This is a genomic window from Variovorax sp. Root434 (assembly GCF_001426595.1).
In the GTDB taxonomy this organism is placed as follows: domain Bacteria; phylum Pseudomonadota; class Gammaproteobacteria; order Burkholderiales; family Burkholderiaceae_C; genus Variovorax.
In genome coordinates, this window is record NZ_LMEK01000003.1 from 122130 (window position 1) to 176957 (window position 54828).

The 54828-nt window shown below is 68.5% G+C and carries 57 protein-coding genes (2 of these 57 running past the window's edge); 30 read left to right on the top strand and 27 right to left on the bottom strand.

The window, feature by feature from the left end:
• Positions 1-98, bottom strand: the 5' portion of a protein-coding gene (locus ASD05_RS05245; RefSeq protein WP_157609952.1) for a fasciclin domain-containing protein. The gene continues 478 nt to the left of window position 1, outside the view; the window shows 98 of its 576 coding nt (coding positions 1-98); it begins with the start codon at positions 96-98; the stop codon falls past the left edge of the window.
• Here ASD05_RS05245 and ASD05_RS29925 point away from each other — a divergent pair.
• The 3 genes from ASD05_RS29925 to ASD05_RS05255 all read left to right on the top strand — a co-directional run bounded on the left by ASD05_RS29925 (position 85) and on the right by ASD05_RS05255 (position 1242).
• On the top strand, positions 85-369 hold the full coding sequence (locus ASD05_RS29925; protein WP_157609954.1) for a hypothetical protein: 285 nt from the start codon (positions 85-87) through the stop codon (positions 367-369). The two genes, ASD05_RS05245 and ASD05_RS29925, sit on opposite strands and share 14 nt — an antisense overlap.
• A 134-nt stretch (positions 370-503) precedes the next feature.
• Positions 504-719 carry a hypothetical protein gene (locus tag ASD05_RS05250; RefSeq protein WP_056588651.1) on the top strand — a complete coding sequence of 72 codons (216 nt, stop codon included), beginning with the start codon at positions 504-506 and terminating at the stop codon, positions 717-719.
• 85 nt (positions 720-804) lie between these two features.
• On the top strand, positions 805-1242 hold the full coding sequence (locus ASD05_RS05255) for an EamA family transporter (protein WP_056588828.1): 438 nt from the start codon (positions 805-807) through the stop codon (positions 1240-1242).
• Here ASD05_RS05255 and ASD05_RS05260 read toward each other — a convergent pair.
• Positions 1232-2548: an MFS transporter gene (locus tag ASD05_RS05260; RefSeq protein ID WP_056588653.1), complete on the bottom strand. Its 1317-nt coding sequence runs from the start codon at positions 2546-2548 to the stop codon at positions 1232-1234. The genes ASD05_RS05255 and ASD05_RS05260 overlap by 11 nt on opposite strands.
• A 146-nt stretch (positions 2549-2694) precedes the next feature.
• On the opposite strand from ASD05_RS05260, the gene ASD05_RS05265 reads away from it, so the two are divergent.
• Entirely contained in the window at positions 2695-3900 is a 1206-nt protein-coding gene (locus ASD05_RS05265; RefSeq protein ID WP_235507854.1) for a PDDEXK nuclease domain-containing protein, read from the top strand.
• A 61-nt stretch (positions 3901-3961) separates the two neighbouring features.
• On the opposite strand, the gene ASD05_RS05270 is transcribed toward ASD05_RS05265, so the two are convergent.
• Both ASD05_RS05270 and ASD05_RS05275 read right to left on the bottom strand, forming a co-directional pair.
• Positions 3962-6136, bottom strand: coding sequence for a malate synthase G (locus ASD05_RS05270; protein WP_056588657.1), 2175 nt, complete (start codon positions 6134-6136; stop codon positions 3962-3964).
• A 129-nt stretch (positions 6137-6265) separates the two neighbouring features.
• Positions 6266-7006 carry an IclR family transcriptional regulator gene (locus ASD05_RS05275; RefSeq protein ID WP_056588660.1) on the bottom strand — a complete coding sequence of 247 codons (741 nt, stop codon included), beginning with the start codon at positions 7004-7006 and terminating at the stop codon, positions 6266-6268.
• A 97-nt stretch (positions 7007-7103) separates the two neighbouring features.
• Between ASD05_RS05275 and ASD05_RS05280 the strand changes: the two genes are divergently transcribed.
• From ASD05_RS05280 to ASD05_RS05300, 5 genes are all read left to right on the top strand, one after another.
• Positions 7104-8051: a hydroxymethylglutaryl-CoA lyase gene (locus ASD05_RS05280; protein ID WP_056588661.1), complete on the top strand. Its 948-nt coding sequence runs from the start codon at positions 7104-7106 to the stop codon at positions 8049-8051.
• Entirely contained in the window at positions 8044-9234 is a 1191-nt protein-coding gene (locus tag ASD05_RS05285) for a CaiB/BaiF CoA transferase family protein (protein WP_056588662.1), read from the top strand. The genes ASD05_RS05280 and ASD05_RS05285 overlap by 8 nt, the downstream gene beginning before the upstream one ends.
• 4 nt (positions 9235-9238) lie before the next feature.
• Positions 9239-10213 carry a Bug family tripartite tricarboxylate transporter substrate binding protein gene (locus ASD05_RS05290; RefSeq protein ID WP_056588663.1) on the top strand — a complete coding sequence of 325 codons (975 nt, stop codon included), beginning with the start codon at positions 9239-9241 and terminating at the stop codon, positions 10211-10213.
• A gap of 41 nt (positions 10214-10254) precedes the next feature.
• The gene (locus tag ASD05_RS05295; protein ID WP_056588664.1) at positions 10255-11181 is read left to right on the top strand and encodes a LysR family transcriptional regulator; all 927 of its coding nucleotides are present in this window, start codon (positions 10255-10257) and stop codon (positions 11179-11181) included.
• A gap of 198 nt (positions 11182-11379) precedes the next feature.
• Positions 11380-11832, top strand: coding sequence for a DUF2214 family protein (locus ASD05_RS05300; RefSeq protein ID WP_056588665.1), 453 nt, complete (start codon positions 11380-11382; stop codon positions 11830-11832).
• 114 nt (positions 11833-11946) lie between these two features.
• On the opposite strand, the gene ASD05_RS05305 is transcribed toward ASD05_RS05300, so the two are convergent.
• Positions 11947-12276: a hypothetical protein gene (locus ASD05_RS05305; protein ID WP_056588666.1), complete on the bottom strand. Its 330-nt coding sequence runs from the start codon at positions 12274-12276 to the stop codon at positions 11947-11949.
• 131 nt (positions 12277-12407) lie between these two features.
• Between ASD05_RS05305 and argS the strand changes: the two genes are divergently transcribed.
• From argS to ASD05_RS05340, 7 genes are all read left to right on the top strand, one after another.
• Positions 12408-14093: an arginine--tRNA ligase gene (argS, locus tag ASD05_RS05310; protein WP_056588667.1), complete on the top strand. Its 1686-nt coding sequence runs from the start codon at positions 12408-12410 to the stop codon at positions 14091-14093.
• Between the two features lie 11 nt (positions 14094-14104).
• Positions 14105-14872 (top strand): SPOR domain-containing protein, encoded by a 768-nt coding sequence (locus ASD05_RS05315; protein ID WP_056588829.1) that lies wholly within the window; start codon positions 14105-14107, stop codon positions 14870-14872.
• A 145-nt stretch (positions 14873-15017) separates the two neighbouring features.
• On the top strand, positions 15018-15665 hold the full coding sequence (locus ASD05_RS05320; RefSeq protein WP_056588668.1) for a thiol:disulfide interchange protein DsbA/DsbL: 648 nt from the start codon (positions 15018-15020) through the stop codon (positions 15663-15665).
• A 199-nt stretch (positions 15666-15864) separates the two neighbouring features.
• Entirely contained in the window at positions 15865-16581 is a 717-nt protein-coding gene (lptA, locus tag ASD05_RS05325; protein WP_056588670.1) for a lipopolysaccharide transport periplasmic protein LptA, read from the top strand.
• Positions 16578-17372, top strand: coding sequence for an LPS export ABC transporter ATP-binding protein (gene lptB, locus ASD05_RS05330; RefSeq protein ID WP_007829871.1), 795 nt, complete (start codon positions 16578-16580; stop codon positions 17370-17372). The genes lptA and lptB overlap by 4 nt, the downstream gene beginning before the upstream one ends.
• Before the next feature lie 154 nt (positions 17373-17526).
• Positions 17527-19104, top strand: a complete 1578-nt coding sequence (rpoN, locus tag ASD05_RS05335) for an RNA polymerase factor sigma-54 (RefSeq protein ID WP_056588672.1) — start codon at positions 17527-17529, stop codon at positions 19102-19104.
• Between the two features lie 10 nt (positions 19105-19114).
• Complete coding sequence (locus tag ASD05_RS05340) at positions 19115-20716, top strand: phospholipase D family protein (RefSeq protein ID WP_056588674.1); 1602 nt, start codon at positions 19115-19117, stop codon at positions 20714-20716.
• Between the two features lie 37 nt (positions 20717-20753).
• Here the strand turns inward: ASD05_RS05340 and ASD05_RS05345 are convergent, their stop codons facing one another.
• From ASD05_RS05345 to ASD05_RS05360, 4 genes are all read right to left on the bottom strand, one after another.
• Positions 20754-21398 (bottom strand): YceI family protein, encoded by a 645-nt coding sequence (locus ASD05_RS05345; RefSeq protein WP_056588676.1) that lies wholly within the window; start codon positions 21396-21398, stop codon positions 20754-20756.
• Positions 21399-21454: 56 nt separating this feature from the next.
• The gene (locus tag ASD05_RS05350) at positions 21455-22048 is read right to left on the bottom strand and encodes a YceI family protein (RefSeq protein ID WP_200955387.1); all 594 of its coding nucleotides are present in this window, start codon (positions 22046-22048) and stop codon (positions 21455-21457) included.
• Positions 22045-22629 carry a cytochrome b gene (locus ASD05_RS05355; protein ID WP_056588678.1) on the bottom strand — a complete coding sequence of 195 codons (585 nt, stop codon included), beginning with the start codon at positions 22627-22629 and terminating at the stop codon, positions 22045-22047. Before ASD05_RS05355 ends, ASD05_RS05350 begins: the two co-directional genes overlap by 4 nt.
• A gap of 93 nt (positions 22630-22722) precedes the next feature.
• Entirely contained in the window at positions 22723-24513 is a 1791-nt protein-coding gene (locus ASD05_RS05360) for an ATP-binding protein (RefSeq protein WP_056588680.1), read from the bottom strand.
• A gap of 82 nt (positions 24514-24595) precedes the next feature.
• On the opposite strand from ASD05_RS05360, the gene ASD05_RS05365 reads away from it, so the two are divergent.
• The gene (locus tag ASD05_RS05365; protein ID WP_056588682.1) at positions 24596-25834 is read left to right on the top strand and encodes a THUMP domain-containing class I SAM-dependent RNA methyltransferase; all 1239 of its coding nucleotides are present in this window, start codon (positions 24596-24598) and stop codon (positions 25832-25834) included.
• Here the strand turns inward: ASD05_RS05365 and ASD05_RS05370 are convergent.
• Complete coding sequence (locus ASD05_RS05370) at positions 25820-26284, bottom strand: surface-adhesin E family protein (RefSeq protein WP_056588684.1); 465 nt, start codon at positions 26282-26284, stop codon at positions 25820-25822. The genes ASD05_RS05365 and ASD05_RS05370 overlap by 15 nt on opposite strands.
• A gap of 113 nt (positions 26285-26397) precedes the next feature.
• On the opposite strand from ASD05_RS05370, the gene ASD05_RS05375 reads away from it, so the two are divergent.
• Positions 26398-26826 (top strand): putative toxin-antitoxin system toxin component, PIN family, encoded by a 429-nt coding sequence (locus ASD05_RS05375; protein ID WP_056588686.1) that lies wholly within the window; start codon positions 26398-26400, stop codon positions 26824-26826.
• 2 nt (positions 26827-26828) lie between these two features.
• Here ASD05_RS05375 and ASD05_RS05380 read toward each other — a convergent pair whose 3' ends face one another.
• Both ASD05_RS05380 and ASD05_RS05385 read right to left on the bottom strand, forming a co-directional pair.
• Entirely contained in the window at positions 26829-27746 is a 918-nt protein-coding gene (locus tag ASD05_RS05380) for a hypothetical protein (protein WP_056588688.1), read from the bottom strand.
• The gene (locus ASD05_RS05385) at positions 27743-29440 is read right to left on the bottom strand and encodes an FMN-binding glutamate synthase family protein (protein ID WP_007829896.1); all 1698 of its coding nucleotides are present in this window, start codon (positions 29438-29440) and stop codon (positions 27743-27745) included. The genes ASD05_RS05380 and ASD05_RS05385 overlap by 4 nt, the downstream gene beginning before the upstream one ends.
• A gap of 55 nt (positions 29441-29495) precedes the next feature.
• Between ASD05_RS05385 and ASD05_RS05390 the strand changes: the two genes are divergently transcribed.
• Positions 29496-30287 (top strand): UPF0149 family protein, encoded by a 792-nt coding sequence (locus ASD05_RS05390; protein WP_056588690.1) that lies wholly within the window; start codon positions 29496-29498, stop codon positions 30285-30287.
• Between the two features lie 305 nt (positions 30288-30592).
• Here ASD05_RS05390 and ASD05_RS05395 read toward each other — a convergent pair whose 3' ends face one another.
• Genes ASD05_RS05395 through ASD05_RS05410 form a run of 4 tightly spaced genes read right to left on the bottom strand, consistent with a single transcriptional unit; the run spans position 30593 to position 32491 of the window.
• On the bottom strand, positions 30593-30910 hold the full coding sequence (locus tag ASD05_RS05395) for a GNAT family N-acetyltransferase (protein ID WP_056588694.1): 318 nt from the start codon (positions 30908-30910) through the stop codon (positions 30593-30595).
• Positions 30907-31401: a nuclear transport factor 2 family protein gene (locus tag ASD05_RS05400; RefSeq protein WP_056588697.1), complete on the bottom strand. Its 495-nt coding sequence runs from the start codon at positions 31399-31401 to the stop codon at positions 30907-30909. Before ASD05_RS05400 ends, ASD05_RS05395 begins: the two co-directional genes overlap by 4 nt.
• Before the next feature lie 29 nt (positions 31402-31430).
• Positions 31431-31958: a CinA family protein gene (locus ASD05_RS05405; protein WP_414930037.1), complete on the bottom strand. Its 528-nt coding sequence runs from the start codon at positions 31956-31958 to the stop codon at positions 31431-31433.
• Positions 31959-31963: 5 nt separating this feature from the next.
• On the bottom strand, positions 31964-32491 hold the full coding sequence (locus ASD05_RS05410) for a phosphatidylglycerophosphatase A (protein ID WP_082571963.1): 528 nt from the start codon (positions 32489-32491) through the stop codon (positions 31964-31966).
• 173 nt (positions 32492-32664) lie between these two features.
• Here ASD05_RS05410 and ASD05_RS05415 point away from each other — a divergent pair, with 173 nt between their 5' ends.
• Both ASD05_RS05415 and ASD05_RS05420 read left to right on the top strand, forming a co-directional pair.
• A complete protein-coding gene (locus ASD05_RS05415) occupies positions 32665-34116 on the top strand; it encodes an MFS transporter (protein ID WP_056588707.1) in 1452 nt (483 codons plus the stop codon).
• 127 nt (positions 34117-34243) lie between these two features.
• A complete protein-coding gene (locus tag ASD05_RS05420; RefSeq protein ID WP_056588710.1) occupies positions 34244-34954 on the top strand; it encodes a DUF3053 domain-containing protein in 711 nt (236 codons plus the stop codon).
• A 22-nt stretch (positions 34955-34976) separates the two neighbouring features.
• On the opposite strand, the gene thiL is transcribed toward ASD05_RS05420, so the two are convergent.
• A complete protein-coding gene (thiL, locus tag ASD05_RS05425) occupies positions 34977-35933 on the bottom strand; it encodes a thiamine-phosphate kinase (RefSeq protein WP_056588835.1) in 957 nt (318 codons plus the stop codon).
• Between the two features lie 121 nt (positions 35934-36054).
• Here thiL and ASD05_RS05430 point away from each other — a divergent pair, with 121 nt between their 5' ends.
• The gene (locus ASD05_RS05430; RefSeq protein ID WP_056588713.1) at positions 36055-37002 is read left to right on the top strand and encodes a hypothetical protein; all 948 of its coding nucleotides are present in this window, start codon (positions 36055-36057) and stop codon (positions 37000-37002) included.
• Entirely contained in the window at positions 36999-37223 is a 225-nt protein-coding gene (locus ASD05_RS05435) for a hypothetical protein (RefSeq protein WP_056588717.1), read from the top strand. The genes ASD05_RS05430 and ASD05_RS05435 overlap by 4 nt, the downstream gene beginning before the upstream one ends.
• An 18-nt stretch (positions 37224-37241) precedes the next feature.
• On the opposite strand, the gene ASD05_RS05440 is transcribed toward ASD05_RS05435, so the two are convergent.
• From ASD05_RS05440 to apaG, 3 genes are all read right to left on the bottom strand, one after another.
• Entirely contained in the window at positions 37242-38456 is a 1215-nt protein-coding gene (locus tag ASD05_RS05440; protein WP_056588720.1) for a YbdK family carboxylate-amine ligase, read from the bottom strand.
• Entirely contained in the window at positions 38453-39724 is a 1272-nt protein-coding gene (locus tag ASD05_RS05445; RefSeq protein WP_056588723.1) for a cation:proton antiporter, read from the bottom strand. Before ASD05_RS05445 ends, ASD05_RS05440 begins: the two co-directional genes overlap by 4 nt.
• Before the next feature lie 148 nt (positions 39725-39872).
• On the bottom strand, positions 39873-40268 hold the full coding sequence (gene apaG / locus ASD05_RS05450; RefSeq protein WP_056588726.1) for a Co2+/Mg2+ efflux protein ApaG: 396 nt from the start codon (positions 40266-40268) through the stop codon (positions 39873-39875).
• A 59-nt stretch (positions 40269-40327) separates the two neighbouring features.
• On the opposite strand from apaG, the gene rpe reads away from it, so the two are divergent.
• Entirely contained in the window at positions 40328-41023 is a 696-nt protein-coding gene (gene rpe, locus ASD05_RS05455) for a ribulose-phosphate 3-epimerase (protein WP_056588730.1), read from the top strand.
• Here the strand turns inward: rpe and ASD05_RS05460 are convergent.
• The gene (locus tag ASD05_RS05460; RefSeq protein ID WP_056588734.1) at positions 41013-41285 is read right to left on the bottom strand and encodes a hypothetical protein; all 273 of its coding nucleotides are present in this window, start codon (positions 41283-41285) and stop codon (positions 41013-41015) included. The two genes, rpe and ASD05_RS05460, sit on opposite strands and share 11 nt — an antisense overlap.
• Before the next feature lie 149 nt (positions 41286-41434).
• Between ASD05_RS05460 and ASD05_RS05465 the strand changes: the two genes are divergently transcribed.
• The 3 genes from ASD05_RS05465 (at position 41435) to ligD (ending at position 46040) form a co-directional block, all read left to right on the top strand.
• Positions 41435-42436: a succinylglutamate desuccinylase/aspartoacylase family protein gene (locus ASD05_RS05465; protein WP_056588737.1), complete on the top strand. Its 1002-nt coding sequence runs from the start codon at positions 41435-41437 to the stop codon at positions 42434-42436.
• 73 nt (positions 42437-42509) lie between these two features.
• Positions 42510-43472, top strand: coding sequence for a Ku protein (locus ASD05_RS05470; protein WP_056588740.1), 963 nt, complete (start codon positions 42510-42512; stop codon positions 43470-43472).
• 15 nt (positions 43473-43487) lie between these two features.
• Complete coding sequence (gene ligD / locus ASD05_RS05475; RefSeq protein WP_056588743.1) at positions 43488-46040, top strand: DNA ligase D; 2553 nt, start codon at positions 43488-43490, stop codon at positions 46038-46040.
• Positions 46041-46049: 9 nt separating this feature from the next.
• Here ligD and hpaI read toward each other — a convergent pair whose 3' ends face one another.
• The 4 genes from hpaI to ASD05_RS05495 are packed head-to-tail and all read right to left on the bottom strand — an operon-like array spanning position 46050 to position 50960.
• Positions 46050-46859, bottom strand: coding sequence for a 4-hydroxy-2-oxoheptanedioate aldolase (gene hpaI, locus ASD05_RS05480; protein ID WP_056588745.1), 810 nt, complete (start codon positions 46857-46859; stop codon positions 46050-46052).
• Between the two features lie 37 nt (positions 46860-46896).
• Positions 46897-48369 carry an NAD-dependent succinate-semialdehyde dehydrogenase gene (locus ASD05_RS05485; protein ID WP_056588748.1) on the bottom strand — a complete coding sequence of 491 codons (1473 nt, stop codon included), beginning with the start codon at positions 48367-48369 and terminating at the stop codon, positions 46897-46899.
• A 31-nt stretch (positions 48370-48400) separates the two neighbouring features.
• Positions 48401-49924, bottom strand: a complete 1524-nt coding sequence (locus tag ASD05_RS05490) for a UxaA family hydrolase (protein ID WP_056588751.1) — start codon at positions 49922-49924, stop codon at positions 48401-48403.
• A gap of 37 nt (positions 49925-49961) precedes the next feature.
• Positions 49962-50960 carry a tripartite tricarboxylate transporter substrate binding protein gene (locus ASD05_RS05495; protein WP_056588754.1) on the bottom strand — a complete coding sequence of 333 codons (999 nt, stop codon included), beginning with the start codon at positions 50958-50960 and terminating at the stop codon, positions 49962-49964.
• A 134-nt stretch (positions 50961-51094) separates the two neighbouring features.
• Between ASD05_RS05495 and ASD05_RS05500 the strand changes: the two genes are divergently transcribed.
• Positions 51095-52027 (top strand): LysR substrate-binding domain-containing protein, encoded by a 933-nt coding sequence (locus ASD05_RS05500; protein WP_056588757.1) that lies wholly within the window; start codon positions 51095-51097, stop codon positions 52025-52027.
• A gap of 16 nt (positions 52028-52043) precedes the next feature.
• Here ASD05_RS05500 and ASD05_RS05505 read toward each other — a convergent pair whose 3' ends face one another.
• Positions 52044-53042 (bottom strand): intradiol ring-cleavage dioxygenase, encoded by a 999-nt coding sequence (locus ASD05_RS05505; protein ID WP_235507855.1) that lies wholly within the window; start codon positions 53040-53042, stop codon positions 52044-52046.
• A 110-nt stretch (positions 53043-53152) separates the two neighbouring features.
• Positions 53153-53971, bottom strand: a complete 819-nt coding sequence (locus ASD05_RS05510; RefSeq protein ID WP_056588759.1) for a transglutaminase-like domain-containing protein — start codon at positions 53969-53971, stop codon at positions 53153-53155.
• A gap of 219 nt (positions 53972-54190) precedes the next feature.
• Here ASD05_RS05510 and ASD05_RS30400 point away from each other — a divergent pair, with 219 nt between their 5' ends.
• Both ASD05_RS30400 and ASD05_RS05515 read left to right on the top strand, forming a co-directional pair.
• On the top strand, positions 54191-54337 hold the full coding sequence (locus ASD05_RS30400; protein WP_200955388.1) for a hypothetical protein: 147 nt from the start codon (positions 54191-54193) through the stop codon (positions 54335-54337).
• 35 nt (positions 54338-54372) lie between these two features.
• Positions 54373-54828, top strand: the 5' end (the start) of a protein-coding gene (locus ASD05_RS05515) for a catalase (RefSeq protein ID WP_056588762.1). It continues 1740 nt past the right edge of the window; the window shows 456 of its 2196 coding nt (coding positions 1-456); the start codon lies at positions 54373-54375; its stop codon lies beyond the right edge, outside the window.

Here is a 54828-nt window from a genome sequence, read left to right on the forward strand (position 1 = left end):
TTCGACGACATGCCGCCGCCACTGCCGCCCATGGCCGTGCCGCCCGCGCAAGCGCCGAGCAGGATCGAAACGCCGACTGCAATCATGAGTTTCTTCATTGAAGGCTCCTGGAAAAAAAGGTTCTTGGTGGAAGGTGACTGTGGAAACCGCCAGCAGCTCGGAGGCGCGATGCGCTTGAGTCGGATACGGCGCGGCCGCGCAACTGGATTCACGCGACGGCACCGCGTCGGCTTTGCGCCACAACAGCCCATGCAGCGCTTGCGCGTCGCATGCGGGCTCGCCAAAATCCGCCCTTCGTTTTTCAGCGACAGTTTCTTTTCACCGCGCCTGGCGACGACCAACCTCCCGGGCGACAAACCAATCCAATGAACCGTTTCCTGAACACCTGATCCGCACACCGACCGCCCCGGCCGGACGTGCATCCATGCACCCGCCGAGGCCCGTCGACAAAGGCCCCGCGCAGCCATTCGCCGGGGCCTTTCTGTTTTTCGGAGTGTGCGCACATGAGTGCTCAACGAAAGGCCCGCGACGACGACAAGCGTCTGGGCCGGTTTTACTTTTCGGTGCCCGGCGTGGCACCTCGCAATCCTGTAGTGGCCGCGATGGCGCGCGGCGAATCGAACCAGAAGGCAGGGCGCCACCTGCGCACGCACCGCGCCGAGCGGCGTGCGCAGAAGGTGGCACTGCAGAAGGCCGTGCGCAGCCTGTCGCAGGACTGACGGCATGCGTGAAGACATGGACAAGCCCGTCGTCGCGATCGCGCATGATGGGAAGCGCGCCATCGCCATCCACGAAAGAAGCACCATGGGCACCACCGCCTCCAACTGGTTTCTCTGGGCCGCCCTGTCGGCCGTCTTTGCCGCGCTGACGGCCATCCTCGCCAAGCTCGGCCTTGCCGGCGTCGACTCCGACATGGCCACGCTGGTGCGCACCGTGGTGATCCTCGTGGTGCTCGCGGCCTTCGTGCGCGCCACCGGCAAGTGGACGAACCCGCTGGAACTGTCGCCGCGCACCTGGCTGTTCCTCGTGCTCTCCGGGCTCGCGACCGGCGCGTCGTGGGTCTGCTACTTCCGCGCGCTCAAGATGGGCAATGCCTCGCAGGTCGCGCCGGTGGACAAGCTCAGCGTGGTGCTGGTGGTGCTCTTCGCCGTGATGTTCCTCGGCGAACGGCCGAGCGGCCGCGAGTGGGCGGGCGTGGCGATGATCGCGGGCGGCGTGCTGATGCTGGCGATCAAGCGCTGAGCCGCACCGGCGCCGCCGCGCGCGGCAGCACGAGGAACGCGAGCGTGCCCGCGGCCAGCATGGCCGCGACCGTGAGAAACACCGCGCGGAACGGCTCGACGCCATTCGCCACGGCCCACGACGCGGCCACGCCTGTTGTCCACTGCATCAGCGACACGCCGAGAAACATCGCCATGTTGAGCAGCGCCATCGCGCGTCCCGTCATCGCAGCGGGGTAGGCGTTCCTGGTGTAGGCGTACTGCAGCACGCTGTAGCCCGAAAGCAGGCCGTAGAAGACCGGCAGGCCGATGTCCACCGCGCGCGATTGCGTCAGCGCCATGGCGCCGAACATCAGCGCGCCGGCGAACGAACATCCCATCATCCAGTGTGCGCGGCGTGCGCCGCCCGGGTCCATCCGGCCGAACAGCGCCGGGCTGAGCATGCCGGCGACCGTCATGACCAATGCGACATTGCCGCTGGCCACCAGCGACAGGCCGTGCCGGTCGTGCAACACCGGCCCGAGCCACAGGCCGCGTAGCGTGATGAAGGCCGCGTACGACACGCAGGCGAAGCACAGCAGGCCCAGGGTGTGCGGCATCGCGAACAGCGGCAGCAGTTCGCGCACCGCCTTGCGCAGCGACTGGCGCTCGGCCGGCGCTGCCTGCGGGCTCGCCTGATCCACCGCACGCACCGGCTCGTGCACGCGCCAGAAGATGAGGATCCACGAGAGCACGGCGAACCCAGCCAACACCGCGTAGCCCGCGCGCCACGAGGAGGCCTCGATCAGCAAGGCCAGCGGCGTGCCGGTGAACAGGATGCCCAGCCCGGCCATGCTCATCACCAGTCCCGACATCGCGGTGAAGCGCGCAGCGTCGAAGTGCCGTGCGATGAACACCGTGCACACAAGGAAGGCCGGCGCGCAGCCGACGCCGATCAGCGCCTGCCCCAGCAGCAGGGCGCCGAAGCTCGACGCCATCGCGCACAACGCGGCCCCTGCAATGGCCAGCGGAAAGGCGACCAGCACCGTGCGGCGCACGCCGAACATGTCGATCGATACGCCCATCGCGAGCTGCATGATGCCGAACATGAAGTGGAAGGTGCCGGCCCAGGTGCCGAGCTGTTGTGGCGTCAGGCCGAAGTGGCCGGCGAGCGGCGTTGCCATCATGGCGCCGACGGTGCGGAAGGCCTGGCTCAGGGCGAAGGCGCTGGCGAGAGCCACGAGCATGGCTGCCGCAGAGGAGGACCAGTGCGAAAAGCGGGAAGGGCGTGAGCTTGGGCCGGAGTTGCCGGTGCGCTCCGTGGGCTCGGGTGCCGCGTTCGGATTCATTGGGGACGAGAGGCCAGGAAGGTTGGGGCGGTCATGATGCTAGTTGTTCGTCCTGTGCCCGGTCACGGCGGCGACGCTTTGCGAGGGTTCGACCTGCGAAGGCGGCCGCCTCCATAATTTCTGCACAACCCTTCAGAGTCGCTGCATTGCCAACGCCTTCCTCCTCCCCTCGCGCCCGTACGGTCAAGCCGGAACCCAAGAAGGCCACTCGGCCGCTTTTCAGCCGCGTGCGCGAGATCCTCGATGCCGCGCGTGCTGGCGTGGTCCGCACGGTCAACACCACGCAGGTGGCTGCCAACTGGCTGATCGGGCGCGAGATCGTCGAGGAAGAGCAGAGAGGTCAACGCCGGGCGGGCTATGGCGCCAAGCTGCTCGCCGACTTGTCGACACGCCTGACCGCCCAGTTCGGCCGCGGTTATTCCGCCGACAACCTCGAAGCGTTCAGGCAGTTCTATCTGGACTATCCGCAGCTGATTTCCGAGACGCCGTCTCGGAAATCGGTCGCATCGCTGGCGTTGCCTCTCCAGGCCAATTCCGAGACACCGCCTCGGAAATCCGACGACGCTGCGGACTGGCGCCCCGGAGTGCTGCACCCGTCTCTCTCGTGGAGCCATTACCGCCAGCTCCTGCGCGCGGCGCGCCCGGAAGCGCGTGCCTTCTACGAGATCGAAGCGATCCGCAGTGCATGGTCGGTGCGCGAACTGCAACGCCAGATGGCCAGCCTGCTGTATGACCGCCTGGCCAAGAGCAAGGACAAGAAGGGCCTGATGCGGCTGGCAACGCACGGCCAGGAGGTGATGCAGCCTCTCGATGTCTTGAAGGACCCGATGGTCATCGAATTCCTTGGGTTGCCGGAATCGCCGAAGCTGGTCGAATCGAGGCTTGAGCAGGCGCTCATCGCCAACCTGCAAACCTTTTTGCTCGAACTGGGCAAGGGCTTTGCATTCGTGTCGCGCCAGGAGCGCATCACCATCGACGGCGACCATTTCTACATCGACCTGGTCTTCTATCACGCAGTGCTCAAGTGCTACGTGCTCATAGATCTCAAGGTTGGCAAGCTCACTCATGGCGACCTCGGCCAGATCCAGTTCTACGTGAACTACTACGACCGCGAGCGTCGCACCGAAGGCGACAACCCGACGCTGGGCATCATTCTTTGTCCCGACAAGAACGATGCCGTGGTGAAGTACACCCTGGGCGAGCAGCAGGAGCGCAACATCTTCACCAGCCGCTACCAGTTGCACCTGCCGACCGAGCAGGAGCTCGAACGGGAGTTGCGCCGCGAATTCCGGCAGTTGTCCATGGCCGTGCCGCCCAAGGTAGCTGTGAAGAAGACCAAGCCGCGCACATGAAAAAACGGCACCCGAAGGTGCCGTTTTTTATCTGGTGGTGGAGGCTTGCTCCGGCGGGATTTCAGGCCTCGCCCTTGACCTTCAACCGCCACGCATGCAGCAACGGCTCGGTGTACCCGCTCGGCTGCTCGATGCCCTTGAACACCAGTTCCTGCGCCGCCTTGTAGGCTGCAGAGGTCGCGAAGTTGCCGGCCATCGGCTGGTAAAGCGGGTCGCCCGCGTTCTGCTCGTCGACCACCTTGGCCATGCGCTGGAAGGTCTCGTCGACCTGCGCCTTGGTCACCACGCCGTGCAGCAGCCAGTTGGCGATGTGCTGGCTCGAGATGCGCAGCGTGGCGCGGTCTTCCATCAGGCCCACGTTGTGGATGTCGGGCACCTTGGAGCAGCCCACGCCCTGGTCGATCCAGCGCACCACGTAGCCGAGGATGCCCTGCACGTTGTTGTCGATTTCCTGCTGGCGCTCTTCGGGCGTCCACTTGGCCTCGGGCGCGATCGGCACCTGCAGCAGCGCGTTGAGGATGTTGTCGCGCTCGGCATCGGCGTCGATCTTCTCCAGCTCCTGCTGCACTGCGGTCACGCTCACCTGGTGGTAGTGCAGCGCGTGCAGCGTGGCGGCGGTGGGCGAGGGCACCCAGGCGGTGTTGGCGCCGGCCTTGGGGTGGCCGATCTTCTGTTCGAGCATGGCGGCCATCAGGTCGGGCATGGCCCACATGCCCTTGCCGATCTGCGCCTTGCCGCGCAGGCCGCACGACAGGCCGACCAGCACGTTGTTCTTTTCATAAGCGCCGATCCATGCGCTGGACTTCATGTCGCCCTTGCGGATCATCGGGCCGCCCTGCATGGCGGTGTGCATCTCGTCGCCGGTGCGGTCGAGGAAGCCGGTGTTGATGAAGGCCACGCGCGCGGCCGCTTCGGCGATGCAGGCCTTGAGGTTCACGCTGGTGCGGCGCTCCTCGTCCATGATGCCGAGCTTCACCGTGTTGGCGGGCAGGCCGAGCAGTTGTTCGACGCGGCCGAACAGCTCGCTGGCGAAGGCCACTTCGGCCGGGCCGTGCATCTTCGGCTTGACGATGTAGATGCTGCCGGTGCGCGAGTTGCCCTTGCGCTTCAGGTCGATGGTGGCGATGGTGGTGGTGACCACGGCGTCGAGGATGCCCTCGGGGATTTCCTTGCCGCCTGCATACAGCACGGCCGGGTTGGTCATCAGGTGGCCCACGTTGCGCAGGAACATGAGCGAGCGGCCGTGCAGCTTCACGGGTTGGCCGTTGGCGCCGGTGTATTCGCGGTCGGGGTTCAGGCCGCGCGTGAAGGTCTTGCCGCCCTTGGCGACTTCTTCGGTCAGCGTGCCTTGCACGATGCCGAGCCAGTTCGTGTACGCGACCACCTTGTCGGCCGCGTCGACCACGGCCACCGAGTCTTCGAGGTCCAGGATGGTCGAGAGCGCGGCTTCGAGCACGAGGTCGCTCACGCCGGCCGCGTCGCTCTTGCCGATGGGCGTGCCGCGGTCGATGCGGATGTCGAGGTGGATGCCGTTGTGCTTCAGCAGCACCGACGACGGCGCGGCGGCATCGCCCTGGTAGCCGATGAACTGCGAGGCATCGGCCAGGCCGGTGCTGCTGCTCTGCAGCGCGACGACGAGCTTGCCGTCCTTCACGCTGTAGCCGGTGGCGTTCTTGTGCGAGCCGTTTTCCAGCGGCGCGGCCTGGTCGAGCACGTTGCGCGCGAACTCGATGACCTTGGCGCCGCGCACGGGGTTGTAGCCCTTGCCCTTCTCGGCACCGCCGGTCTCGGGAATCGCGTCGGTGCCGTAGAGCGCGTCGTACAGCGAGCCCCAGCGCGCGTTGGCGGCGTTGAGCGCATAGCGTGCGTTCAGGATCGGAACCACCAGTTGAGGACCGGCCTGCAGCGCGAGTTCGGAGTCGACATTGGCAGTCGTGGCCTTCGCGCCCTTGGGCTGCGGCAGCAGGTAGCCGATCTTCTCGAGGAAGGCCCGGTAGGCCGGCATGTCGGCGATCGGGCCGGGGTTCTTCTTGTGCCACGCGTCGAGCTCGCTCTGCAGGCGGTCGCGCTCGGCGAGCAGCGCGACGTTCTTCGGCGCGAGGTCGTGGACGATGGCGTCGAAGCCCTTCCAGAAGACGTCGCTGGCCACGCCGCTGGCGGGCAGGACCTTGTCTTCGATGAAGCGGTGGAGCTCGGTCGCGACCTGAAGTCCGTGGGCGGTGGTGCGAGTGGTCATGGGGTTTCTCCTTGAGAAAGATGCAATCCTGAACCGAACTTTATTCGATACTTTGCTGGCGAGTAAGAGCCGAGGGCGGGATTTATCTGTGACAAAAATAGGGGTAATCGAAGCTCTTCCGCGATGGCTTCAGACCTGTCCGGTGAGCTCGCGCGCGGCCGCGCGCACCGGCTCGATATAGCGCTCGTCGTAGCGGTGCGTGGGCATCGTCAGCGTGACGGCCGCAGCGAGGCCGCCATCGGCATGGAACACCGGCGCCGAGATCCCCGCCAGTTCGGCCGTGCGGTCGCCCACCAGCGCGCAATAACCCTGCGCGCGGATGGCGTCGTACAGCTTGCGTTCCTTGGTGCCGCGCGGCCGCTCGGCCTCGGGTCCGAAGGCGATCAGCACGCGCGCCCCCGCGCCGCGGTCGTTGGGCAGCAGGTCGCCAGCGCGCACGTGATCGCGCACCACATGCGATGAGTCGACCCGGAACTGGCACAGCCGCACCCAGCTGTCGCCCTGGTCCTGCCGCACGTGGTACGCGGCGCTTTCGCCCGTTGTTGCGGCGAGCGAGCGCAGCACCGGCGGCACGATGCGGTCGAGCGACAGCGACGCCGCGTACAGCCCGTGCAGCCGCGCGATCTCCATACCCAGCGCGTAGCGGCCGTCGTCCTGCCGGCGGATGAGCCGCGCATGTTCGAGCGAGGCCAGCAGCCGCAGCACGGTGCTCTTGTAGAGCTGCGTGCGCTCGGCGAACTGCGCGAGCGACAGCGCCTCGTCGCCCGGCTGGAAGGCGCAGAGCAGGCTCAGCGCGCGGTCGACCGCGGCGGCGCCGCCGGGGGCGGCATTGAGGTCGGACACCGATTCGGTCTGGGCTTTACGGGGCATGGCTTGGCTTGACAGTCGATTGGATCGACGGTCTAATTCTGTTTGTTGGAATATAGTTCTATAAGATAGAACAGTCAAGCCCAAGGAGACAAGTTCGATGACACCCCCCGACGTCCTCATCAGCGAGGTCGGTCCGCGCGACGGCCTGCAATCGGTCAAAGCCACCATGCCGACGGCCGACAAGCTGCGCTGGATCGACGCGCTTCATGCGGCCGGCGTGCGCGAGATCGAGGTCGCCTCTTTCGTGCCCGCGAAGTTGTTGCCGCAGATGGCCGACGCCGCCGAGGTGGTGCGCCACGCCACTACGCTGCCCGGCCTCACGGTGATGGCGCTGGTGCCCAACCGCAAGGGCGCGCAGGCCGCGCTCGAAGCGGGCGTGCACAAGCTCACGATGCCGGTGTCGGCCAGCGTGGCGCACTCGCTGGCCAACGTGCGCAAGACGCCGACGGAGATGATCGAAGAAGTGCGTGCCATCGCCGAGCTGCGCAACGCCATCGCACCGCAGGTGAAGCTGGAGGCCGGCATCTCCACCGCCTTCGGCTGCACGCTGCAGGGGCTGGTACCGGAGGACGACGTGATCCGCCTTGCCGCGCAGTGCATCGAGGCCGGTGCCGACGAGTCGGGCCTGTCCGACACCGTGGGCTACGCCAACCCCGCGCAGGTGCGCCGCCTGTTCAAGCGGCTGCGCGCCGAACTCGGCCAGCATGCCGGCGCGGCCCACATGCACAACACGCGCGGCCTCGGCATCGCGAACTGCCTCGCCGCGTGGGACGAGGGCGTGCGCACTTTCGATGCCTCGCTCGGCGGACTCGGCGGCTGCCCTTATGCACCGGGTGCGTCGGGCAATGCCGTCACTGAAGACCTCGTCTTCATGTTCGAGGCCATGGGCGTGCGCACCGGCATCGACCTGGAAAAACTCATCGCGGCGCGCGCGCCGCTCATGGCCGGGCTGCCCGGCGAACCGGTCTATGGCATGACGCCCGAGGCCGGCCTGCCCAAAGGTTTTGTTCAGGGCTTTGTCCAGGAAACCAGCACACATGTCTGAAGCCAACCCACTTCCCTACGCCGGCGTGCGCGTCGTCGAGTTCACCCACATGGTCATGGGCCCGACCTGCGGGCTGCTGCTGGCCGATCTCGGTGCCGAGGTCATCAAGGTCGAGCCCATCGAGGGCGACAGCACGCGGCGACTGCTGGGTTCGGGTTCGGGCTTCTTCCCGACCTTCAACCGCAACAAGAAGAGCATCGCGCTCGACCTCAAGAAGCCCGAGGGCGTGGAGGCCGCGCTGCGCCTGATCGCCACGGCCGACATCGTGAGCGAGAACTTCAAGTCCGGCACCATGAAGAAGCTGGGGCTCGACTACGACACGCTGAGCAAGCTCAACCCGCGCCTCATCTATGTGAGCCACAAGGGCTTCTTGCCCGGCCCCTACGACCACCGCACCGCGCTCGACGAGGTGGTGCAGATGATGGGCGGCCTCGCCTACATGACCGGCCGCGCGGGCGACCCGCTGCGCGCCGGCACCAGCGTGAACGACATCATGGGCGGCATGTTCGGCGCCATCGGCGCGATGGCCGCCCTGCGCCAGCGCGATCTCACCGGCAAGGGCTGCGAGGTGCAGTCGGCGCTGTTCGAGAACAACGTGTTCCTGGTCGCGCAGCACATGATGCAGTTCGCCGCCACCGGCAAGGCGGCCGACCCGATGCCCAGCCGCATCTCGGCCTGGGCCGTGTACGACGTGTTCACCGTGAAGGACGGCGAGCAGATCTTCCTGGCGGCCGTGAGCGACAAGCAGTGGGCCATCTTCTGCAAGGCCTTCGGCCTCGAGGAGATGCTGGCCGACCCGCGCCTGAAGACCAACAACGACCGCGTGCTGGCGCGCGAATGGATGATGCCGATCCTGCGCTCGCACCTCGCCAACCACAGCGCGGCCGAACTCGCCGCGGTGTTCGAGAAGAACGAGCTGCCCTTCGCGCCCATCACGAAGCCGCAGGCGCTGTTCGACGACCCGCATCTCAATGCCACGGGAGGCCTTGCGCCGGTGCGCATGAACGACGGCAGCACGGCCAAGGTGCCACTAATGCCGTTCACGCTGGGCGGCGAGCGGCCCGGCATCCGCCTTCAGCCGCCGCACATCGGCGAGCACAGCCGCGAACTGCTGAAAGAAGTGGGCTACAGCGACGAAGAGATCGCTGCCCTCGCCACACACAACATCACCCTCGGAGACTGACACCATGTTTTTCATCACACGGCGCGCCTTGCTGGTTTGCGCCGCAGCCGCTGCATGCCTGCCCGCTTTCGCGGCCGACACCGCCTGGCCCGACAAGCCAGTGCGACTCATCGTTCCCTACACGCCCGGCGGCGCCACCGACATCGTGGCGCGGCTTGTCGCCCAGAAGCTGGCCGACGACACCAAGTGGACCTTCATCGTCGACAACCGCGCGGGCGGCAACGGTAACATCGGCATGGACGTGGTGGCCAAGGCCAAGCCCGACGGCTACACCGTCGGCCTGGGCCAGACCGCCAACCTCGCGATCAACCCGACGCTTTTTTCGAAGATGCCCTACGACGCATTGAAGGACCTGATGCCGGTGTCGGTCGTGGCCTCGCAGCCGGTGGTGCTGGTGGTGCGCGCCGACGCGCCGTTCAAGACGCTGGCCGAGCTGGTCGCCGCCGCCAAGGCCAAGCCGGGCGAGATCCGCCAGGCGCTCGCGGGCACCGGCACGCTGGGCCACATGGCCGGCGAAGTGCTGGCCAAGCGCGCGGGCTTCAAGGTGCTCAACGTGCCCTACAAGGGCGCCGCGCCCGCCATCACCGACCTGCTCGGCGGCCAGACCGACTACATGTTCGCCACGCCGCAGGGCGCGTTGTCGATGGTCAAGGGCGGCCGTCTGCGCGCGCTGGCCGTCACCTCGGCCAAGCGCCTGCCGGTGATGCCGGACGTGCCCACCGTGGCCGAGAGCTACAAGGGCTTCGAGGCGGTGGACTGGAAGGCGCTCGTAGTGCCGGCCGGCACGAGCGCCGATATCGTGAAGAAGCTCAACGCCGCCGTCGACAAGGCGCTGGCCAAGCCCGCGACCATCTCGCAATTGCTGGCCGAGGGCAGCACGCCCGTTGGCGGCACGCCGGAGCAGGCGGCGCAATACATCAAGGCCGAGCACGCGCGCTGGGGCGCCGCGGTGCGCGAGGCGGGCGTGCGGCCCGAATAAAGAAGAGGGCGGAACAAGGCGGGCGATATAGTTCCCGCCCCATGGACCGCCTCAAGCAGCTCGAATCCTTCGTCTCGGTCGCAACCCGCGGCGGTCTCACGGCCGCGGCCAAGGCCGAGGGCGTGGCGCCGGCCATCATGGGCCGCCGGCTCGATGCGCTGGAGGAGCGGCTGGGCGTCAAGTTGCTGGTGCGCACCACGCGGCGCATCACGCTCACGCACGAGGGCAGTGCCTTCCTCGAAGACTGCCAGCGACTGCTGACCGAATTCGCCAACGCCGAGGCCAGCGTGAGCGCCGGCGGCGTCAAGGCCAGTGGCCACCTGCGCGTGACCGCGCCAGCGGGCTTCGGCCGCCGCCACGTCGCGCCGCTGGTGCCGCGCTTTCATGCGCTGCACCCCGAGGTGACGATCTCGCTGAACCTCAGCGACCGCGTGGTCGACGTGACCGGCGAGAGCTTCGACTGCGCCGTGCGCGTGGGCGACCTGCCAGATTCGTCGCTGGTGAGCGTGCGGCTCGCCGACAACCGGCGCCGCTGCGTCGCGACGCCGGAGTTCGTGCGGCGCCACGGCAAGCCGAAGCACCCGGGCGAGCTCTCGCGCTTTGCCTGCCTCGCGCTTTCCAGCGACGCCTCGCAGACGCGCGGCTGGGCTTTTCGAATCACCAACGAGGCAGGCGCGCAGGAACTGATCCACCTGCGCCCGAGCGGCCCGCTCGACTGTTCCGACGGCCAGGTGCTGCACGACTGGTGCCTGGCCGGCCACGGCATTGCATGGCGCAGCACCTGGGAGGTCGAGGCCGAGATCGACGCCGGCCTGCTGGTGCCGCTGCTCGACGAATTCGCCGCGCCGCCCAACGGCATCTACGCGGTGTTCGCGGGCGCCAAGCACCTGCCGCTGCGGGTGCGACTGTGGCTTGATTTCCTCAAGGAGCAGTACGGGAAACCGGAATTCTGGGGCGGGAGGGCGTAGAGCGCTTTCGTCGCGTCACAATCTGGTTACATTCCAGTTCCATTGACGCTCCACCCACGCTGAAGGTGATCGCGGCTTTTTCGCGGAACACCGAGGAGCCGGCTTTGCCGGGCCTCAGGTGTTGCCCCCGCAGGGGGAAGGAGAAGCGACACGAAGTGCGCGAAGCCTGGGGGCGAGTCACAGCCTTGAAAGCCATCGATGACGCTCGAAGCCATCCTCGCCTATCTGCACTTGCTCGCCATCCTGACGATGGTCGTTTTCATTTCCAGTGAGGCGGCGCTGTGCCGCGTGCAGTGGCTCAACGCGGCCGTGGTGGAGCGGCTGGCCAAGGTCGACATGGTCTACGGCATCGCCGCCATCGCGGTCCTCGCCACCGGCATCGCACGCACGTGGTGGGGAATGAAGGGCACGGCCTGGTACTGGACCAACCCGCTGCTGCATGTGAAGCTGGGGCTCTTCATCATCGTCGGCGTGATCTCGATCTTCCCGACGCTGACCTACTTCCGCTGGCGCAAGACGCTGCGCGCCACCGGCAAGCTGCCGGCCGAGGCCGACGTGAAGAAGACGCGCCGGCTGGTGATGATCCAGGCGCACCTGATCGCGTTGATTCCGCTGGTGGCGGTGTTCCTGGCGCGCGGCTTCGGCAAGTAGGCCTCCGGGCGGGAAGAGCCGCACGGGGTTCGCCGGACTTCAAGGCCGGTCACGGCCATGAAAAAGGCCCGCACGCGGCGGGCCTAGTTTCACGAGCGACTGTGCAGTGCCGTTTCAGGCCTTGGCTGCATCCGCCGTGCACTTCTTCATGAAGCTGTTCTTGGCGGCGCCGGCCAGAGCCTTGCCGTTCTTGTCGACCGCCTTGGTTGCGCATGCGGGAGTCGCTGCAGCCTTGGCTTCCTTTTCGCACTTCTTGATGGAGCTGCTCTTGGCGGCGCCTGCCAGGGCCTTGCCGTTCTTGTCGACCGCCTTGGCTTCGCAGCTGGCGGCGGGTGCGGCCGCAGCGGCCGGGGCTGCCGCAGGTGCGGCGGCCTTGTCTTGCGCCTGTGCGGCACCGAAGGAAAGACAAGCGCCGAGTGCGACCAGGGAAAGGAGCTTCTTCATGGTGATATGTCCTTGCAAGATTGAGTTGTGACAGGAGCCCCGCCTTGGGGCCGGCCCTCCTAACGGCCGAAGACAACAATCGGATGACGATCGTTAATTGGGTCCGGGTTTGCCCCCGGTAAAATTCGCGGATGCTATTGGTCAAACAGGAGCTGCTCGCGGCGCTCGCGAACACGCTCGAATCCCTCTCGCCCGGCGCCGGCTCCAAAGCCGCGTTCGAGTCGCCCAAGGTCGCCGCGCATGGCGATTTCGCCAGCACGGCCGCGATGCAGCTCGCCAAACCGCTGGGGCGCAAGCCTCGCGAACTGGCCGAGCAACTGAGCGCTGCGCTGCTCGCCACCCCCGCTTTCGGCCAGTGGGTCGAGGCGATCGAGATTGCCGGCCCCGGCTTTCTCAACATCCGCTTGAAGACGGCGGCCAAGCAGCAGATCGTGCGCGAGGTGCTGTCCGCTGCGAATGCTTTCGGGCAGCAGCCGGCCACCGGCGAGAAGGTGCTGGTCGAATTCGTCTCGGCCAACCCGACCGGCCCGCTGCACGTCGGCCACGGCCGCCAGGCCGCGCTCGGCGACGCCATCTGCAACCTGCGCGCCTCGCAGGGCGAGAGCGTCTGGCGCGAGTACTACTACAACGACGCTGGCGTGCAGATCCAGACGCTGGCCAACAGCACGCAGCTGCGCGCCCGCGGCTTCAAGCCTGGCGATGCCGAATGGCCCAGCGGCGAGAAGGCCCCGGCCTACAACGGCGACTACATCACCGACATCGCGGAAGACTTCAAGGCGAAGAAAACCGTCAAGTCGGAAGACCGCGAAGTCACCGCCAGCGGCGACATCGAGGACCTCGACGCGATCCGCGAGTTCGCCGTGGCCTACCTGCGCCACGAGCAGGACCTGGACCTGCAGGCCTTCCGCGTGCGCTTCGACCAGTACTACCTGGAGTCCAGCCTGTACACCAGCGGCCGCGTCGAGGCTGCGGTGCAGAAGCTCGTGGCCGCCGGCAAGACCTACGAGCAGGACGGCGCGCTGTGGCTGAAGTCGACCGACTACGGCGACGACAAGGACCGCGTGATGAAGAAGCAGGACGGCACATACACGTATTTCGTGCCCGACGTCGCGTACCACATCGCCAAGTGGGAGCGCGGCTTCCACAAGGTCGTCAACATCCAGGGCACCGACCACCACGGCACCATCGCGCGCGTGCGCGCCGGCCTGCAGGCGGCGGGCGAAGGCATTCCCGAGGGCTACCCCGACTACGTGCTGCACACCATGGTGCGCGTGATGAAGGGCGGGGAAGAGGTCAAGATCAGCAAGCGCGCCGGCAGCTACGTCACGCTGCGCGACCTGATCGAGTGGACCAGCACCGACGCCATCCGCTTCTTCCTGCTGAGCCGCAAGCCCGACACGGAATACACCTTCGACATCGACCTCGCGGTGACGAAAAACAACGACAACCCGGTTTATTACGTGCAGTACGCCCATGCGCGCATCTGCTCGGTGCTGGCCGGCTGGGGCGGCGACGCCGCCACGCTCAAGGACGTCGACCTGTCGCCGCTGGAGAGCCCGGCGGCCCAGGCGCTGATGCTGCTGCTGGCCAAGTACCCGGCCATGCTCACGGCAGCGGCCAAGGATTTCGCCCCGCACGACGTTACTTTCTATCTGCGCGAGCTGGCCGCCAGCTATCACAGCTACTACGACGCCGAGCGCATCCTGGTCGACGACGAAAAGGTCAAGCTGGCCCGCCTCGCGCTGGTCGCCGCGACCGCGCAGGTGCTGCACAATGGCCTCGCGATTCTCGGCGTCAGTGCGCCGAGCAAGATGTGAACTCCCTCACCATGAAGAAGACAACCAGACAACGCGGCAACATCGTCATCGGCCTGATCATCGGGCTGGTGCTCGGCCTGGGCGTCGCGCTGGGCATCGCGGTCTACGTGACCAAGGTGCCGATCCCGTTCGTGACCAAGACGCAGCGCGGCGGCGCCGAGCAGGACGAGGCCGAAGCCCGCAAGAACCGCGACTGGGACCCGAACGCGCCGCTGGCCGGCAAGGCCGGGGCCGCCAAGCCCGCGCCGGCTGCACCGGCCGCCCCGGTCAATCCCGTCACCGGCGAGCCGGCAACCACCGCCGTGGCCCCGGCCACCGCCCCGCCCACGACAGCACCTCCGGTGCCCGTGGTGGTGGCGCCCAAGCCGCCGCGTCCGGCACCGGTGCCGGCCGAAGCCAACTCCCTGCCGGCGTCGAACGATCCGCTGGGCGACCTCGCCCGCGCGCGTTCGGGCAGCGTTTCGGGCTCCGGCACGACCACTGCCTCGGCCGCGCCGAGCAGCAGCAACAACAGCAACGCCAGCAGCAGTTCAGGCGCCGATCCGTTCATGTACTTCGTGCAGGCCGGCGCCTTCCGCACCACCGACGACGCCGAGGCGCAGCGCGCCAAGCTGTCGCTGATGGGCGTCGAGGCCAAGGTCACCGAGCGCGAGCAGGCGGGCCGCACCGTCTACCGCGTGCGCGCCGGCCCCTTCAACAAGAAGGACGACGCCGATCGCCTCAAGGAGCGGCTCGACGGCGGCGGCATGGATTCGGCGCTGGTTCGCGTGCAGCGCTGACCCGGCGGCCGCCACGAATAGCCCCTAAGCTTCGCGCCGCGGCATTTGCCGCCACCATCTGTCATCGCCTTGGGCGCGCCGTGAGTTGGGGGAACTCCCCGCCGCGCGCCGGCTCAGTCTGCGTACCAACTGGAGAACCCTTTCAATGAAACGTCGTGACTTTTCGCTGGCCGCCACTTCGCTGGGCCTGCTTTCGCTGGCTGGCAACACCGCCCACGCCCAGGCGCGCGCGCCCAAGGCCGGCACCGAGTACCTGGCGCTCGACAAGCGCGTGCCGGTCGACGCGCCCGCCGGCAAGATCGAAGTGGTCGAGTTCTTCTCGTACAACTGCCCGCACTGCAACGACTTCGAGCCGGCGCTGGAAGCCTGGGTCAAGACCGTGCCGAAGGAAGTGGCGTTCCGCCGCATTCCCGTGCCCTTCGTGGGCAACGACGTCGAAGCCAAGCAGCGCCTGTACTACGCGCTCGAGGCCATGGGCAAGGTCGACGAATTCCAGCCGAAGGTCTTCAACGCGATCCACGCACAGCGCCAGAATGTGAACGGCGACGCCAACATCATTGCCTGGGCCACGGCCAATGGCCTTGACGGCGCCAAGTTCAAGGAAGTCTTCACCTCGTTCGGCGTGGCCAGCAAGGCCAAGCGCGCCTCGCAGATGACCGACGCCTACAAGGTCGCCGGCGTGCCGGCGATGGCCGTGGCCGGCCGCTGGTATGTGGACGGGGAAACCGCCGGCAACATGACCAAAGTGCTTCAGGTCGTGAACTATCTGGTCGGCGAGGCAAAGAAGGGCTGACCCCCAGGGCTGCGCGCACTTCGTGTCGCTCTGCCTACCCCTTGCAGGGGGCAACACCCGCGGCCCGGCGGAGCCGGTTCCGCGGTGTTTCTGGTAGAACCGGAAGGAAAGTCAAGCCCGCTTCGGCGGGCTTTTTCATCTGTGCGAGCGGGGCTGACGCAATCAGCCGCATACAATGCCGAGCAAGTTTCGTGCCTCTATGACATTGCACTCTCACCCCACCACTTCCTTCCTTCGTCGCATCGGCCGCCTGGCCGCCGGCGCGCTGTTGCTGGCCGGCCTTGCCTCGGGCGCCGTGGCCGAGACCGCCGACCGCGCCAAGCCGATGAACATCGAGTCCGACTCGATGCGCTACGACGATCTGAAGCAGACCAGTGTGTTCACCGGTAACGTTCTGGTAACAAAGGGCACGATCATCATCCGCGGCGCGCGGCTGGACGTGCGCCAGGACGCCGAGGGCTACCAGTACGGCGTGGTGACCGCCGCGCCCGGCAAGCGGGCCTACTACAAGCAGAAGCGCAACGCGCCCGACGAGTGGATCGAGGGCGAGTCCGACGTCATCGAGTACGACAGCCGCGCCGACAACGTCAAGTTCATCCGCAACGCCACGATGCGCCGCCTGATCGGCGCCACGCCGAACGACGAAAGCCAGGGCGCGCTGATCGTCTACGACCAGAGCAACGACACCTACACGGTCAACGGTTCCACCGTGCCGCCGAACACCGCCGTCAACGCGGCCGCCCCGGGTGGCCGCGTGAAGACCATCCTGACCCCCAAGGCCGCGACCGCGCCGGGTGCACCCGCGGCGGGAGCCCCGTCCGGCGCCAAGGCGCCGCCGCCAGCGCCCACCCCGGCGCCCGGCAAGGGCCTGCGCCCGAGCACCACGCTCGGTGACGAGGGAGAAACCCGCAAGTGATCGAATCCGTTGTATCGCAGGACGCCAACAGCACGCCGGGCAGCCGCCTGGTCGCGCGCGGCCTGAAGAAGAGCTATGGCAGCCGCACGGTCGTGAAGGACGTCTCGCTCGACGTGCAGAAGGGCGAAGTCGTCGGGCTGCTCGGGCCGAACGGCGCGGGCAAGACCACCTCGTTCTACATGATCGTGGGGCTGGTGCGCGCCGATGCGGGCGACATCACCATCGACGGCGAGCCCATCGCCCACATGCCGATCCACCGCCGCGCCCGCATGGGCCTGAGCTACCTGCCGCAGGAAGCCTCGATCTTCCGCAAGCTCACGGTCGAGGAAAACGTGCGCGCCGTGCTCGAGCTCCAGAGCGAGCCCGATGCCAACGGCAAGATGGCACCGCTGTCGAAGCAGCACATCGAAGAGCGCCTGTCCGAACTGCTGGCCGACCTGCGGGTGGACCACCTGCGCGACTCGCCCGCGCTGGCGCTGTCGGGCGGCGAGCGCCGCCGCGTCGAGATCGCACGCGCGCTGGCCACCCAGCCGCGCTTCATCCTGCTGGACGAGCCCTTCGCCGGCATCGACCCGATCGCGGTGATCGAAATCCAGCGGATCATCAGCTTCCTGAAGGAGCGCGGCATCGGCGTGCTCATCACCGACCACAACGTGCGTGAAACGCTGGGCATCTGCGATCACGCGTTCATCATCAGCGACGGGCATGTGCTGGCACAAGGTACACCCTCGGAGATCGTCGACAACGCCGAAGTACGCAGGGTGTACCTGGGCGAACACTTCCGGATGTGATCGTGCGGCGAGGGTCAAGGATCATCGTGGCCACCGTCCGCGCGGAGCTTCCTCGCGGGGGCCGCCGCGCACGGCCGCCCGAAGCGGCCGGCCCGCCCCCGGTAGGGGGTTGGCGTAGCGCGAAGCGCGCAGCCTGGGGGGGAGCCATTTCCTCATGAAGCAAGGGCTGTCCCTTCGCGTCTCGCAGCATCTGGCACTGACGCCACAGCTGCAGCAGTCCATTCGGCTGTTGCAGCTTTCCACGCTCGAACTGAGCCAGGAAGTGGAGCAGATGCTGGACGAAAACCCGTTCCTCGAACGCACCGCGGAAGAAGCGGCGCGCGAGGAATTCGGGCTCGACACGGCCGATGCGCCGGTTCCGCGCGATGAGGGCGAGAGCGACTTCGCGCCTTCGGCCGCCAGCGCGCCCGCCGAGACCACCAGCACCACCACGGCGGATACCGACGGGCCGGCTGCCGAGATCACCGAGCGCGAGCCCGACTGGGAGGGCGACGGCACCGTCGACATGGCGGCGCCCGACGACAGCGAGTGGGGCAGCGACGCGCCCGCGCGCCAGAACAACCTGGGCGACGACGAACGCGCCGACGCCACCGAACTCGCGCGCAGCCAGGAGTCGCTGCAGTCATTCCTGCACCGCCAGGCGCTGAGCCTGCGGCTGAACGAGAACGACAGCGCCGCGCTGCGCTTTCTCATCGAATCGCTCAACGACGACGGCTACCTCGAAGACTCGCTGCCCGCGCTGGCCTCGGGCCTGGCCGGCGACGACAACGACCAGTTCGACGACCTCGTGCATCACTTCCAGGTGGCGCTCGGACTGTTGCAGAGCCTGGAGCCCGCGGGCGTAGGCGCGCGCGACCTCGGCGAATGCCTGTGCATCCAGCTGCGCGCCATGGCCAGCGAGGACGAGACCGACGAAGAGGCGCTGGTCCGCAAGACCGCCATCACCGTCTGCAAGCAGCCGATGGAGCTGCTTGCGCGCCGCGATTTCAAGCGCCTGGCCACGCTCACCCGCAGCAGCGAGGAGCTGGTGCGCTCTGCGCTGCAGATCATCGCGCGGCTGGAGCCCAAGCCGGGCCGGCGCTTCGTCGACGTGGAGCGCAACATCGTCATTCCCGACGTGATCGTCACCAAGACCGGCCGCGGCACCAACGTGAAGTTCCGCGTCATGTTGAACCCCGAGGTGATGCCGCGCCTGCGCGTGCACGACATCTACGCCGGCGCGCTCAAGTCGCACAAGGGCGAGGGCAGCCAGGCGCTGTCGCAGCGGCTGCAGGAGGCGCGCTGGTTCATCAAGAATATCCAGCAGCGTTTCGACACCATCCTGCGCGTGAGCAATGCCATCGTCGAGCGGCAGAAGAGCTACTTCGTGCATGGCGAACTTGCGATGCGCCCGCTGGTGCTGCGCGAGATCGCCGACGAACTGGGCCTGCACGAGTCGACCATCTCGCGCGTGACCACCGCCAAGTACATGGCCACGCCGTTCGGCACCGTCGAGCTCAAGTACTTCTTCGGCTCGGCGCTGGGCACCGAGACGGGCGGCAATGCGTCGAGCACCGCGGTGCGCGCGCTGATCAAGCAGTTCGTGAGTTCCGAGAGCATCAAGAAGCCGCTGTCGGACAGCCAGATCTCCGAGATGCTGAAAGAGCAGGGCATCGAGTGCGCACGCCGCACCGTGGCCAAGTACCGCGAGGCGCTGCGCATCGCGCCCGCCAACCTGCGCAAAGCCCTGTAGAAAGACGCCGATGACCCGTCGCCTGCTGTCGCGTTGTGGGCACTGGGTTTTCGTCATGGCGGCGGTGTTGCTGTTCGCCGGCTGCGCCACCCTGCCCGACGAGGCCCCGCGCGCACCCACCAAGGCCATGGCGGTGTCGGCCGACACCGCCCTCGGCAAGCTCGCGCTGGCCTCGCAGCCCGACCCCGACCTGAGCGGTTTTCGCCTGATGCCCGGTGGCGACTTCGCCTTCGACACCCGCATCCAGCTGGCCCGCCGCGCCCAGCGCACGCTCGACGTGCAGTACTACCAGATCGAGAACGACGAGACCGGCCGCTACCTGCTGCGCACCCTGCGCGACGCCGCCCAGCGCGGCGTGCGCGTGCGGGTGCTGATGGACGATCTCTACACCTCGGGCGAGGACGAACTGCTGCTCGGCTTTGCCGCCACGCCCAACGTCGAGCTGCGCCTGTTCAACCCGTTCCCGGCCGGGCGCGCGAGCATCCTGAAGCGCTTCACCGCCTCGCTGTTCGACTTCAGCCGCGTCAACCGGCGCATGCACAACAAGCTGTTCATCGCCGACGGCGCGATGGCGGTGGCGGGCGGGCGCAACATCGGCAACCAGTACTTCACGCGCACCGCGGGCGAGAATTTTCTCGACCTCGACACCTTCGTCACCGGCGCGCTGATCCCGCGGCTGGGCAGCCTGTTCGACCAGTACTGGAACAGCATCTACGTGCGGCCGATCCAGTCGGTGGTGCGCAGCGAGCTGTCGGCCGAAGAGCTGCAGCGCCGCTTCGACGCCGCCACCGGCCCCGACACCACGCCGCCGCCGCCGAAGCCCGCGCCCAACGACCTGCTCGGCTACAGCCCGATGGTGGAAGACCTGAACGCCGGCAAGCTCGGCCTGATCTGGACCACCGCCGAGGCCTACGCCGATTCGCCCGAGCGCGTGATCGGCAAGACCGCCTCCTACGGCGGCGTGCCGCTGCTCGACGTCGACAGCGTGCGCTACAACGTGGTCGAGCAGATGCGCCGCGCGCGCTCCGAGGTGACCATCGTCTCGCCCTACCTGATCCCGGGCGCCACGGGGCTGGAGGTGATGCGCGAGATCCGCAACCGCAACGTGAAGATCAGCGTCGTCACCAATTCGCTGGCCGCCACCGACGAGCCGCTGGTGCACACCGCCTACCGCCGCTACCGGCCCGACATGCTCAAGCTCGGCGCCGACCTCTACGAGTTGAGCTCCACGCGCACCCGGCGCAGCGTGCGGCTGGGCCTGTTCGGCACCTCGGTCGGGCGGCTGCATGCCAAGTCGGCCGTGATCGACCGGCGCACGCTGTTCGTCGGGTCGATGAATTTCGACCCGCGCTCGGAGTCCGCCAACACCGAGATCGGGCTGATCATCCACAGCGCCGAGATGGCGCAGCAGGCGCTGAAACTCATCGACGTGCTCAAGCAGCAGGGCGCCTACCGGCTGCGCTTTGCCGAAGGCAGCAACGAGTCGCGCATCGAATGGGTCAGCGAGGATGCCGGCAAGCTCACCGTGCTGACCGAGGAGCCCGACTCCAGTTTCTGGGGCCGGGTCATGCTCGAGATCCTGGCGCCGCTGACGCCGGAGAGCCTGCTCTAGCTGGCGCTCGCGGCGCCGGCGATGCCGGGCAGCGGTGTCATTGCACGTTGACTGCTTCGACCTGCACCAGCAGCTTTACCTTGTTCTCGAAGCCGAAGTTCAGCCCCCAGGTAATGCCCCAGTCGCTGCGCTCCACCGTGGTCTCGAAGTCGCCGCCGCACACCTGGCGGTTGATCAGCGGGCTCAGGTAGCAGTTGAAGCGCACGGCCTTCAGCGTCACAGGCCTGGTCTGGCCCATCAGCGTGAGCGTGCCGGGAACGTCGACCACCTTGCCGCCGCTGAAATCGATGCGGTCGGCCACGAAGCGGCCGGTCGGAAACTCGGCCACGTTGAAGAAGTCCTTGCTCTGCACGTGGCGGTTGAGCAGGTCGACGCCGGTGTTGATGGAGCTGATGTCCATCGTGATGTCGACCTTGCCGCTGGCGCCGGTGCCGTCGATCTGCACGGAGCCGTCCTTGGTGCTGAAGCGCCCGCGGTTGGTGGTGGTGCCGTAGTGGCCCATCTCGTACATCACGAAGGTGTGGGTCGGGTCGATCACGTAGTTGGCGTTCTTCGCCGGCCCACCCGCGGGCTTGGCGGCCACGGCCGGGGCGAATTCCGCTGGCAGTTGCTGTTGCTGCGCCGTGGCGCTGCCGGTGAATGCGGCGGCCGACAGGGCTGCGGCGAGAAGGAGCTTTTTCATGGCGTTGGATGCGGGAGGAAAGAGGAAAGTGAATGAGGGGCGGACAGCCTGGCGCTTCACAGCGGCCCGAAGCCCGTGAGCGTGAACCTGAAGCGCACCTGCACGTCGTTGCCGACCATCGAGGTGTCGGTCCATTCGCCGTCGCCCACCTTGTAGTCCAGCCGCTGGATCGTGAAGCTTCCGGTGGCCACCGCCTCCTTGCCACCGGCCGCGGCGATGCTGACGGGCACCGTCACGTATTTGGCGATGCCCTTGATGGTGAGCTTGCCCGCCATCTCGAACTTGCCGTCGCCCAGTGCCTTGATGGCGCTCGACTGGAAGCTTGCCTGCGGGAAGTGCGCGGCGTCGAACCACGGCTGCTTGGGCAGCTCCGCATCGCTCATCGGGACGCCGAAGCCGGCGCTGGCCGTGTCGATCTGCAGCGCGACGGTGCCGCCCTCGGGCTTCTTCGGGTCGAAGGCCACCTGCGCGTCGAACTTCTTGAACGTGCCTTCCACGGGCACGCCCATTTGCTTGCTGACGAAGACGATCTGGCTCTTGTCGGCCACGAGCTTTGCGGCTGCGGGCTCGGCGCCGGCCGGCAGCGCCAGGGTGGCGAAAGCCAGCGCCGCGAGGGACGGCGCGAGACGGAAAAACAGGCGCTTGATCATCGAGCAGGTTCCTTGCGTGGCCGGGGCCACATGCGTTTCAGAAGACCGTCGCGGTCGATCCAGTGGTGCTTGAGCACCGCCGCCACGTGCAGCAGCGTGACGCCCGCCAGCACGAAGGCGCAGTTGCGGTGCAGCGGCTGCAGCACCGCCTCGGCGAAGGCGTGGTCGACCGGCACGAAGTCGGGCAGCGGCAGCACGCCGAACCATGCCACCGGCATGCCCATGGCCGAGCTGTAGGCCCAGCCGGACAGCGGCACCGCGAAGAACAGCAGGTACATCAGCGTGTGGCTGATGCGGTAGCTCGCCAGTTGGAGCGCCGACATGCCGGGCGGGAGCGCCGGTGGACGATGCCCGAGCCGCCACAGCAGCCGCAGCGCCGACAGCGCGAGGATCGTGACGCCCGCCCACTTGTGCCAGCTGTAGATCTTCAGGCGCAGCGGCGAGAACGGCAGCCCCGTCATGTAGAGCCCCACGCCGAACGAGCCCACGATCAGGGCCGCAAGCAGCCAGTGCAGCGCCATCGTGAACGGGTCGTAGCGCGGGTCGGCGGCGAGGGGTGAGGAGGATGCGTCTGAGGACATCGGGAGACAGGGCGGGGCGGCCTGTGCGCGGAGCATATATCGGAAGCGATGACATCACCGCACGGCCCGTGCCAGCCCGTCACCCTGCCGGCCTCAGCCCTGCGACGGCTGTTGCGCCCTCAGCAGCACCCCGCGCAGTGCGTCCGGCTGCACCGGCTTGCGCAGCGCGTGCCAGCCACGCTCGGCGGCGAGCCGCTGGGTGGCTTCGTTGATGTCGGCCGAAATCAGCGCAATCGCCAGCGACGGCTTCTGCCGCTGCAGCTTGTCGGCCAGCGCGATGCCGTCGAGCGCACCCGGCAGGCGGATGTCGCACAGCGCCGCGTCGAGCGCGCGCAGGTCGGCCAGCGCCAGCGCCTCGGCGGCGCTGGCATAGACGCGCGGCTCCACGTCCCATTGCCGCAGCAGGGCACTGAGACTGTCGGCCACCACCGTGTTGTCTTCCACCACCAGCACCGCGAGCCCGGGGCGCAGCGTGCGCGTTGCATCGGCGCCGTCGTCCTGCGGCGCGAAAGCAGGGCGCGCCGCCACCATCGCACCTTCGGGCGCGGCAGGCAGCTCGAAGCTGAACACCGACCCCCGCCCCGGCGCCGAGCGAAGCGACACCGCAATGCCGAGCTGCGCCGCCAGCCGCCGCACGATTGCCAGGCCCAGCCCGTGGCCGCGCTGCAGGTTGCGCTCGACGTTGCCGATCTGCTCGAAGTCGTTGAACACGCGCTGCTGCGCGTCGGCCGCGATGCCGATGCCGCTGTCGCGCACCTCGACGCGCCAGGCCCGGCCGGTGCCGCGCCGGCGCGCCCGCACCGCCAGCAGCACGCGCCCGCGCGGCGTGAACTTGACCGCGTTGTCGACCAGGTTGGCGAGCACGCGGCGCAGCGACACGGTGTCGCTCCAGGCGATGGCGTCGTGCGGGCAGCGCACCAGCACCCGGCCGTCGCCTGCCTGCCGCGCCAGCCCCAGCAGCAGCGGCGCCAGAGCCACTGCCACCGGACGCAGCGGATCGACCGCGGCCTCGATGCGGCCGATTTCGAGCAGCTGGTTGGTCAGCCCTTCGAGCGCCTGCTGCGCGCGCGCCAGCGAGCCCACGGTGTACTGAACCGCCTCCATGTCCGCGCCGCTGCTCAGCTGCTGGCGCAGCACTTCGGCCTGCAGGCCGATGGCCATCACCGGCTGGCGCAGGTCGTGGTTGGCGGCGGAGAAGAAACGCAGCCGCTCGGCCTGCGCCTGCTCGGAGGCGCGCAGGCCGGCCAGCGCCTGTTCGCGCAGCGTGCGTTCGTTGAGCCGCAGGCCGATGTTTTCTTCGAGCTGGCGCGAGCGTTCGGCCACCAGCTTCCACATCATCGCGATCAGGCCGATGCCGATGACCGCCACGGCCATCATCACCGGCGCGCCCAGCCAGAGGCCGGTGACGATGATCGGCGCCAGCAGCAGCGTGATCGCCAATTGCGTGGCGGGCGTATAGAACGACACCGAGAAGGCCGACGACAGCGTCATGCCCATCAGGATCAGGCCCAGCAGCAGCTGCAGGTCGACGCGCGCGGGGTCGAACAGCAGCACGCCGGCCAGCCCGTGCGCCAGTTCCCAGATGGCCGTGCGCAGCGTGTGCGTGCGCTGTGCCTCGCGCAGGTTGGTGGGCGTGAAGGGCTCGGGCAGGCGCTGCGGGAAGAAGCCGCGCATCACCGTCACCCCGGTGACCAGCGCGATCCACACCAGTGCGCGCGGCACCGAGTACTGCCAGGCGAAGAGCGCCGCCACGCCGCAGTTCAGCAGGTATTGCACCAGCAGCACCGGGCCGATGGGCCGGATGGACAGCCGCAGCACCTCGCACTGGATCGCGAAGCGGTCGCTGCTGCCGGCGGCGGCCGGGGATGCGGGGGTGGGAGTCATCGGCAAATCGACTATATAGAGAAGGTGCGTGACGCGGCGACAATGGAGTCCCCTAGTCGGGCTTCCCGATGGCCAATTTTTTGTGAACGATCTCTCTCTTTTCCTGCCTTGCGCCGCCGGCGTCGAGGAATTCCTCGCCCAGGAGGTGCACGCCCTGACCGGCCGCGCCGGGCAAGACCTGCTCACGCTGCGCGGCGGCGTGCGCGTGCGTGCCGACTGGCGCGACGCCCTGAAGCTCAACCTGCACAGCCGGCTCGCGCAGCGCGTGCTGGTCGAGCTGGCCCACGCGCCCTACCGCAACGAGAACGACCTCTACGCCATCGCCAACGGCGTGGCCTGGGAGATCTGGTTCACGCCGAAGCAGACCTTCAAGATCGAGACCACCGCCCAGCACAGCCCGCTGCAGAGCCTGAACTTCGCCACCCTGCGCATCAAGGACGCCATTGCCGACCGCTTTCGCGCCAAGGCCAACGGCGTGCGCCCGAGCATCGAGACCCAGTGGCCCGACTGCCGCGTGTTCGCGCACCTGACCACCGACACCTGCACGCTGTACATCGACACCTCGGGCGAGCCGCTGTTCAAGCGCGGCTGGCGCCAGGACAAGGGCGACGCCCCGCTGAAGGAAACCCTGGCCGCCGCCATGCTGGCCGCCAGCGGCTGGTGGAACCCCGAGACCGGCGAAGTGTCCACGCAGCCGCTGTACGACCCCTGCTGCGGCAGCGGCACCATCGCCATCGAGGCGGCGCAGATCGCGCGCGGCATCGCGGCCGGGTCGCTGCGGCGCTTCGGGTTCGAGAAACTGCTGCCGTTCCAGGCGCATGTCTGGAACGCGATCAGGCAGGAAGCCGAGACCGCCGTGCGCGAAGGCAGCGTGGCGATCTTCGGCTCCGACGTGTCGCACCGCATGGTCGACTTTGCCGAACGCAATGCCGAGCGCGCCGGTGTGGCGCAAGCGGTCGAGTTCCGTGGCGGCGATGCCTTGCAGCGCATGCCCCCGGCCGAAGGCGGCGTGATCGTGCTCAACCCGCCGTACGGCGAGCGCATCGAAGTGGGCGGCGTGGCCGGCACGGGCCGTTCCGGCGCGCGCGAATCGGCGCAGACCGCGCAGGGCGAGGGGAGTGACGGCGGCGAGTTCTTCCCGCAGCTCGCCACCCACTGGAAGAAGAACTACGCCGGCTGGACCGCCTGGGTGCTCACGCCCGACCTGAAGCTGCCCAGGCAGATGCGGCTGAAGGAGTCGCGCCGCGTGCCGATGTGGAACGGGCCGATCGAGTGCCGGCTGTTCCGCTTCGACATGGTCGCGGGCTCAGCGCGGAAGTAGCGCGCCTTCGGGCCGCGGCTGTTCCCTGGCTTCCTTGGGCCGGACGGCGCAGGCCGCGTTGACCGTGCGCATGACGAGATCGCGCGCGCCGCCCAGCATCACGGGATGGATGTCGTCCTCTTCGAAATGCCTCACCGCGACGGGTTCGCCGACGAAGTCCGGATGGCCGAAGTAGGTGGCGCTCACGTAGCGCGCGCTGCGGGTTTCGCAATCGACCTTGGCACGGGCCTGGAAAGAGCGGAACCGGATGCCGTCGCGTTCCGTGCGGTCCTCCGGCAGGCTCATGCGCAGGCTCACGAGCCGGTTCGATCCTTCCACCTCGACGCTGGTCGGCTCCACCTGCACGTAGCTGCTGGCGGCATCGCCGGGCGTGCCCGACAGGGTCAGCCACTCGGCCCGCACTCCCGCGGACGCGAGCACGACGAGACAGAGCAGCGGGAGACGTTTCATGAAGGAAGGGCGGGGGTGGGCAGGCAACGGCCTATTTTCGTCGGGCGGGCCGACAAGGGCCTGACTCCGGCCCTGCATGGTGCAACATCGGCGATATTCCCCCTGCACATTCCATGACGCTGACAGAATCCGGCCCCGTCGTCATCGACACCAACATCGCGCTCGACCTGCTGGTCTTCGAAGATCCGGCCTGGGGAGCGTTGACCGCGCGGCTTGCCGCGGGCGAACTGCGCTGGCTGGCCACGGCAGCCATGCGCACCGAACTCGAACGCGTGCTGGGCTACCCGCTGATCGCCCGGCGCATGGCGCAGCGCGGGCTGGAAGTGCCGGCGGTGCTGTCCGATTTCGATGCGCGGGTGCGGATGGTGGAAGGCACTCCGCCGCGCGCGCCCTGCGTGTGCAGCGACCCCGACGACCAGGTGTTCATCGACCTGGCCGTGGCGCACGGCGCACTGCTGCTGAGCAAGGACCGGGCGGTGCTGTCGATGAAGAAGCGGCTGGCACTGCGCGGTGTGGCGGTGCAGGCGGCGTTCGCGCCTTAGCCTTAGTTCGGGAGCGCGGGCGGCGCCAGGTGCCACTGCCCCAGCAACCGTGCCACCGCCCGCACCCGCTGCGTATCCCGTCCCCATCGCCGGCTCGCCGGCAGCTTCTGCGCCCACTTCATGCGCCGGGCTGCATTCGCGATGCGCTCGCGCACCTCTTCGTTCACGCCGGCCAGCGCCGCATGCCAGTGCTGTCCCGCGGCCTGCGGCGCGGCGGCTTCCAGCATCATGGCCGTGGAGTGCAGGTAGCTCAGCCAGTCGCGCGCCTGGCATTCGGCCAGCGTCATGACCTCAGCCGGGTCGTCCTCGAAATCGATGTAGCCGATCACGCCGTCGGGGCACTGCACGAGGTTGCGGTCGAAGGCCTGGCTCAGGTGCTGGCCGCGCATGTGCACGGCGGCAATCGCGGCAAGGCCTTCGCGCCACACGGCCAGCAGCGCGGCGGGACCGGCGGCGGCGGCCTGGTCGAGCCGCTCCTGCAGCACGACCGTCGCGCGGCCGCTTTCGCCCAGGTCCGAGATCAGCAGGCCGTCCGGCTGCTGCGCCAGCACCACCGGCACGCGCAGGCCCGCGGCCGCGAGCTGCTTGAGCCGCCGAGCCTCGGTTGCGATGGCCGCTTCGCCGCCCGGGTTGGGCACCGGCTTGATGATGTCCAGCCCCGCCATGCGCGCCACGGCCGCCATCACGCGGTAGCCCCATTTGCCGTGCCGGGGCCCGGCCTTCTTGAGCCACACGCGCTCGCTGCCGAAGCGGTGGCTCGCCACGTTCTTCTCCTGCCGCGGCAGGGTGGTGCGCAGGAACTCCGCGTAGTCGCCGGGTGCCGGCGGGTTCGGCAGGAGCGCGTCGAGGGGCGCGGGCGCCGAAGCTGCGCCCTTGCGCGATTGCAGGCGCCCGTTGGCGCCTCGTCTCAAAGGATTCATGCGGCCAATGCAAAGCCCGCCACCAGCCCGTGCGGGGCCTGCGTCACGGGTTGGAAGCTCTCTGCGCTGGCCAGCGGCCAGTAGGTTCGGAAAACATTGTGCTGCTCGTCGAGCGGGCCGAGCAGGGCGCCCGGCTGCACCTGCATCACCAGGTTGCTCAACAGGCGCACCTCGGTGTCGGAGATGCGGCGCACGATGTGGTGCGCGGTGATCTGCTGCGGATGGTCGAGGCCCGCGGCCTGCACCAGCTCCTGCAGCGCATGCAGCGTGCTGCGGTGGAAGTTGCGCACCCGGTCGGCCTTGGTCGGCACCACCAGCGCCTGCTGGCGCAGCGGGTCCTGCGTGGTCACGCCCGTGGGGCAATGGCCGGTGTGGCAGCTCTGTGCCTGGATGCAGCCCAGCGCCATCATGAAGCCGCGCGCCGCGTTGCACCAGTCGGCACCCAGCGCCATCATGCGGGCCACGTCGAAGGCGGTGATCACCTTGGCGGCGCAGCCGATCTTGATGCGGTGGCGCAGGTTCACGCCGATCAGCGTGTTGTGCACCAGCAGCAGGCCTTCCTGCAGCGGCGCGCCCACGTGGTCGCTGAACTCGACCGGCGCCGCGCCGGTGCCGCCCTCTGCGCCGTCGACCACGATGAAATCGGGCGTGATGCCGGTGGCCTGCATCGCCTTGACGATGCCGAACCATTCCCACGGGTGGCCCAGGCAGAACTTGAAGCCGGTCGGCTTGCCGCCCGACAGCTCGCGCAGCCGGGCGATGAAATGCATCATCTCGGTCGGCGTGGAGAACGCGCTGTGCGACGAGGGCGAGATGCAATCCACGCCCACCGGCACGCCCCGCGCCGCCGCAATCTCGGGTGTGACCTTGGGGGCGGGCAGCACGCCGCCGTGCCCGGGCTTGGCGCCCTGGCTCAGCTTGATCTCGATCATCTTCACCTGCGGGTCGCGCGCGTTGGCGGTGAAGCGTTCCTCGTTGAAGCTGCCGTCGTCGTTGCGGCAGCCGAAGTAGCCCGAGCCGATTTCCCAGATCAGGTCGCCGCCATGCACGCGGTGGTGCTGCGAGATCGAGCCCTCGCCGGTGTCGTGCGCAAAGCCGCCCATCTGCGCGCCCTTGTTGAGCGCGAGGATCGCATTGGCCGACAGCGCGCCGAAGCTCATGGCCGAGATGTTGAACACACTGGCGCTATAGGGCTGCGTACAGAGCTGCTCCGGATTGGCGCCGACCGGCTGCGGCGTGCCGCCGATCACGATGCGGAAGTCGTGGTTCGCGAGCTTCGTGGGCTGCATCGAATGGTTGATCCACTCGTAGCCCGCGATGGTCACGTTCAGCTGGGTGCCGAAGGGCCGGTTGTCCGGGTCGCCCTTGGCGCGCTGATACACCAGCGAGCGCTGGGCGCGCGAGAACGGCGCGGCTTCGGAGTCGCTCTCGATGAAGTATTGCCGCATCTCGGGGCGGATGAACTCCAGCAGAAAGCGCAGATGGCCGATGACCGGGTAGTTGCGCAGGATCGCGTGGCGCGCCTGCCGCAGGTCGTGCACGCCGGTACCTGTAAGTACCGCGAACACGGCAACGCCGGTCCAGGCCAGCCACAGGTGCGGCGACACCAGCACGAACGCCAGGCAGGCCGCCAGACCGGCCACGCACAGGGCGAAGGCGCTGTAGCGCGCCGGAAACGGAATAATCGTGGGCATAGAAGTAGTCTCGACCGGAGCCTGCTGCATCATAGAGGGCTGCCCCGAACTTGCCATGACGACCATTCCCGACCCCATTTCGCCTTCCGAAGCCCCCTCCGCAGCCCGTACACCCCTCGGCCCCGACGATTTCGACGCTCTCGACCAGGCGCTCGACGCCATGCGCGAGCACGACGAGGAAATCCCCCAGTGGGAGTTCTGCGAAGGCTTTATGGCCGCGCTGATCTGCACCCGCCGGCCCATCATGCCCTCCGAATACTGGCCCGTGCTGCTGGGCGACAGCTTCTCCTCGGCGCAGCACATGGAGTTCGTCTGGAACTGGAAGCGCCGCTGGATCGAGATCGAGGAGGGCCTCGACGCCCCGGTCGAAACCCTCGACGACGAACGCAGCTGGCAGCCCGAGGTGCTCGACACCCGCGGCGCCATTGCCTCGCTGCCCGAGGAAGAACGCGCCGAAGTCGCCGGCGAAGCCATTCCGTCCTTCGCGCAGGTCTGGGCGCTGGGCTTCATGTACGCGGTCGAGAACTGGCCCGAAGACTGGGCCACGCCGCGCGACAAGGACGCCGCGCGCATGCTCGACGACGCGCTCGACAACATCGTCGCCCTGACCGAGGACGACACCGCGAAGCCCACGTTGTCGATGTACAGCGACGACGCCCCGCCCAGCGTGAGCCAGCAGCGGCTCGACGATTTCGGCGCCGCCATCTGGGCCGTGTACGACCTGCGCCAGCTCTGGAAGAGCCTGGGTCCGAAGGCCGAGACCATCCGCAAGGAAGCCACGCCCGGGCGCAACGATCCGTGTCCTTGCGGCAGCGGCAAGAAGTACAAGAAATGCCACGGTGAATGACCTGGGGCGTTTGACGGGGCGTGTTCTTCGGGGCGCGATCACGCCGACGCGGTGACCTTTTTCGCGAATGTCCCCCGCCCTTCGGGCTCCTCCTTTATTTCGCGAAAAGGCCCCCGCATCGGCGTGATCGTTCAGAGCACTGGTTGATCAGCGGAACAACGGCCGCGCTCGTCGTGCGCAGGGCACCGGGTGCTCCCCGCAGCGAAATAAAGGAGGAGGGCGAAGCCCGGGGGACATTCGCGGAGGGGAGTACCCGGTGGCCTGCGCACACGCCCCGAACAACGCAGCTTCAAGGCGAGCCCTGTTCAGATCTTGAAGGCGCGTTGAATATCCGGCCGCACGAGGTCAGCGTACTCGCGATGCTTGCGGATGTAGCCCGCGATGAACTGGCACACCGGGATCACATGCAGCCCCTTCTCGCGCGCCTCGTCGAGCACGTGCCTCGCGATGCCCGAGCCCACGCCCTTGCCTTCGTGCTCCGGCAGCACCTCGGTGTGCGTGAACATGATCGCGTCGGTCAGCAGGTTGTATTCGGCATAGGCGGCGAGTTTGCCGTCGAGCACGGCCTCGTAGCGGTGCTGCGCTTCGTTGTTGGAAAAGGCGAGGGCGGTGTTGTTGCTCATGGCTGGCGTGCAAGAAAAGTGGCGAGGTTGGCTGCGGCGGTGGCGCGCACCTTGTTGCGCAGCATGGGCGTCCAGCCCAGCAGCAGGCCCGGCGTGCCGAGCGCCTGGCGCGACCAGGTCCAGAACGGGAAGCTGTCGCGGTGCGTCGCGATCAGCCCCTCGGGCGTGAAGGTGAAGTGCGCGTCGATGCTGTTGTCGACGAGGCGGCCGGTCGCACTGAAGCGGTAGTGCGCATCCCAGTGGGCGCTGCCACTGGTGTCGTCCGCCTTCACGTCGCGCCAGGTCAGGCGCCACACGTCGGCGCCCTTGGCATGCGTGGCCGAGGTCAGCATGCGCCACATGCCGCCCACCTCGCGCTGCCCGCGCAGCGAGAAGGCCTCGTCGTCGAACACCGCATCGCTGGCATAGCAGGCCTTCATGGCGGCGCCGTCGAGCTTCGCGAAGGCGCTGTAGAAGCGCTCGATGGTCTGGGCATTGGTGGCTGCTGTCATGAGTCCTCTTGGGTTTGTGAAAAATCGGGTCAGCGGCCGAGCAACTCGACCAGCGTCTGCAGTGCGTACCGCACCGTGGCCGCGCGCACCGTGGCGCGGTCGCCGTCGAAGCGGCGGCGCTCGGTGCGCACGTCGCCATCGACCGACCAGCCGAACCACACCGTGCCCACCGGCTTGTCGGGCGTGCCGCCGGTCGGCCCCGCCACGCCGGTCACGGCCAGCGCCACGCGCGAAGGCGACGAATGCGCGATCGCGCCCGTGGCCATCGCGCGCGCCACCGGCTCGCTGACCGCGCCGTGCGCCGCGATCACCGCCGCGTCCACGCCCAGCAGCTCGGTCTTGGCCTCGTTCGAATAGGTGATGAAGCCGCGCTCGAACCACGCGCTCGAACCGGCCAGCTCGGTGCAGGCCGCGCCGATCAGCCCGCCCGTGCAGCTTTCGGCGGTGGCCAGCATCCAGCCTTTTTGCTGCAGCAGACCGGCCAGCGCCACGACCAGCGCGGGCGTGTCGTGGTCCGCGAGCGTCGGCAACGTCGAAGAAGAAAAGGAAGAATCCATCGGGTTCACCATGCGCGCCAGAGTGCAATGACCAGCAGCGTGCAGAACGCCGCCACCAGGTCGTCGAGGATGATGCCGAAGCCCGCGTGCCACCAGCGCACCTGCGCCGCGTCGCGCTGCTTGAACAGCGCATCGGCCCAGGCCACCGGGCCGGGCTTGGCGGCGTCGAAATAACGGAACAGCGCGAAGGCGATGGCCTGCGCGAGGAGGCCGGCCGGCGTCACTAGCCAGAGCACGATCCAGAAGGCGATCACCTCGTCCCACACCACGGCGCCGGGGTCGGCCACGTTCATGTCGCGCGCAGTCACGGTGCAGGCCCACCAGCCGATGGGCAGCGAGGCCGCGATGATCCAGCCGATGGTGGCCGGCGTGAACCACAGCTGCATCACCGAGAACGCCGCCCAGGCCCACAGCGTGCCCACGGTGCCGGGCGCGATGCGCGGCAGGCCCGAACCGAAGCCCAGCGCGATGAAGTGCGCGGGATGCGAGAGCAGAAAGCGCAGCGTGGCGCGGCGCATCGAGGGTTGGGGCATGGCGCCGGAGATGGTGGTCGTGGAGGAAGAAGAAGCGGCTTGCATCGGGGCAGGAGTGTCGCGCATCCGGGCCGGCACCGGTTCGGCGCAGTTTCTATTTATCAAAGCAATAGCTTGTTTAATTGGTGCTCCTCGCCTAGCATCCGGGCTTCTTTCCGACTTCGTTGCTTGCCATGTCCTCCTCCTCCTCTGCCGCGCTGCGCCCCCCACCTCCCACTGCCGCATGGAGCGAGCTGTTCAGCGGCCGCAACGGCTGGCGCGCGCTCGCGCTGACCGGCGGCGTCGCGTTGCACGCCGTCAACGTGCACATCGTGACCACGGTGCTGCCATCGGTGGTGCGCGAGATCGGCGGGCTCGACTGGTATGCCTGGAGCACCACGCTCTTCGTGGTCGGCTCGATCCTCGGCGCCACGCTGTCGGTGCGGCTGCTCGCGGTGCTCGGCCCGCGCGGTGCCTGCCTGGCCGCGCTGGCGGTGTTCGCCGCCGGTTCGGCAGGCTGCGCGCTCGCGCCGGCCATGCCGTGGATGCTCGCGGGGCGCGCGGTACAGGGATTGGGCGGCGGGTTGCTCGCGGCGCTGAGCTACGGGCTGATCCAGCTGGTGTTCGAGCAGCGGCTGTGGCCGCGCGCGGTGGCGCTGGTGTCGGGCATGTGGGGCGTCGCCACGCTGTGCGGGCCGGCCGTGGGCGGGCTGTTCGCGCAGGCCGGGCATTGGCGCTGGGCCTTCTGGTTCCTGCTGCCGGTGGCGGCGGCGCAGGCATTGCTGGTGCTCGTGCAATTGCGGCCCGAAATGGGCGTGAAGTACGCGCGGCCCGCCACGCCGCCGCGTGTGCCGACGTTGCAGATCGGCCTGCTTGCGGCTTCGGTGCTGGTGATCGCCGCCAGCGGTTTGGGGTCCGACCTGCTCTGGCAGGCCGTCGGCCTGGCACTGGGCCTGGCCATCGGCTTCGCGGCCACCCGCATCGACAGCCGCGCCGCCGTGCGCGTGCTGCCGCGCGGCGCGTATGCGATGAGCGCGCCGCTGGGCGCCATCTATGCGAGCGTGGCGCTGCTGCTGATCGGCACGGAAACCGAGATCTTCGTGCCGTACTTCCTGCAGCTGCTGCACGGCCATTCGCCGCTCATGGCGGGTTACCTCACGGCCGCGATGGCGGGCGGCTGGAGCGCGGGTTCGCTGCTGTCCTCGGGCCGCAGTGGCGCGGGAGCCGACCGCATGCTGCGCGCCGGCCCGGTGATCTGCACGCTGGGGCTGCTGGCACTCGCGTGGCTGCTGCCGCCGCAGGAATTCTTCGGTGCCGGTTTCGAGACCCTGCTGATCGCTGTCGCGCTGGCGGCCGTGGGGCTCGGCGTGGGCATCGGCTGGCCGCACCTGATCACGCGCGTGATGTCGCTGGCGCCCAAGGGCGATGAAGGCCTGGCCTCCGCTTCGATCACCACCGTGCAGCTCTACGGCATGGCCGTGGGCGCGGCCGTGGCCGGACTGGTGGCGAATGCGGCGGGGCTGACCGTGCCGGGCGGTGTCGAAGGCGCGCAATCGGCGGCCGTCTGGCTGTTCGCGGGTTTCGCGCTTGCGCCGGCCGCCGCGGTGTGGCTCGCATACCGCGCTGTCGCGAAGCGCGGCTGGTGAGCGGGCCGGCAAGAGTTCAGGCGACCACGCCTTACCGGGCCAGCGCCCGCTAGCGCGCGCCTTCATCGAGGCCGTGAAGCGCTCCCTATAATTTTTGCCACCACAACATACGGGAGGGCCTCTGCCCATGAGAACTTTCATTCAACGTCTCGGGGCCCTGTCGCTCCTCATGGCCTTCAGCCTTGCACTGGTCGCCTGCGGCAACAAGGAAGCCGAGCAGCGCAAGGCCTTCACGGCCTTCCTGCAGACCCGCGTGCTCGACAAGCCCGGCCTGCGCGTGCCGGTGCCCACGGAGGAAGAGAAAGCCTCCTTCGGCGACTACGCGAAGCACTACGCGGTGATCACCGATTTCAACGAAGGCATGAACAAGTCGGTGAGCCAGCCCATGACGCAGATCATGGCCAAGGGCGCGCTGCGTTCCATCGCCGACCTGGCCTCGCGCCGCGACGACCTCAAGGCCGCGAAGGACGGACTGAACGGCCTGCGCACCGCGCTCGACCAGCAGACCGCCAAGGCCGATGCCGCGCACGCGCAGCTCAAGCAGCCCGACGACCTGAAGCCGGTGTACGACAAGGCCTTCGACAAGACCGTGACCGCGCCGGCCGGTACCTTCAAGGAAGTGTTCCCCGCGCTCGACACGGTGTTCGACAGCGCGCTGACCATCGGCGACTTCCTGGAAAAGAACAAGTCGAAGATCCAGGTTTCGGGCACCACGGTCACCGTGACCGACCCAGCCGTGCAGGCCGAGCTCAACAAGATGCTTCAGCAGCTGAACGGGCAATCGGCTGCGATCAACGCGGCACAGCGAAAAATGCAGGCGATGGTGCAAGGCTCCTGAGCCGCGCGCACGGCTCAGGCCTTCAGACGAAGTGGTCGAAGGAGCCGAAGCGCTGTGACACCGGCGCGCCGGCTGCATCGACGATGCGCAGGCCGGCATCGGCCTCGATGCGGCCGATGCGCGTGACGCAGGTGGCGCTGTCTTCCCCGGCTTGCTCGACGGCGGCGCGCGCCGACGGCGCAGCGGTGAAGACCAGTTCGTAGTCGTCGCCGCCCGAGAGCGCGCAGGTGCGCAGGATCTCGGTGCTCAGGCTGGGGGCCTCCACAGCGATCAAGGCCGTCGCCGCATCGGCATCGAGCGTGGCACCCACACCGCTCGAGGCGAGGATGTGGCCCAGGTCGCCGATCAACCCGTCGCTCACGTCCACCGCCGACGAGGCGATGCCGCGCAGCGCCAGCCCGAGCGCCACGCGCGGCGTGGGTTGCTCCATGCGCGCGCGGGCCGACTCGAAGGCTTCGGCCGGCAGCGCGACCGTGCCGCGAAAGGCTTCGAGCGCCAGCCGCGCGTCGCCCAGCGTGCCGCTCACCCAGATGTCGTCGCTCGCGCGCGCGCCCGAACGCAGCAGCGCCGCGCCGGCCGGCACCTCGCCGAACACCGTGATGCAGATGTTGAGCGGCCCGCGCGTGGTGTCGCCGCCCACCAGCTCGCAGCCGTGCGCGTCGGCCAGCGCGAACAGGCCGCGCGAGAAGCCTTCGAGCCAGGGCTCGTCGACGCCCGGCAGTGCCAGCGCGAGCGTGAAGGCCAGCGGCTTCGCGCCGCAGGCCGCAAGGTCGCTGAGGTTCACCGCCAGTGCCTTGTGGCCCAGCCGAGCCGGATCGACGGTCGAGAGAAAGTGCCGGCCCTCGACCAGCATGTCGCAGGACACGGCGAGCTGCATGCCCGGTGCCGGCGCGAGCAATGCGCAGTCGTCGCCCACGCCGAGCGGGGAGCGCACGGCGGGGCGCTTGAAGTAGCGTGTGATCAGGTCGAATTCACCCATGCGGCGAGCATAAGCGGTGGCCGCGGCACCGGCTGCAGGCACGGCGGCGCGGTTCGGGTAGATTCGCCGTGGCGCCCGCCTTTCACTGCCGAAGTCTTCTTGAAATAGAAAGTTCTCGACCATGGCTGAAACCGTTTCCGTGTCACCCGCCACCATGTCCACGACCGAGCGCGTCGGCGAGGCGATGCGCAGGGCCCTGCCCCTGCTGCCCGGCGAGGCGCGCCAGACCGTCGAGGCCATGCTGGAGCCGGCCGCGCTGGCCATCGTGGCCGCCACGCTGGTCGTGTGGGCCGGCTCGCACTTCTTCGGTGTCGGCGAGGTGGTCGACGTGATCCTGCTCGTGGTGGGGTTCGCCGCGCTCGGCACGGCGGTGTTTTCGGGCGCCAGCGAGCTTTACGACTTCGCGCAGAAGTCGGTCAACGCCAGCTCCGATGCCGATCTCGACGAGGCCGCGAAGCACTTCGCCAAGGCGGTGATGCTGCTCGGCATCTCCACGATCCAGGCCCTGCTGCTGCGCGGTGCGGTCAAGCCAGTGGTGGCCCGCGGCATGCCCAGGATCGAGCCGCTGCCCGATGTCGGCCTGCCGCCGCCGCCCGGTGGCCCCCGCCTGCAGCTGAGCCGCCCGCGCTCGATTGCTGGCGGCGCGCTCGGCGGCACCGACATGTACGGCGCCGTCACCGTCGCGCGCAACCAGAGCCTGACGGAGCAGCGCATCACGCTGTTCCACGAACTCGTGCATCGCTACTTCGCGCCGCGCACCGGCCCGCTGCGGCAATTGCGCGCGCAGCTGCGATGGAATGCCTATTCCAAGTCCGCGCTGCTGCGCTACCTCGAAGAGGCGATGGCCGAGGGCTACGGCCAGCTGCGCGTGCACGGGCTGGCGCAGGCGCTCGGGGCCTATCGCTTTCCGGTCCAGTTCGGCTATGTCACCGTCTCGCAGATGCAGGTCGAAGGCATGGCGATCGGCACCATCATCCTGGGCGGCACCAGCTTCTGGGTCAGCGTGAGCGACGGGCCGATCCCGCCGAACGCTGCGCTGCCACCGCTGCCGCCGCCGGGGTCGCGATGATCGACGAGAAAGAGGCCATCGCTCTGGCGCGCGCTGCCGCCACGGCGGCTGGCTGGGCCTTCGTCGAGCCGGTGCAGGCGCGGCTGCGCAAGCCCTGGTTCGGCGAGGGCGCGGGGCGTTGGGAGATCAACAGCAACGCGATGGCGTTCGGTGCGCGTGCGCGCTTCGTGATCGATGCGGTCGACGGCCGCATCCTCGACAAGGGCTACATCCCGCGCTGAAGGCCGCGCGGCCGCCGCTCAGGCCGCCGCGCCCCTGAACCGCAGCGCCGCCTGCCGCACCACCTCCGCCAGCAGCTGCTCCTTGCCCTGCTTCTCGCGCAGCCACCGCGCATCGTTGCGGTTGGCTTCGACGCTGGTGCGCAGTTCGCCCAGCGCCTGCGTGGCGTTGAGCGCCTCGCTGTGCCATTCGAGCTGCGTCATGGTCATCAGGATGTGGTCGCGCAGCGGCATGTGCTGGCCGGTGGCCGGGTCGACGTACACCGCGTCGAGGCCGAAGCGGCAGGCCTGGAAGCGGTTGTAGGTGTAGACGAGGTAGTCGTCCTCGGTCGGCGCGAAGGGCTGCTCCTGCAGGAACCATGCGGCCAGCGACTGCACATAGCCCGCGAGCGCCGCGGCGCGTTCCACCGTGAGCGGCGTGTCGAACACGCGGATCTCGATGGTGCCGAACTCGGGCTTGGGGCGGATGTCCCAGTAGAAGTCCTTCATGCTGCGCACGACGCCGGTGCGGGTCATGCGCTCGAAGTAGGCCTCGAACTCCTTCCAGCTGGTGGTGAAAGGCGCGCGGCCCGACAGCGGGAACGCGAACACCGAGTTCAGCCGCGCCGAGTCGAACTGCGTGTCCTGCCCCTGCACGAAGGGCGAAGACGCCGACAGCGCGATGAAGTGAGGGATGTAGCGCGACATGCGGTGCAGCATCAACAACGCCGCGTCGGCGTCGGGGCAGCCGATGTGCACGTGCTGGCCGAAGATGGTGAACTGCTTGCTCAGGTAGCCGTACAGCTCCGACAGTTCGCGAAAGCGCGGCTTGTCGTAGATGCGCCGCTCGTGCCACTGCTGGAACGCGTGCGTGCCGCCGCCGACCACCGCGATGTTGAGCTTGTCGGCGTTCTTGATGAGCGCCTCGCGGATCGGCGAGAGCTGCGTGATCACGTCCTGCGCCGAGTGGCAGATGTCGGTCGAGATCTCGATCATGCTCGACGTCATCTCGGGCACCACGCTGCCGGGCAGCGGGGTCTGCGCCATCAGCCGCAGCATGTCTTCGGCGTACGGGGCAAGGTCGTAGTCGTGCGTGTTCACGAGCTGCAGTTCCAGCTCCACGCCGAGCGACAGCGCCTCCGACTTGTTGAAGGGTTCGAGCTTGACCGCGCGGCTCTCGGGGTCCGATGGCAGCGGCGCCGAGCGGATGTCGTCGCTGTCCGGGTCGACGGGGGTGTTGTTGGCTGCGGCGCTCATCGCTGGGTGTCCTCCGTGATGCTGAAGGCCTGGGGCGCCCAGGGCACCGAACTCTCGCCCACCGCGTGGATGGCCACCGTGGCGAGCACCGCGCCCACCACCTCCATCAACAGGATCGAGGGCAGGGCCACCTGCGTGATCATCGTGCCCAGCAGGGGCGAGGCGGTGGCGAAGTTGGAGGCGATGAGCAGTGCGATCGACGACAGCGGCGACATCGCGCAGCCGACCCAGAAGGCCTGCTTCCAGCTTGCACCGCTGCCCGGGTTGGCAATGGCCACGCCCGAGATCTTGGCCAGCAAGCGCACGCCGATCACGGCCACCACCACGCTGGCCACCGGCAACGTCCAGTCGGCCTGGGCCGCCACGATCGACACCAGCACGAACATCAGCATGGTGAGCAGCGAGGCGGCCGTGCCCAGCTGCCGCTGCCAGGCCCACGGCTTGGGGTTGAGCGTCTTCAGCAGCACGCCGCCGATCAGGGCCGCCAGTGGCGCCGAGCCGCCGATGTGCGCGGTGAGCGCGGCGCCCGCCGCGATGATCGCCAGCAGCAGGATCGACGTGTTCTCGCTCGACGGGCTCATCACCCGCAGCGCCGAGCGCAGCGCCAGCGCCATGATCCCGCCGACCACGAACGAGAGGCCCAGCACCACCGCCACCGGATAGAGCTTCTGCAGCATCGTCTGCGGCGCGCGCTCGATCAGCCCGGCCTGCGCATAGCCCAGCGCCAGCGCATAGAAGGTGTTGAGCGTGGCCAGCGTCATCGCGCGCTCGGTCACGGGGCCGGCGGCGCGCGTGTCGATGATCACGCGGCTGAGTACCGCGGGCGAGGCGACGATGGCCATCAGCGCGATCGGGTTGGCCACCGGCTCGGGCAGGCCCAGCAGCGTCAGCACCCAGTACACGCCGAAGTAGGTCAGCGTGGCTTCGAGCAGGCTCTGCACCAGCACCATCGGGTTGTGGCGGAACCAGCGCAGCGGCAGCCGACCGCCGGCCTCGAACAGCACCACGGCCACGCCGAGTTCGAGCAGGAAGAGGCTGATGCCGCGCAGCGGCCAGATCGCGCCTTCGAAGCCGGCGAAGCCCACCACTGCGCCGACCAGCGAGTAGCCGATCACCTTGGGCAGCCCCAGGTAGCGTTGCACGAGGTGACCGGAAGCCGCCGCCACCGCCAGCAGCAGCGACCACAGGACGGTGGGCAGGCCTGCCGAGGGGCGTACCCATTCGGACCAAAAGCCCAGCAGATCGTTGAGGAAGCTAGTCAAATTCATCCAGAAGAAGGAAAAAGCTCTGCGGCGCCGAGGAAGGCGCCGCTGCGGGGTTGTAACGCATGGTCGAGTCCATGGCGTGCAGGACAAAGGCGTTTTCTGTCCATCCGGCGATTTGATCGCCGGAGAACGCCGCGGCGCAAGAGGTTACCTAGTGCAGCACGCGCGAGACGGGGGCGCCGCCGATGTCGGCTTCGAGCACGAACATCGGAATGGGCACGTCGAAACGCTCGCCTTCCTCGGTCACCACGAAGTAGCTGCCGTGCATCGTGCCGCTGGGCGCCTGCAGGCGGCAGCCGCTCGTGTAGCGGAAGGATTCGCCGGGCGCAAGCAGCGGCTGCTGCCCGATCACGCCGAGGCCCTTGACCTCCTGCGAATGGCCAGAGGCATCGTTGATCAGCCAGTGGCGGGCGATCAGCTGGGCGGCCACCGAGCCCGTGTTGGTGACGGTGACCGTGTAGGAAAAGGTGTAGATGTTGTCCTTGGCGGACGACTGGTCGGCCAGGAAGCGCGGTTCGACCTGTACGCTGAAGGGGCTGTGCGGCATGGGCGCATGGTAACGGAGGCCTTTGGTCGGACTTGCGGCGGCTGCGAGAATCAAGGGTTATGAGCACCCCGTTCCGCATCGCGCCCTCCATCCTGTCCGCCGATTTCGCGCACCTCGGCAAAGAACTGACCGACGTGATCGCGGCTGGCGCCGACTGGATCCACTTCGACGTGATGGACAACCACTACGTGCCGAACCTGACCTTCGGCCCGATGATCTGCCAGGCGCTCAAGCCCTACGCCAAGACCGCTGCCGGCACACCCGTGCCCATCGACGTGCACCTGATGATCCAGCCGGTCGACACACTGGCGGCCTCTTTCGCGCAAGCGGGCGCCGACTACATCAGCTTCCACCCCGACGCCTCGCCTCACACGCACCGCAGCATCCAGGCCATCAAGGCGGCCGGCTGCAAGGCGGGGCTGGTGTTCAACCCGGGCCTGGGCCTGGAGGCGCTGGACTGGGCGATCGATGACATCGACCTGATCCTGATCATGAGCGTGAACCCCGGCTTCGGCGGCCAGAGCTTCATCGACTCGGCCCTGCGCAAGATCGAACTCGCGCGCAAGCGCATCGAGCAGAGCGGGCGCGACATCCGCCTCGAGGTCGACGGCGGCATCAAGGCCGACAACATCGCGCGCGTGGCCTCGGCCGGCGCCGACACCTTCGTGGCCGGCAGCGCGATCTTCAACGCCAAGGACTACGGCGCCGTCATCGCCGACATGCGCAGGCAGCTGGCCGGCGTCGTCAGCGCCTGACCTTCCCGCCGCCTTCGACGCTGTCGGCCTCCAGCGCGCGGTCGGTGTCGACCAGTCCGCGCTCGACGTCTTCATGGGCCTGGCGGCCCACCCTGGGCGGATGGCCGTCCTGTGTCTGCTGGCTGTCGGACGACTGGTCGCGCTCGTGCGGCAGGCGCGGCGCCGATTCGCCGCCTTGCTCCACCTTGGTCTTGCCGCCGCCGGCGTCCTTCAGGGGATCGGCCGGCGGGGTCTTGCGCTTGCTGCTCTTGCTGGGGGTCATGCGTGGCTCCTTCGATGAGGAACGAGCCTGCGTCGCCGCCGCCGCCGGGCCGGTAGGAAATACGAGGCAGCCCCTGTAGGTGTCCGCTCGGTGCTATGAAATGGGTAGCGCCTTTGCGCGCATGGACGGGCCTCCGCAATAATCCCCCGATGTCCTCCGATCCTTTTGCCGGCGTGGCCACCGACTGCCTGCGCATCCACGCCTTCGCCTCGCTGAACCCCGGTCCCCGGCTGCTCGTGATGGGTGGCGTGCACGGCGACGAAATCTCCGGCACCCTGGGCATCGAGCGCATCCTGGCCGAGTTCGATGCCGGCACGCTGCAGCTGCGGCGCGGCGAACTGACGATGGTGCCCGTCGCCAATCCGCTGGCCCGGCGCCGCATGCAGCGCGAGGGCGAGCGCAACCTCAACCGCCTGTTCCGTCCCACCGAGGCACCGGCCGACTACGAAGCCCGCATCACCAACGTGCTGGCCCCGCTGATCGCGCGCCACGAGGTGCTGCTCGACCTGCATTCCTTCCAGAGCGAGGGCGAGGCCTTCGCGATGATCGGCCCGCGCGACAACACCGGCGCGCTGGAGCCTTTTGCACGCGCGTATGAAGAAGGCCAGCTCGCGCTGCACATCGGCACGCCCATCGTGGTGGAAGGCTGGCTCGACATCTACGCCGCCGGCCTCGCGCAGCGCGCAGGCGGCGTGCCGGCCGACGAGGCCGCGCTCGACTTCGGCCGCGGCACCAACGAATACATCCGCAGCCGCGGCGGCTACGGCGTCACGCTCGAGTGCGGCCAGCACCTGGACCCGCAGGCGCCCGAAGTGGCATGGCGCGCCATCCGCCGCACGCTCGCGCTGCTGGGCATGGCGGCGCTGCCCGAAGGGCTGTCGGGCGGGCCCGCGCAGCCGCCGAAACTGCTGCGCCTGGCCAGCGTGACCGACCGCCTGCACGAGGAAGACAGCTTCGTGCGCGACTGGGCCACCTTCGACGAAGTGCTGCGCGGCGAGCCCATCGGCATGCGCCACGACGGCACGCTGGTGAGCGCGCCCGACGACGGCTTCATCGTGTTTCCGAATGCTGTGGCGCTGCCGGGCGCCGAGTGGTTCTACTTCGCGCGCCCGAGCGAGCGCCAGCTCGGACCCGTGGCCGGCGCGGCCTGACGGCGCCTGGGGCCGCGCTCCTACACCGCCCGGGCAGGGGCGGCGCACATTCCCAGCCTGAAGGAGTGCGTCCATGTCCATCTCGAAAAAAGCTCCCGCGCCGCGCGTCCTGTGGAAAGGCGCCATCAGCTTCGGCCTCGTCCACATCCCGGTCGCGCTGTACTCGGCCACCACCGACCACGGCATCGACTTCGACTGGCTCGACAAGCGCACCATGGACCCGGTCGGCTACAAGCGCATCAACAAGAAGACCGGCAAGGAGATCGCGCGCGAGCAGATCGTGAAAGGCATCGAGTACGAGGACGGCGAGTACGTGGTGCTCAGCGACAAGGAGATCGCGGCCGCCTATCCCAAGACCACGCAGACCATCGAGATCGAGACCTTCGTGCCGGCCAACGGCATTCCCTTCGTGTACCTGGAGCGGCCCTACTACGTGGCGCCGATCAACCGCGGCGCGAAGGTGTACGCGCTGCTGCGCGAAACCCTGCAGCGCAGCGGGCGCGTGGGCGTGGCGCGCGTCGTGATCCAGACCAAGCAGCACCTCGCGGTGCTGGTGCCCGTGGGCCCCGGCCTCGTGCTGAACCTGCTGCGCTGGGGCGCGGACATCCGGCCGTGGACCGACCTGCCGCTGCCTTCGGAAGACGCGAAGAAGGCCGGCCTGAGCGAGCGCGAGCTCAAGATGGCCACGCAGCTGGTCGACGACATGAGCGCCGACTGGAACCCCGACGAGTTCAAGGACGAGTTCAAGGACGAGATCATGCGGCTGGTGGACAAGAAGGTGAAGGCCGGCCAGACCGAGACCGTCACGCAGCCCGAGCCCGAGGAAGAGCAGCGCACCGGCGAAGGCCGCGGCGCCAAGATCCTCGACCTGACCGAGCTGCTGCAGCGCAGCCTGCGCAAGGGTGGCGGCAAGCCCGCCAAGGACGAAGAGGAGGACGCAGAACCGGAACCGCCGCCCAAGGCCGCCGCGAAGAAGCGCAAGCCCGCCGCCAAAGCCGCGCGCAAGGCCCCCGCCCGCCATCGCCGCGCCGCCTGAGGGAGGCCGGCCGCGATGGGTACCACCGCATCAACCGCGCGCAAGGCCCTGGCGCGCTACCACGGCAAGCGCGATTTCTCGCGCACGCCGGAGCCCGAGGCCGGCGGCCGGCCGGGCAAGGGCGTGCTGTCCTTCGTGATCCAGAAGCACCACGCGAGCCATCTGCACTACGACTTCCGGCTCGAACTCGACGGCACGCTCAAGAGCTGGGCCGTGCCGAAGGGGCCGTGCCTCGACCCGTCCGTGAAGCGCATGGCCGTGCACGTCGAGGACCACCCGATCTCGTACGCGGATTTCGAGGGCACGATCCCGCCGAAGCAGTACGGCGCGGGCACCGTGATCGTCTGGGACCGCGGCGACTGGCTGCCCGAGGGCGACGCGCGCAAGTCGCTCGCGGCCGGCAAGCTCAAGTTCGAACTGCGCGGCGAGAAGCTGCACGGCCACTGGACGCTGGTGCGCATGCACGGCAAGGGCGACGACAAGCATGAGCCCTGGCTGCTCATCAAGGAACGCGACGGCGAGGCGCGGGCGATCGATGAGTACGACGTGGTCGAAGAACAGCCGGCGAGCGTGATCACCGGGCGTGGCGTGGACGAGGTGGACCAGCCGCCGAAGAAAGTCGCCAGCAAGGCGCCCGCAAAAAAGCCTGCAGGAAGAACCGAGAAAAAGACCGCGAAGAAATCCCCGCTGCCGGCCACCTTCCAGCCCCAGCTCGCCACGCTCGCGGCTTCGCCGCCCTCATCCCCCGGCGACTGGCTCTACGAGCTCAAGTTCGACGGCTACCGCCTGCTGGCGCGCATCGACCGGGGCAAGGTCCGCTGCTTCACCCGCAACGGCCACGACTGGACCGCGAAGCTGCCCGCGCTCGAGAAGGCGCTGGCGAAACTGCCCACGGCCAGCGCGTGGCTCGACGGCGAGATCACCGTCGAAGGCGAGAACGGTGCGCCCGACTTCCAGGCGCTGCAGAACGCCTTCGATCGCGGCAAGACCTCGTCCATCGTCTACTGGCTGTTCGATGCGCCCTTCCTCGATGGCGAAGACCTGCGCGACATGCCGGTCGAGGAGCGTCGCGCGCGGCTCGCGAAGCTGCTCGGCAAGCGGCCTCCGGCGCCGCTGCGCCTGAGCGAGACCTTCGACGCTTCGCCGCGCGACCTGCTCGCGTCGTCGGCGCACATCGGCTTCGAGGGCATCGTCGGCAAGCGCAAGGGGTCGCCGTACGTGTCGCGCCGCTCGCCCGACTGGATCAAGCTCAAGAACCAGCAGCGGCAGGAATTCGTGATCGGCGGCTTCACCGCGCCGAAGGGCTCGCGCACCGGCTTCGGCGCCTTGCTGCTGGGCGTGCACGACGAGGCCACCGGCCGGCTGCGCTACTGCGGCAACGTGGGCACCGGCTTCGACGCGGGCCGCCTCGCCGACATCAAGGCCCGCCTCGACAAGCTGGCCACCGACGCCTGCCCATTCGCACCCGCGCCGCGCGGCGTCAGGGCGCAATGGGTCAAGCCCACGCTCGTGGCCGAAATCTCGTTCGGCGAATGGACGCGCGAAGACCGCGTGCGCCAGGCCGTGTTCCAGGGACTGCGCGCCGACAAGCCCGCGCGCGACATCCGGCGCGAGCGGCCGCAGCGGATCAGGGAGATCGAGGCCGCACCGAAGCCGAAGAACCAGGAAGCAAAGACACCCATGATCCCGAAGATCACCCACGCCGACCGCGTGATCGACAAGCACAGCGGCATCACCAAGGGCACGCTCGCGGCCTATTACGACAGCGTCGCGAAACTCATGCTGCCGCACCTGCGCGGGCGGCCGGTGTCGCTGGTGCGCGCGCCCGAGGGCGTGGGCGGCGAACTGTTCTTCCAGAAGCACCTGCAGAACAGCGAGATCCCCGGCGTGCGCCTGCTCGATCCCGCGCTCGATCCGGGCCACGAGCCGCTGCTGCAGATCGACACGAAGCAGGCCCTGCTCGGCGCCGCGCAGATGAACGTCATCGAGCTGCACACCTGGAACGCCACCTCGCGTGCCATCGGCAAGCCCGACCGCATGACCTTCGACCTCGACCCCGGCGAGGGCGTCGCATGGCCGCAGATCCAGGAGGCCGCGACGCTGGTGCGCACGCTGCTCGACGAACTGGGCCTGCCGTGCTTCCTCAAGACCAGCGGCGGCAAGGGGTTGCACGTGGTGGTGCCGCTGCGGCGGCAGTACGACTGGGACACCGTCAAGGGCTTCTCGCAGGCCGTGGTGGCGCACCTGGCCGAGACCATTCCGTCGCGCTTCGTGGCGAAGAGCGGCCCACGCAACCGCGTGGGCAAGGTGTTCGTGGACTATCTGCGCAACGGCTTCGGCGCAACCACCGTCAGTGCATGGTCGGCGCGTTCGCGCCCGGGGCTGGGCGTGTCGGTGCCGCTCGCGTGGGACGAATTGCCGGCCTTGACCAGTGCCGCGCAATGGACCGTCGCCAATGCGGCCGAGCGCTTCGAAATCGGCAACAAGCCCTGGGCCGCCATGGAGCGCAGCCGCAAGAGCCTGACGGCCGCGATGAAGCTGCTCGGCTACGAGCAACAGCAGAAGTAGGGCGGCCGCTCAGTAGGCGCCGCGCGATTCGGGCGGCACTGCGGCAGCCGAGGGCGCGCCGAGAAATTCGGCCGCCAGCTTGCGCGCCGCGCCCGCGTACAGCAGCACGTCCACGCCCACTGCCACGAAGGTACAGCCCAGCTCCAGATAGCGCCGCGCCAGTTTCGGATCGGAAGTGAGCGTGCCGGCCGCCTTGCCCGAAGCCACGATGGTCCGCATCGCGGCCTCGATGGCAGCCTGCACCTCGGGATGGCCGGGCCTGCCACGATGGCCCATCGAGGCCGCGAGATCGGCCGGACCGATGAAGACGCCGTTCACGCCGTCTACCGCGCAGATCTGTTCGAGGTTCGACAGGGCCGTCACCGTCTCGGCCTGCACCAGCAGGCAGACCTCGCCGTCGGCCACATCGAGATAGTCGGTGCGCGCGCTCCACTGCGACGCGCGTCCGACCGCGCTGCCCACGCCGCGAATGCCCAGCGGCGGATAGCGCGTGGCCGACACCAGCGCGCGCGCCTGCTCGGCGGTGTCGACCATGGGCACCAGCAGGTTCTTCGCGCCGATGTCCAGCAGCTGCTTGATGAGCGCGGTATCGCCCTGCACCGCGCGCACCACGGGCTGGGCACGGTGCGGCGCCACCGCCTGCAGAGCGGCCAGCGTGGAGCGCAGGTCGTTGGGCGCGTGCTCGCCGTCGATCAGCAGCCAGTCGAAGCCGGCGGTCGCGCTGACCTCGGCCATGTATGGATCGGCCATCGAGAGCCAGAGGCCGACCTGGGGCTGGCGCGCGGCCAGCGCGGACTCGAAGGGGTTTGTTGCGGGCATGGGGCTTGTCCGTCGATGAAATGGGAATGCCGGGAACTCAGTCGAGCTGGCCCTGGCACACGTACTTGGTGTGCATGTAGTCGTCCAGGCCGTGCACCGAGCCTTCGCGGCCGTAGCCTGATTCCTTCACGCCGCCGAAGGGCGCGGCCTCGGCTGCGAGCGCGCCTTCGTTGATGCCGACGATGCCGCTCTCCAGCGCATCGGCCACGCGCCAGATGCGGCGAACGTCGCGCGAATAGAAGTAGGCCGCGAGGCCGAAGGGCGTGTCGTTGGCCTGGGCAATGACCTCGGCTTCGCTCGTGAAGCGCGTGAGCGGCGCGACGGGGCCGAAGGTTTCCTCGCAGGCGCAGGCCATGGTCGAGTCGGCATCGGCCAGCACGGTGGGCGCGAAGTAGTTGGCGCCCAGTGCCGGCAGCCGCGTGCCGCCGGTGAGGATGCGCGCGCCGCGCGCGACCGCGTCCTGCACATGGCGCTCGATCTTGTCCACCGCGCGCGCATTGATCATCGGGCCGATCTGCGAGGCTTCGTCGCTGGCCGGCCCGACGCGCAGCGCCGCCACGCGCGCCACCAGCAGTTCGGCAAAGCGATCGTGCACCGACTCGTGCACGAACACGCGGTTCGGGCACACGCAGGTCTGGCCGCCGTTGCGGAATTTGGCGGCCATCAGGCCTTCGACTGCGGCGTCGAGGTCGGCGTCATCGAACACGATGAAGGGCGCATTGCCGCCGAGCTCCAGCGACAGCTTCTTCAGCGTATCGGCCGAGCGGCGTGCGAGGTGCTTGCCGACCGGCGTCGAGCCGGTGAACGTGACCTTGCGCACGCGCGCATCGTCGAGCCAGGCATCGACCACCTCGGGCGTGCGCTCGCGCGAGGCGGTCACGATGTTGAGCACGCCCGGCGGCACGCCGGCTTCGGCTGCCAATGCAACGAGTGCCAGCGAGGTCAGCGGCGTGTCTTCCGCCGGCTTGCACACCACCGTGCAGCCTGCGGCAAGTGCCGGAGCGATCTTGCGCGCGATCATGGCCGCCGGAAAATTCCAAGGCGTGATCGCCGCGACCACGCCCACGGGCTCCTTCAGCGCGAGCATGCGCCGGCCCGTCACCGGCGCCGGAATGATGTCGCCATTGGCGCGCGTCGCTTCTTCGGCGAACCATTCGATGTAGCTGGCCGCGTAGGCGACCTCGCCGCGGCCCTCGGCCAGCGGCTTGCCCTGCTCGCGCGAGATGAGCCGGCCCAGGTCTTCCTGGTGCGCGAGCACGAAATCGTTCCAGCGCTTGAGGATCTGCGCGCGCTGCTTCGCCGGAACCTTGCGCCATGAAGGAAACGCGGCATGAGCCGCATCGACGGCCGAGCACGCGTCGGCCGCATTCGAATCAGGCACTTGCGCAACGAGTGCGCCGGTGGCCGGGTCGGTCACGTCCAGCGTGCGGCCGGGCGCGGCGCGCAGCCACTCTCCGGCGATGAAGTTGGCCGAGCGCATCAGCTCGGGCCGCGAAAGTGTCAGAGGCATGTACTGGAGAGAGAAGGAAGGAGGAAGGAAGTCAGCTCACGATGCCCAGGTGCCAGGGCACGAACTCGTGGTCGCCCAGCCCCAGCACTTCGCTCTTGGTCGCCTCGCCGGAGGCATGGCGCAGGATCTGCTCGAAGATCAGCTGGCCCAGCTCGGCAACAGTCAGCTCGCCGTCGATCACGCTGCCGCAGTTGATGTCCATGTCCTCCTCGAGGCGGCGGAACATCGGCGTGTTGCTCGCGAGCTTGATGGTCGGCGCGGGCTTGCTGCCGAACATCGAGCCGCGCCCGGTGGTGAAGCAGATGAGCTGCGCGCCGCTGGCGATCTGGCCGGTGACGGCCACCGGGTCGTAGCCCGGCGAGTCCATGAAGACGAAGCCCTGCTCGTCGATGGGCTCGGCATATTCGTACACCGCGCGCAGCGGCGTGGTGCCGCCCTTCATCGCGGAGCCCAGCGACTTCTCGAAGATGTTGGCCAGCCCGCCGGCCTGGTTGCCGTGGCCGACCACGCCGTTGAACTGCGCGTTCTGGCCCGCCGCGTAGCGCTCCCACCAGGCCAGCCGGTCGAGCAGCTTCTGCCCGACCTCGGGCGTGGCGGCGCGGCGCGTGAGCATGAACTCCACGCCGTGGATCTCGGGCGTTTCCGACAGGATGGCCGTGCCGCCGTGGCGCACCAGGATGTCCATCGCCGCCCCCAGCGCGGGGTTGGCGCTGATCGCCGAGAAGCCGTCGGAGCCGCCGCACTCCAGCCCGATCTTCAGGTGGTTGGCCCCCACCGGCGTGCGCCGCGCGGCATTGGCCTCGGGCAGCATCTCCTCGATCGCGCGAATGCCGGCCTCGACGGTGGCGCGCGTGCCGCCAACGTCCTGCATCACCATCGTGCGCATCAGCCGGCCGCGTTCCAGGCCCTGCGAATCGACCAGCGCGTCGACCTGGTTGCGCTCGCAGCCCAGGCCCACGATCAGAACGCCCGCCAGGTTCGGGTGGCGCGCATAGCCCGCGAGGGTGCGGCGCAGCAGGTCGAAGTGCTCGCTGGGCGACGACATCCCGCAGCCGCTGCTCTGCGCGAAGGCGGCCACGCCGTCCACGTTCGGAAAGGCGGCCAGCCGTTCGGGCGTGAAGTGCGCGGCGATGCGCTTGATGACCGTGGCCGAGCAGTTCACCGACGACAGGATGCCGATGAAGTTGCGCGTGCCCACGCTGCCGTCCTCGCGCACGAAGCCCATGAAGGTGGCGCGCTCGGCCTCGGGCACGAAGTCCACTGGCCGAGCGTCCTGGCAGAAGGCCGGGTCGCGGTACGAGTCCACCAGCGTGATGTTGTGGCTGTGCACGTAGTCGCCGGGCTGGATGTCGCGCGAGGCCACGCCGATCACGGTGTCGTATTTCTTCACCTCCTCGCCGGCCGCGATGGCGCGCGACGCGATCTTGTGGCCCGCCGGAATCTGCGCCCTGGCGCGCACGCCGAACTCGGCAATGGTCTCGCCGAGGGCGATGGCGGTCCTGGCGACCAGCACGTTGTCGTGCGGGTGCAGGCGGAGAAGGGGGCTGTCGTTCATGGAAGGGCGCGGAAGAAAGGCGAAGAGGTCAGGGGCTTCAGCCCTTGGCCATCAGCTCCTTGAGGTTGAGCTTGCGGATCAGGTCCGTCTCCTGCCGGTACACGGCCTGCACGTACTTCTGATAGTCGGGTCCGTCCTGGTACATGACGGGCGCGTCGATGCTCTCGGCCACCTTGCGGAAGTCATCGCTGTTGACGGCCACGCGGAAGGCGTCGCGCAGGCGCTTCTCGATGGCCGGCGGCAGGCCCTTGGGCGCGCCGATGCCGTTCGGCGCCTCGACCACCACGTCGTAGCCCAGCTCCTTGAGCGTGGGCGTGTCCTTGAAGCGCGGCGTGCGCGTCTCGCCCCAGGTGGCCAGCAGACGCAGCTTGCCGCTTTCCACATGCGGCGCCCACGAGCTGCTGTCGGCCAGCATGTCGACCTGCTCGCCCAGCACGTCCTGCAGCGCGGCCGAGCCGCCCTTGTAGGCGATGGCGTTGAACTTCACGCCCGCGGCCTGCGCGAACTGCTCCATGCCCACGTGCGTGGCACCGCCGATGCCGGCATGCGCGTAGGTCAGCACGCCGGGCTTCGCCTTGGCCTGCGCGACCATTTCCTGCAGCGTCCTGAACGGCGAGCTCGCGGGCACGGCGATGCCGAAGGTCTGGCCCGAGGTGCGCGCGAGATACGTCAGGTCTTTCAGCGGGTCGAGCTGCACGGTGCCGATCTGCGCGAAGCGCGTCACCGAGATCGGCACCTGGCCGATGGTGTAGCCGTCGGGCCGGGCCGAGGCCAGCGCCTTGGTGCCGATCATTCCCGAGGCGCCCGCGCGGTTCTCCAGCACCACCGGCTGGCCCAGCTCGCGCGATGCGATCTGGCAGATGGTGCGCATCGAGCGGTCGGCCGTGCCGCCGGCGGGCCAGGGGCAGATGAAGGCGATGGGGCGTTCGGGATAGTTGGCGGCGGCGAGAACGCGCGAGGGTGCGGCCGCGAGGGCGGCGGCGCCAAGGCCGCCGAGCACGAGCTGGCGCCGTGCCTCGGAAGGAAGGGATTTCATCGTTGTCTCCGGGAATCTGTTGTTCGGTCGGCAGTGCGGATTCTTCCGGAGACAATCATTGCCATCCAATGAAATAGCGGACTCTCTTCATGAGCTTTAGGTTATGAAGAGGCAGGCAGCCGCTCAACGATGCCATGAGCCAGATCGACCGCGCCCTTCGCTCCAACCTCAAGCTGCGCCACCTGCAACTGCTGGTGGCGCTCGACGAGTTCCGCCACCTGGGGCGGGTGTCGGAATTCCTCTCGATCACGCAGCCCGCGGTGTCGAAGATGCTGGCGGAGATAGAGCGCATGTTCGACCTGCAGCTCTTCGTGCGCTCCACGCGCGGCACCGAGCCCACGGCCTACGGCGCCACCGTGGTGCGCTTCGCGCGCTCGGTGCTGGCCGACTACCAGCGCACGCGCGACGAGCTCAGCGCCGTGGCCAGCGGCGGCGCCGGCCGCACCAGCGTGGGCGCGATGGTGGTGGCCACGCCCAGCCTGCTGGTGCAGGCCATCCAGAAGCTCAAGGAGCAATCGGCGCTCACCACCGTGATGGTGGAAGAGGGCGACCTCACGCGCCTGCTGCCGCGCCTGCGCGTGGGCGAGCTCGACCTGATCGTCGGGCGCCTCGAACCCGGCTATGCCTCGCCGGACCTGGAGACCGAGGCGCTCTACCCCGAGCCGATGTGCATCGTGGTGAGCCCCGTCCACCCGCTGGCGGCCGCGCCGAAGATCGACTGGACGATGCTGGCCGAGGTGCCCTGGGTGGTGCCTCCGCCCTGGGCCTCGTCGCGCTCCAAGCTCGCGCAGATGTTCTACCGACATCGCCTCGTGCCGCCGGCGGACATCGTCGAGACCGCGTCCTTCCTGGTCACGCTCTCGGTCATGCACGAGCGCCCGGCCGTGGGCTTCCTGGCGCGCGGCGTGGCCCGGCATTTCGAGCGGCAGGGGCAGCTGCGCATCCTGAAGATCAGGGTGCCGATCGAGCTGCCGCCGGTGGGCATCATCACGCTGCGCGGCCGCGCGCAGACGCCCGCGAGCGAACTGCTCATGGGCTGCCTGCGCAAGGTGGCCATGCCGCGCTAGCCGGCGTTGGTCTTGTTCAGCGCGCGATGCCGATCGTCGCCGCCGCGGTGTAGCCCACGCTCACGCTGCCGCTCATCGAAGGCGTCATCGCCGCGATCTGCGCCGCCGTGTTGTCGCCGAACACGTTGTCGGTCGAGAGCGAGATGGCCGCGAAGTTCGCCACGCTGTTGGTATAGCCGGTGGCGTAGGGGTAGACCGCGCTGCACACCGCGCTCGGCATCGCGAGCTGCGAGGTGAGGACGGAGTTCCTGCCTGTGGTGGCGGTCGACAGGCTCTGGAACACCTCGAAATGGATGTGCGGCCAGCGTCCCGAATAGCAGGCGGGGAAGATGGTCGTGAAGGTCACCTGGCCGTTGCTGTCGGTCACCTGCACGCCGCGCAGGTAACTCTCGGCGGGCGCCGAGTACAGCGAGTAGTTGCCGTCGCGGTCGCAGTGCCACAGGTAGATGGCGTAGCCCGACAGCGGCGCGCAGCTCGAGGAGGTGTTCGCCAGCGTGAGCGTTAGCGTCATCTGCACGCCGGCCGCTTGCGTGGTGGTGCTGATGAAGCTACTGCGGATGTCGCTGCGCACGATGCCACTGGCGGTGAGGATGTCGGAGGTCGAGCCCGAAGACGTGTTGGTGCCGTCGGCGGGGTAGGGCCCCGCGGTCTCGCCGGGCAGGGCGGTGCAGCTGCTGCTCGTGGTGGTGCTCGTGCTGCCCGAACTGGAACTGCTGGTGCTGCTGCCGCTCGTCGTGGTGCCCGACGTGGTCGTGGCAGTCGTGCCCGATGCGGCCACCAGCCCCGCGAGGCTGGCGGTGCTGCCGCTGTCGGAACCGCCCCCGCCGCCGCAGCCGGCCAGCAGCATCGCCGGGCCGGCCGCGGCCGCCGATCCCAGCCATGCCAGCGCCTTGCGCCGCTGCAGGCCGAGCTGCGCCGCCATCAGCGGAAGGTCGTCGGCCAGGTGGTGGCCGTGCGGTGGCTCGGCCGGTGTGTACTTATGGTTGTTCTTCGACGCCAAGTCGGAAATCGACACTTTTGCTCCTCGATCATGGATGGAGCCGCGAGCGTCGGGGCGAGGTGTTGCCGGCAGATTTCACCGTGTTGCGGCGTGTTGCGATGCAGCGCCGCCGCCGGGGCCGGGAGTCAGGTGAGCACTTCCTCTGTCGTCACTTCAAAGCGATCCAGCGTGTTCGCGCCGAACACCATCGTGATCGGCACGTCCGCTGCGTCGCGTCCGCGCGCGATCACCACGCGGCCGATGCGCGGCGTGTTGTGGCGCGCGTCGAAGGTGTGCCAGCGGTTGCCCAGGTACACCTCGAACCATGCGCTGAAGTCCATCGGGGAGGGCACCGGCGGAATGCCGATGTCGCCGAGATAGCCCGTCACGTAGCGCGCCGGAATGTTCATGCAGCGGCACAGGGTGATCGCGAGGTGCGCGAAGTCGCGGCACACGCCCGTGCCTTCGCGAAAGCCTTCCGTGGCGGTGCGTGTGGCCCGCGCCTTCCCGTAGTCGAAGCGCAGGTGCCGGTGCACGAAGTCGCAGATCGCCTGCACGCGCGGCCAGCCTGGCGCCACGTTCGAGAAGTTGGCCCAGGCGAACTCCAGCAGTTCGCTGTCGACCTCGCAATAGCGGCTCGGCAGCACGAAGGGCAGCGTGTCCACCGGCAGGTCGGCCGCCATGTGCCCGACGGCGCCGAAGTCCACCGGGTCGGGCCAGCCGGTGTCGTAGATCACCGCGCGGTTGCGCAGGCGCACGCTCTTCACTCCCGGGGGGACGTGCACGCGCGCGCAGCGGTTGCCGAATCCGTCCAGGTAGTGGTCGGTGGCCAGTGGCGGGCTGAGGGTGATGTTCTCCTCCCCTTGCAGGTCCCGGGCGCGCGAGGGATGCACCTGGAGCATGTAGATCACGGCCGTCGGGGCGGTGACGCCGAGTTCGATGTCGAAACCGATTCTGATCAGCATGGTTCTTTTCTTTCCCTGTGTTGGACCCATGCTATGCGACGGCGCTCTCCGATCCCACGGCCAGGGCGCGCGAAGCTTCGTAGGCGGGCAGGAGGTGCTGTCGGCCCGCTCCTACCTCGTCCGCGTGCCTTCTCCCACAGCGGTGGAAGGGCGGCCACTACGGGGTCCGGGCGCCGCGAAACATAACCTTGCATCTCGCTTTCAGCCCCGGAGTGATCCATGGTCTCATCGCTTTTCGACTCGTTCATCGGCACCTGGGGCGCTGAAATCCTGTTGTGGACCGTCGCCGCCGCGGCGGGCAGCATCTGCCTGATCGCCCTGGTCAACGTGCTCGACATGTTCCTCGACAACAACGAAACGGGCTGAACGCCCACCCCATGAAAGACTCCAGCAGATCCACGATGACGCCGCAGAACAAGGCGGTCGCAGGCCGCCGCGCCAGCGCCGCCAAGGCGGGCGACGGCAGCAGCGCCAAGCAGCTGCAGCTCGAAGGTTTCACCGTCGAGCACCCGACGACGCTGACCACCAACCAGGGCCTGCAGATACCGGACAACCACAACTCGCTGAAAGCGGGCGTGCGCGGTCCGACGCTGCTGGAAGACTTCATCCTGCGCGAGAAGATCACGCACTTCGACCACGAGCGCATCCCGGAGCGCGCCGTGCACGCGCGCGGCTCGGCGGCGCACGGCTACTTCCAGGTCTACAAGTCGATGTCGCAGTTCACCTGCGCCGACTTCCTGCAGGACCCCGACGTGAAGACGCCCGTCTTCGTGCGCTTCTCGACCGTGGCCGGCTCGCGCGGCTCGGCCGACACGGTGCGCGACGTGCGCGGCTTCGCCGTCAAGTTCTACACGCGC

Coding starts and splice junctions, on each gene's coding strand:
- ASD05_RS05305 (WP_056588666.1), bottom strand. CDS start 12,276: ATGAAGAAGCTCCTTTCCCTGGTCGCACTCGGCGCTTGTCTTTCCTTC.
- ASD05_RS05380 (WP_056588688.1), bottom strand. CDS start 27,746: ATGAATCCTTTGAGACGAGGCGCCAACGGGCGCCTGCAATCGCGCAAG.
- ASD05_RS05280 (WP_056588661.1), top strand. CDS start 7,104: ATGACACCCCCCGACGTCCTCATCAGCGAGGTCGGTCCGCGCGACGGC.
- argS (WP_056588667.1), top strand. CDS start 12,408: ATGCTATTGGTCAAACAGGAGCTGCTCGCGGCGCTCGCGAACACGCTC.
- ASD05_RS05340 (WP_056588674.1), top strand. CDS start 19,115: ATGACCCGTCGCCTGCTGTCGCGTTGTGGGCACTGGGTTTTCGTCATG.
- thiL (WP_056588835.1), bottom strand. CDS start 35,933: ATGGGTGAATTCGACCTGATCACACGCTACTTCAAGCGCCCCGCCGTG.
- ASD05_RS05415 (WP_056588707.1), top strand. CDS start 32,665: ATGTCCTCCTCCTCCTCTGCCGCGCTGCGCCCCCCACCTCCCACTGCC.
- ASD05_RS05420 (WP_056588710.1), top strand. CDS start 34,244: ATGAGAACTTTCATTCAACGTCTCGGGGCCCTGTCGCTCCTCATGGCC.
- ASD05_RS05495 (WP_056588754.1), bottom strand. CDS start 50,960: ATGAAATCCCTTCCTTCCGAGGCACGGCGCCAGCTCGTGCTCGGCGGC.
- ASD05_RS05350 (WP_200955387.1), bottom strand. CDS start 22,048: ATGATCAAGCGCCTGTTTTTCCGTCTCGCGCCGTCCCTCGCGGCGCTG.
- ASD05_RS05260 (WP_056588653.1), bottom strand. CDS start 2,548: ATGAATCCGAACGCGGCACCCGAGCCCACGGAGCGCACCGGCAACTCC.
- ASD05_RS05270 (WP_056588657.1), bottom strand. CDS start 6,136: ATGACCACTCGCACCACCGCCCACGGACTTCAGGTCGCGACCGAGCTC.
- ASD05_RS05300 (WP_056588665.1), top strand. CDS start 11,380: ATGACGCTCGAAGCCATCCTCGCCTATCTGCACTTGCTCGCCATCCTG.
- ASD05_RS05360 (WP_056588680.1), bottom strand. CDS start 24,513: ATGACTCCCACCCCCGCATCCCCGGCCGCCGCCGGCAGCAGCGACCGC.
- ASD05_RS05285 (WP_056588662.1), top strand. CDS start 8,044: ATGTCTGAAGCCAACCCACTTCCCTACGCCGGCGTGCGCGTCGTCGAG.
- ASD05_RS05390 (WP_056588690.1), top strand. CDS start 29,496: ATGACGACCATTCCCGACCCCATTTCGCCTTCCGAAGCCCCCTCCGCA.
- ASD05_RS05430 (WP_056588713.1), top strand. CDS start 36,055: ATGGCTGAAACCGTTTCCGTGTCACCCGCCACCATGTCCACGACCGAG.
- ASD05_RS05400 (WP_056588697.1), bottom strand. CDS start 31,401: ATGACAGCAGCCACCAATGCCCAGACCATCGAGCGCTTCTACAGCGCC.
- ASD05_RS05490 (WP_056588751.1), bottom strand. CDS start 49,924: ATGAACGACAGCCCCCTTCTCCGCCTGCACCCGCACGACAACGTGCTG.
- ligD (WP_056588743.1), top strand. CDS start 43,488: ATGGGTACCACCGCATCAACCGCGCGCAAGGCCCTGGCGCGCTACCAC.
- ASD05_RS05295 (WP_056588664.1), top strand. CDS start 10,255: ATGGACCGCCTCAAGCAGCTCGAATCCTTCGTCTCGGTCGCAACCCGC.
- ASD05_RS05465 (WP_056588737.1), top strand. CDS start 41,435: ATGTCCTCCGATCCTTTTGCCGGCGTGGCCACCGACTGCCTGCGCATC.
- ASD05_RS05355 (WP_056588678.1), bottom strand. CDS start 22,629: ATGTCCTCAGACGCATCCTCCTCACCCCTCGCCGCCGACCCGCGCTAC.
- ASD05_RS05470 (WP_056588740.1), top strand. CDS start 42,510: ATGTCCATCTCGAAAAAAGCTCCCGCGCCGCGCGTCCTGTGGAAAGGC.
- lptA (WP_056588670.1), top strand. CDS start 15,865: ATGACATTGCACTCTCACCCCACCACTTCCTTCCTTCGTCGCATCGGC.
- ASD05_RS05500 (WP_056588757.1), top strand. CDS start 51,095: ATGAGCCAGATCGACCGCGCCCTTCGCTCCAACCTCAAGCTGCGCCAC.
- ASD05_RS05275 (WP_056588660.1), bottom strand. CDS start 7,006: ATGCCCCGTAAAGCCCAGACCGAATCGGTGTCCGACCTCAATGCCGCC.
- ASD05_RS05345 (WP_056588676.1), bottom strand. CDS start 21,398: ATGAAAAAGCTCCTTCTCGCCGCAGCCCTGTCGGCCGCCGCATTCACC.
- ASD05_RS05440 (WP_056588720.1), bottom strand. CDS start 38,456: ATGAGCGCCGCAGCCAACAACACCCCCGTCGACCCGGACAGCGACGAC.
- hpaI (WP_056588745.1), bottom strand. CDS start 46,859: ATGCCCGCAACAAACCCCTTCGAGTCCGCGCTGGCCGCGCGCCAGCCC.
- ASD05_RS05410 (WP_082571963.1), bottom strand. CDS start 32,491: ATGCCCCAACCCTCGATGCGCCGCGCCACGCTGCGCTTTCTGCTCTCG.
- ASD05_RS29925 (WP_157609954.1), top strand. CDS start 85: ATGAGTTTCTTCATTGAAGGCTCCTGGAAAAAAAGGTTCTTGGTGGAA.
- ASD05_RS05385 (WP_007829896.1), bottom strand. CDS start 29,440: ATGCCCACGATTATTCCGTTTCCGGCGCGCTACAGCGCCTTCGCCCTG.
- ASD05_RS05250 (WP_056588651.1), top strand. CDS start 504: ATGAGTGCTCAACGAAAGGCCCGCGACGACGACAAGCGTCTGGGCCGG.
- rpe (WP_056588730.1), top strand. CDS start 40,328: ATGAGCACCCCGTTCCGCATCGCGCCCTCCATCCTGTCCGCCGATTTC.
- rpoN (WP_056588672.1), top strand. CDS start 17,527: ATGAAGCAAGGGCTGTCCCTTCGCGTCTCGCAGCATCTGGCACTGACG.
- ASD05_RS30400 (WP_200955388.1), top strand. CDS start 54,191: ATGGTCTCATCGCTTTTCGACTCGTTCATCGGCACCTGGGGCGCTGAA.
- ASD05_RS05375 (WP_056588686.1), top strand. CDS start 26,398: ATGACGCTGACAGAATCCGGCCCCGTCGTCATCGACACCAACATCGCG.
- ASD05_RS05460 (WP_056588734.1), bottom strand. CDS start 41,285: ATGACCCCCAGCAAGAGCAGCAAGCGCAAGACCCCGCCGGCCGATCCC.
- ASD05_RS05510 (WP_056588759.1), bottom strand. CDS start 53,971: ATGCTGATCAGAATCGGTTTCGACATCGAACTCGGCGTCACCGCCCCG.
- ASD05_RS05290 (WP_056588663.1), top strand. CDS start 9,239: ATGTTTTTCATCACACGGCGCGCCTTGCTGGTTTGCGCCGCAGCCGCT.
- ASD05_RS05405 (WP_414930037.1), bottom strand. CDS start 31,958: ATGGATTCTTCCTTTTCTTCTTCGACGTTGCCGACGCTCGCGGACCAC.
- apaG (WP_056588726.1), bottom strand. CDS start 40,268: ATGCCGCACAGCCCCTTCAGCGTACAGGTCGAACCGCGCTTCCTGGCC.
- ASD05_RS05485 (WP_056588748.1), bottom strand. CDS start 48,369: ATGCCTCTGACACTTTCGCGGCCCGAGCTGATGCGCTCGGCCAACTTC.
- ASD05_RS05255 (WP_056588828.1), top strand. CDS start 805: ATGGGCACCACCGCCTCCAACTGGTTTCTCTGGGCCGCCCTGTCGGCC.
- ASD05_RS05435 (WP_056588717.1), top strand. CDS start 36,999: ATGATCGACGAGAAAGAGGCCATCGCTCTGGCGCGCGCTGCCGCCACG.
- ASD05_RS05395 (WP_056588694.1), bottom strand. CDS start 30,910: ATGAGCAACAACACCGCCCTCGCCTTTTCCAACAACGAAGCGCAGCAC.
- ASD05_RS05320 (WP_056588668.1), top strand. CDS start 15,018: ATGAAACGTCGTGACTTTTCGCTGGCCGCCACTTCGCTGGGCCTGCTT.
- ASD05_RS05370 (WP_056588684.1), bottom strand. CDS start 26,284: ATGAAACGTCTCCCGCTGCTCTGTCTCGTCGTGCTCGCGTCCGCGGGA.
- ASD05_RS05315 (WP_056588829.1), top strand. CDS start 14,105: ATGAAGAAGACAACCAGACAACGCGGCAACATCGTCATCGGCCTGATC.
- ASD05_RS05445 (WP_056588723.1), bottom strand. CDS start 39,724: ATGAATTTGACTAGCTTCCTCAACGATCTGCTGGGCTTTTGGTCCGAA.